The 42,259-nt window shown below is 66.7% G+C and carries 40 protein-coding genes and 2 pseudogenes; 20 read left to right on the plus strand and 22 right to left on the minus strand.

Features of this window, described 5'->3' with window-relative positions:
• Nucleotides 1-154: 154 nt before the first annotated feature.
• The 5 genes and pseudogenes from ABD022_RS07135 to ABD022_RS07155 form a co-directional block, all read right to left on the minus strand.
• A pseudogene (locus ABD022_RS07135) lies at nt 155-391 on the minus strand (transposase); the annotation flags it as partial.
• 153 nt (nt 392-544) lie between these two features.
• Entirely contained in the window at nt 545-1,435 is an 891-nt protein-coding gene (locus ABD022_RS07140; protein WP_343820664.1) for a flagellin N-terminal helical domain-containing protein, read from the minus strand.
• A 262-nt stretch (nt 1,436-1,697) separates the two neighbouring features.
• Nucleotides 1,698-1,888: pseudogene (locus ABD022_RS07145) on the minus strand (IS3 family transposase); the annotation flags it as partial.
• 16 nt (nt 1,889-1,904) lie between these two features.
• Nucleotides 1,905-2,273, minus strand: coding sequence for a hypothetical protein (locus tag ABD022_RS07150; protein WP_343820666.1), 369 nt, complete (start codon nt 2,271-2,273; stop codon nt 1,905-1,907).
• Nucleotides 2,270-2,584 carry a DUF1153 domain-containing protein gene (locus ABD022_RS07155; RefSeq protein ID WP_343820667.1) on the minus strand — a complete coding sequence of 105 codons (315 nt, stop codon included), beginning with the start codon at nt 2,582-2,584 and terminating at the stop codon, nt 2,270-2,272. The genes ABD022_RS07150 and ABD022_RS07155 overlap by 4 nt, the downstream gene beginning before the upstream one ends.
• A 171-nt stretch (nt 2,585-2,755) precedes the next feature.
• Here ABD022_RS07155 and ABD022_RS07160 point away from each other — a divergent pair, with 171 nt between their 5' ends.
• Complete coding sequence (locus tag ABD022_RS07160) at nt 2,756-3,856, plus strand: NAD(P)-dependent alcohol dehydrogenase (RefSeq protein WP_343820668.1); 1,101 nt, start codon at nt 2,756-2,758, stop codon at nt 3,854-3,856.
• Here the strand turns inward: ABD022_RS07160 and ABD022_RS07165 are convergent.
• The 6 genes from ABD022_RS07165 to ABD022_RS07190 all read right to left on the minus strand — a co-directional run bounded on the left by ABD022_RS07165 (nt 3,843) and on the right by ABD022_RS07190 (nt 8,757).
• Nucleotides 3,843-4,256, minus strand: coding sequence for a YchJ family protein (locus ABD022_RS07165; protein ID WP_343820670.1), 414 nt, complete (start codon nt 4,254-4,256; stop codon nt 3,843-3,845). The two genes, ABD022_RS07160 and ABD022_RS07165, sit on opposite strands and share 14 nt — an antisense overlap.
• A gap of 26 nt (nt 4,257-4,282) precedes the next feature.
• Nucleotides 4,283-4,966 carry an ABC transporter permease gene (locus ABD022_RS07170; RefSeq protein ID WP_343820672.1) on the minus strand — a complete coding sequence of 228 codons (684 nt, stop codon included), beginning with the start codon at nt 4,964-4,966 and terminating at the stop codon, nt 4,283-4,285.
• Complete coding sequence (locus ABD022_RS07175) at nt 4,963-5,679, minus strand: ABC transporter permease (RefSeq protein ID WP_325124605.1); 717 nt, start codon at nt 5,677-5,679, stop codon at nt 4,963-4,965. Before ABD022_RS07175 ends, ABD022_RS07170 begins: the two co-directional genes overlap by 4 nt.
• Nucleotides 5,680-5,779: 100 nt before the next feature.
• Nucleotides 5,780-6,598: a transporter substrate-binding domain-containing protein gene (locus tag ABD022_RS07180; RefSeq protein ID WP_325124606.1), complete on the minus strand. Its 819-nt coding sequence runs from the start codon at nt 6,596-6,598 to the stop codon at nt 5,780-5,782.
• A 119-nt stretch (nt 6,599-6,717) separates the two neighbouring features.
• Complete coding sequence (locus ABD022_RS07185) at nt 6,718-8,082, minus strand: TrkH family potassium uptake protein (RefSeq protein ID WP_343820674.1); 1,365 nt, start codon at nt 8,080-8,082, stop codon at nt 6,718-6,720.
• 18 nt (nt 8,083-8,100) lie between these two features.
• Entirely contained in the window at nt 8,101-8,757 is a 657-nt protein-coding gene (locus ABD022_RS07190; RefSeq protein WP_325124608.1) for a potassium channel family protein, read from the minus strand.
• 166 nt (nt 8,758-8,923) lie between these two features.
• On the opposite strand from ABD022_RS07190, the gene ABD022_RS07195 reads away from it, so the two are divergent.
• Nucleotides 8,924-9,922: an alkene reductase gene (locus tag ABD022_RS07195; protein ID WP_325124609.1), complete on the plus strand. Its 999-nt coding sequence runs from the start codon at nt 8,924-8,926 to the stop codon at nt 9,920-9,922.
• A gap of 6 nt (nt 9,923-9,928) precedes the next feature.
• On the opposite strand, the gene ABD022_RS07200 is transcribed toward ABD022_RS07195, so the two are convergent.
• Both ABD022_RS07200 and ABD022_RS07205 read right to left on the minus strand, forming a co-directional pair.
• The gene (locus ABD022_RS07200; protein WP_325124610.1) at nt 9,929-10,384 is read right to left on the minus strand and encodes a GatB/YqeY domain-containing protein; all 456 of its coding nucleotides are present in this window, start codon (nt 10,382-10,384) and stop codon (nt 9,929-9,931) included.
• Nucleotides 10,385-10,450: 66 nt separating this feature from the next.
• Nucleotides 10,451-11,230, minus strand: a complete 780-nt coding sequence (locus tag ABD022_RS07205; RefSeq protein ID WP_343820676.1) for an NRDE family protein — start codon at nt 11,228-11,230, stop codon at nt 10,451-10,453.
• A gap of 182 nt (nt 11,231-11,412) precedes the next feature.
• On the opposite strand from ABD022_RS07205, the gene ABD022_RS07210 reads away from it, so the two are divergent.
• The 4 genes from ABD022_RS07210 (at nt 11,413) to fabB (ending at nt 15,280) form a co-directional block, all read left to right on the plus strand.
• Nucleotides 11,413-13,017, plus strand: coding sequence for a methyl-accepting chemotaxis protein (locus ABD022_RS07210; protein WP_343820678.1), 1,605 nt, complete (start codon nt 11,413-11,415; stop codon nt 13,015-13,017).
• Nucleotides 13,014-13,466 carry a flagellar protein FlhE gene (locus ABD022_RS07215; RefSeq protein WP_343820679.1) on the plus strand — a complete coding sequence of 151 codons (453 nt, stop codon included), beginning with the start codon at nt 13,014-13,016 and terminating at the stop codon, nt 13,464-13,466. The genes ABD022_RS07210 and ABD022_RS07215 overlap by 4 nt, the downstream gene beginning before the upstream one ends.
• A gap of 72 nt (nt 13,467-13,538) precedes the next feature.
• Nucleotides 13,539-14,051 carry a 3-hydroxyacyl-[acyl-carrier-protein] dehydratase FabA gene (gene fabA, locus ABD022_RS07220; RefSeq protein ID WP_325124614.1) on the plus strand — a complete coding sequence of 171 codons (513 nt, stop codon included), beginning with the start codon at nt 13,539-13,541 and terminating at the stop codon, nt 14,049-14,051.
• Nucleotides 14,052-14,062: 11 nt separating this feature from the next.
• Nucleotides 14,063-15,280 carry a beta-ketoacyl-ACP synthase I gene (gene fabB / locus ABD022_RS07225; protein WP_325124615.1) on the plus strand — a complete coding sequence of 406 codons (1,218 nt, stop codon included), beginning with the start codon at nt 14,063-14,065 and terminating at the stop codon, nt 15,278-15,280.
• Between the two features lie 107 nt (nt 15,281-15,387).
• Here the strand turns inward: fabB and ABD022_RS07230 are convergent, their stop codons facing one another.
• Together ABD022_RS07230 and ABD022_RS07235 are read right to left on the minus strand one after the other, a co-directional pair.
• Nucleotides 15,388-16,671, minus strand: coding sequence for a CynX/NimT family MFS transporter (locus tag ABD022_RS07230; RefSeq protein ID WP_325124616.1), 1,284 nt, complete (start codon nt 16,669-16,671; stop codon nt 15,388-15,390).
• Complete coding sequence (locus ABD022_RS07235) at nt 16,668-17,885, minus strand: MFS transporter (RefSeq protein ID WP_325124617.1); 1,218 nt, start codon at nt 17,883-17,885, stop codon at nt 16,668-16,670. The genes ABD022_RS07230 and ABD022_RS07235 overlap by 4 nt, the downstream gene beginning before the upstream one ends.
• 184 nt (nt 17,886-18,069) lie before the next feature.
• On the opposite strand from ABD022_RS07235, the gene ABD022_RS07240 reads away from it, so the two are divergent.
• Nucleotides 18,070-18,957: an urea transporter gene (locus tag ABD022_RS07240; RefSeq protein ID WP_343820681.1), complete on the plus strand. Its 888-nt coding sequence runs from the start codon at nt 18,070-18,072 to the stop codon at nt 18,955-18,957.
• On the opposite strand, the gene ABD022_RS07245 is transcribed toward ABD022_RS07240, so the two are convergent.
• From ABD022_RS07245 to ABD022_RS07255, 3 genes are read right to left on the minus strand one after another with little or no spacing between them, the layout of a single operon-like run.
• The gene (locus ABD022_RS07245; RefSeq protein WP_343820683.1) at nt 18,939-20,636 is read right to left on the minus strand and encodes a cbb3-type cytochrome c oxidase subunit I; all 1,698 of its coding nucleotides are present in this window, start codon (nt 20,634-20,636) and stop codon (nt 18,939-18,941) included. The genes ABD022_RS07240 and ABD022_RS07245 overlap by 19 nt on opposite strands.
• 13 nt (nt 20,637-20,649) lie before the next feature.
• Entirely contained in the window at nt 20,650-21,630 is a 981-nt protein-coding gene (locus tag ABD022_RS07250) for a c-type cytochrome (protein ID WP_325124620.1), read from the minus strand.
• Nucleotides 21,627-21,887 carry a hypothetical protein gene (locus ABD022_RS07255; protein ID WP_325124621.1) on the minus strand — a complete coding sequence of 87 codons (261 nt, stop codon included), beginning with the start codon at nt 21,885-21,887 and terminating at the stop codon, nt 21,627-21,629. Before ABD022_RS07255 ends, ABD022_RS07250 begins: the two co-directional genes overlap by 4 nt.
• A 542-nt stretch (nt 21,888-22,429) precedes the next feature.
• Between ABD022_RS07255 and ABD022_RS07260 the strand changes: the two genes are divergently transcribed.
• A complete protein-coding gene (locus ABD022_RS07260; protein WP_343820685.1) occupies nt 22,430-24,307 on the plus strand; it encodes a chloride channel protein in 1,878 nt (625 codons plus the stop codon).
• A 64-nt stretch (nt 24,308-24,371) separates the two neighbouring features.
• On the opposite strand, the gene ABD022_RS07265 is transcribed toward ABD022_RS07260, so the two are convergent.
• The gene (locus ABD022_RS07265; RefSeq protein WP_325125761.1) at nt 24,372-25,283 is read right to left on the minus strand and encodes a YicC/YloC family endoribonuclease; all 912 of its coding nucleotides are present in this window, start codon (nt 25,281-25,283) and stop codon (nt 24,372-24,374) included.
• A gap of 85 nt (nt 25,284-25,368) precedes the next feature.
• On the opposite strand from ABD022_RS07265, the gene rph reads away from it, so the two are divergent.
• From rph to ntrC, 6 genes are all read left to right on the plus strand, one after another.
• The gene (rph, locus tag ABD022_RS07270; RefSeq protein WP_325125853.1) at nt 25,369-26,118 is read left to right on the plus strand and encodes a ribonuclease PH; all 750 of its coding nucleotides are present in this window, start codon (nt 25,369-25,371) and stop codon (nt 26,116-26,118) included.
• Nucleotides 26,118-26,750, plus strand: a complete 633-nt coding sequence (gene rdgB, locus ABD022_RS07275; RefSeq protein WP_325125856.1) for an RdgB/HAM1 family non-canonical purine NTP pyrophosphatase — start codon at nt 26,118-26,120, stop codon at nt 26,748-26,750. The genes rph and rdgB overlap by 1 nt, the downstream gene beginning before the upstream one ends.
• Nucleotides 26,747-27,967 (plus strand): radical SAM family heme chaperone HemW, encoded by a 1,221-nt coding sequence (hemW, locus tag ABD022_RS07280; protein ID WP_343820687.1) that lies wholly within the window; start codon nt 26,747-26,749, stop codon nt 27,965-27,967. The genes rdgB and hemW overlap by 4 nt, the downstream gene beginning before the upstream one ends.
• 272 nt (nt 27,968-28,239) lie before the next feature.
• A complete protein-coding gene (gene glnA / locus ABD022_RS07285) occupies nt 28,240-29,652 on the plus strand; it encodes a type I glutamate--ammonia ligase (protein ID WP_325125765.1) in 1,413 nt (470 codons plus the stop codon).
• 8 nt (nt 29,653-29,660) lie between these two features.
• Nucleotides 29,661-30,614: a two-component system sensor histidine kinase NtrB gene (locus tag ABD022_RS07290; protein ID WP_325125767.1), complete on the plus strand. Its 954-nt coding sequence runs from the start codon at nt 29,661-29,663 to the stop codon at nt 30,612-30,614.
• 13 nt (nt 30,615-30,627) lie between these two features.
• Nucleotides 30,628-32,166 (plus strand): nitrogen regulation protein NR(I), encoded by a 1,539-nt coding sequence (gene ntrC / locus ABD022_RS07295; protein ID WP_343820689.1) that lies wholly within the window; start codon nt 30,628-30,630, stop codon nt 32,164-32,166.
• Between the two features lie 25 nt (nt 32,167-32,191).
• Here the strand turns inward: ntrC and ABD022_RS07300 are convergent, their stop codons facing one another.
• The 3 genes from ABD022_RS07300 to ABD022_RS07310 form a co-directional block, all read right to left on the minus strand.
• Complete coding sequence (locus tag ABD022_RS07300; protein WP_325125771.1) at nt 32,192-32,974, minus strand: ABC transporter ATP-binding protein; 783 nt, start codon at nt 32,972-32,974, stop codon at nt 32,192-32,194.
• Nucleotides 32,975-32,983: 9 nt separating this feature from the next.
• Nucleotides 32,984-34,636, minus strand: coding sequence for an ABC transporter permease (locus ABD022_RS07305; RefSeq protein ID WP_343820691.1), 1,653 nt, complete (start codon nt 34,634-34,636; stop codon nt 32,984-32,986).
• A 77-nt stretch (nt 34,637-34,713) separates the two neighbouring features.
• Complete coding sequence (locus tag ABD022_RS07310; RefSeq protein ID WP_414647450.1) at nt 34,714-35,754, minus strand: extracellular solute-binding protein; 1,041 nt, start codon at nt 35,752-35,754, stop codon at nt 34,714-34,716.
• 275 nt (nt 35,755-36,029) lie between these two features.
• Between ABD022_RS07310 and ABD022_RS07315 the strand changes: the two genes are divergently transcribed.
• The 6 genes from ABD022_RS07315 to ABD022_RS07340 all read left to right on the plus strand — a co-directional run bounded on the left by ABD022_RS07315 (nt 36,030) and on the right by ABD022_RS07340 (nt 42,215).
• Complete coding sequence (locus tag ABD022_RS07315; protein WP_325125775.1) at nt 36,030-36,806, plus strand: ferredoxin--NADP reductase; 777 nt, start codon at nt 36,030-36,032, stop codon at nt 36,804-36,806.
• 85 nt (nt 36,807-36,891) lie between these two features.
• Complete coding sequence (locus ABD022_RS07320; protein WP_325125779.1) at nt 36,892-37,278, plus strand: Rid family detoxifying hydrolase; 387 nt, start codon at nt 36,892-36,894, stop codon at nt 37,276-37,278.
• Between the two features lie 26 nt (nt 37,279-37,304).
• A complete protein-coding gene (gene recG / locus ABD022_RS07325) occupies nt 37,305-39,371 on the plus strand; it encodes an ATP-dependent DNA helicase RecG (RefSeq protein WP_325125781.1) in 2,067 nt (688 codons plus the stop codon).
• Between the two features lie 21 nt (nt 39,372-39,392).
• Nucleotides 39,393-40,349, plus strand: a complete 957-nt coding sequence (locus tag ABD022_RS07330; protein ID WP_343820694.1) for a LysR substrate-binding domain-containing protein — start codon at nt 39,393-39,395, stop codon at nt 40,347-40,349.
• A 92-nt stretch (nt 40,350-40,441) separates the two neighbouring features.
• Nucleotides 40,442-40,969 (plus strand): Dps family protein, encoded by a 528-nt coding sequence (locus ABD022_RS07335; RefSeq protein ID WP_325125786.1) that lies wholly within the window; start codon nt 40,442-40,444, stop codon nt 40,967-40,969.
• A 124-nt stretch (nt 40,970-41,093) separates the two neighbouring features.
• A complete protein-coding gene (locus tag ABD022_RS07340) occupies nt 41,094-42,215 on the plus strand; it encodes a branched-chain amino acid ABC transporter substrate-binding protein (protein ID WP_325125788.1) in 1,122 nt (373 codons plus the stop codon).
• The last annotated feature ends 44 nt before the right edge of the window (nt 42,216-42,259 follow it).

The raw sequence follows: 42,259 nt of genomic DNA on the forward strand, positions 1-42,259 counted from the left end.
CTTGCAGCGCCGACTGTGGAACCTGTTTTACTTTAACCAAACAGCCTCCGCGATCCCCGGTGTGATTCAGTCCATCGTTTGATCTCGTCTTCCATCTTCGTACTCATGGTGATTTCCTAAATTATCACCTGAGCAGGTTTTTACTGGGTCATTACAGTTCGGCCTTGAGCTTCTCCTCGACGTACATCTTGCGCAGTCGGGCATTCTCCGCCTCCAGCTCCTTCATCCGCGACATCACCGGCACATCCATGCGGCCGTATTTGGCGCGCCACTTGTAGAACGTCGCGGAGCTGATGCCCAGCTCACGGCACATCTCTGGCACCGTGATGCCGACCTCCACCCGTTTGATCGCGTCCAGGATTTGACTGTCTGTGAATCGTGACTTCTTCAAGCTGTAGAACTCCTCAATGAGGAATCTGACCGCACCGCTTTAATGAGGGGATTACCAACAAGCCATCGTATCAAACAAAAAAGCCACTGGCTTGCGCCAGTGGCTTTTCGTATGCCCGAGACAGTCGAGGCAGCCTCGAACCCACTGTGCGAATTAACGCAGCAGGGACAGCATGGTCTGCGGAACCTGGTTGGCTTGCGCTAGCACGGCGGTACCGGCCTGCTGCAGAATCTGTGCCCGTGTCATGTTAGACACTTCCACCGCGTAGTCGGCGTCTTCAATACGCGAGCGCGAAGCCGACAGATTGGTTATGGTGTTGTTCAGATTGGCGACCGTAGATTCCAAGCGATTCTGGATCACACCCAATTCGCTACGGGCCTTATCGACATTTTCCAACATTTTGTCGACGGTGTTGATGGTCTTCTGAGCATTCTCCACTGCACCAGATCCGGTGCCAGTGACAGTGATAGCAGAAGAAGCATTAAAGCCGGCACCGCTAGCAGCAGAGCCAGTAGTAGTGACACCGTCCAGAAGACCGCCCGAAGTTACGGTAGCATTAAAGGTCTTAATATTGATGACGTCATTGGCAGTCGTATTGGCCCCGACCTGGATCGACAGAGTCCCAGATGCGCTCAGCAACTTGGTTTCATTGAACTTCGCCCCATTGGCAACACGATCAATTTCCGACAGGCGCGCAGCGATTTCATCCTGAATCGATTGGCGGTCGGACGTACCATTCACATCGTTGGCAGCCTGAACAGCCAGTTCGCGAATACGCTGCAAATTATTGTTGATTTCGTTCAGGTTGCCTTCAGCGGTCTGAGCCAGAGAGATACCGTCGTTGGCATTGCGAGCAGCCTGGGTCATGCCTCGCACTTGGGCGGTCATACGGTTGGCAATGGCCTGTCCAGCCGCATCGTCCTTGGCGCTGTTAATGCGCAGGCCCGAGGACAGACGTTGGATCGCAGAACCCAGGGCGGACTGAGACTTGTTCAGATTATTCTGAGAGACCAGAGAGAGGTAGTTAGTATTGATAACAGCCATGAGAGACTCCTAAGTTGTTCGGCGGAGATCCGCCCGTGTTGCCCAGGATGACAAACTGAGTGACCTCCTGTTCTGCCCCGTTAACGGAAGGGGACAAAGGAACTTTAGGGCTGTAATCAAGTTTTTTATGTCGACTCGTCCTGGGTTTCGTAGCGTCTTTGCAGTTGAAGCAGTAGCGAGCGTAAGTCGCAAGGTGAGCTTGGCCTGTCGGTCGAACTGCAAATGATGGGCTTGCCCCGTCCCGCCGGACAGGTTGGTTAACCTAAGAAATCGCCGCCTCGAACTGCATGGGGCTGACGTACCCAGCGTTGAGTGCTGGCGTCGTGAGTTGTAGAACCGCTCGATGTAGTCGAACACATCGGCGCGACATTCATCTCTGGATCTGTGGATGCGTCGGCTCAGCCGTTCGGTTTTCAGCGTGGAGAAGAAGCTCTCCATGGGTGTAATGACCCAGCGGAACCTGCGCAGGTCAGGCGGCTAATGCGAAGGCCTCGGCCGGAGTTTTCATGTTCAGTGCCGTGGCCACCGAAGGGAGCGCCTGAATCCGTGGCCTGAAGCCCACGGCGCGCTTTTTGACCTGCCAGCCCTTGAGCTGGAAGATGCGCTGCACTGTGTTCTTGTTGAACCCCAACAGGTGAGCCACCGTCCGGTAGCCAAAGGAGGGCGATTCTTCAATCATAGCCTTGATGGGTTCGGCAAACTGCGGGTCAACCTTGGGCGCGGATTTGGTCGGCTTGTAGTACACCGTGCGCCGGGGGATACCGAACCACTGGCACAGCTTGGAGATCGAGACGGTAAAGCCTTCTTCCTTCAGTCCCTGGCGGATCGTCTCGATCATTTCTCGTCCTCGCTCAACAGGGACTGCAATTTTTTTCTTGCGCGTAGCTCCAGCATCGCCTCGCCGTAGGCCTCTTGCAAGTCCTTGATCTGGCGTTCGTATTGTTCTTTGACGTCCAGCGGATTGGCTCTCAGCGCGTTTTCCATGCCCCGCTTGGCGTCATCGACCCATTTCTCCACTTCGGAGGGTGATAGGTCGTAGGTGCGGCTGGCCTCGGACACCGTGGTTTTGCCCTGAATGATGTCCAGCACCAGCGCGCTTTTGCGCTTGGCCGTCCATCGTTTGATCTCGTCTTCCATCTTCGTACTCATGGTGATTTCCTGAATTATCACCTGAGCAGGTTTTTACTGGGTCATTACATCCACGCAAAAAGGATTCCCATGACCTGGCGCAAACACCAGCCCTTGGCCAACCGATACGATGAAACCATCGCCTGCGGGCCGGCAAGCCATTGACCCGCATCTCATCCAAGGAGAACGCCGATGGTTGCCACCATGAAAGCCGCCGTATTCGTCGAACCCGGCCGTATCGAACTGACCGACAAGCCCATTCCCGATGTCGGTCCCAACGATGCGTTGGTCCGCATCACCACGACCACGATCTGCGGCACCGACATCCACATCCTCAAGGGCGAATATCCGGTCGCCCCAGGCCTCACGGTCGGCCACGAGCCCGTGGGCGTCATCGAAAAGCTCGGCAGCGCAGTCACCGGCTACCAGGAAGGGCAGCGTGTGATCGCCGGGGCAATCTGTCCGAACTTCGGCTCCTACGCCGCCCAGGATGGCGTGCCATCGCAGGACGGCAGCTACCTGATCCCTTCGGGACGCTGCGGCTGCCATGGCTACAAGGCCACCGCCGGATGGCGTTTCGGCAATTTGATCGACGGCACCCAGGCGGAATACGTGCTGGTGCCGGACGCGCAGGCCAATCTCGCGCCGATTCCGGACGGCCTGACCGATGAGCAGGTGCTGATGTGCCCGGACATCATGTCCACAGGCTTCAAGGGGGCGGAAAACGCCCACATCCGCCTGGGTGACACGGTGGTCGTCTTTGCACAAGGCCCCATCGGCCTGTGCGCAACCGCCGGGGCTCGCTTGCTGGGAGCGACCACCATCATCGCGGTGGACGGCAATGCGCACCGCCTGGGTATTTCGCGCAGGCTGGGGGCCGATATCTCCCTGGATTTCAATACCTGCGACGTGGTCGACGAAGTGATGCGGCTCACGGGCGGGCGCGGCGCCGATTCGGCCATCGAGGCGCTCGGCACGCAGACCACGTTCGAGCAGGCTCTGCGCTGCCTCAAACCGGGCGGGACCTTGTCCAGCCTGGGGGTGTATTCCCAGGACCTGAGGATTCCGCTCGATGCCTTCGCCGCCGGCCTGGGCGACCATCGCATCAATACGGCCTTGTGCCCCGGCGGCAAGGAACGCATGCGCCGCCTGATGAATGTGATTGCAGCCGAGCGCCTGGACCTGGGCGTGCTGGTCACCCACCACTACAAGCTGGACGACATCGTTGCGGCCTACGATCTGTTTGCCCACCAGCGCGACGGCGTGCTGAAGATCGCCATCAAGCCGGTCTGACTGGCTCCTGCCCATCCACGTACACCCAGATCCCGTCCAGCCGCGTGAAGCGGCTGGTCTCGTGGATCCGGGTGGCGCGCCCGTGGACGCGCACCCGCGCGATGAATTCCACGATTTCGGTGTCGGCGTCCAGGCGGACATGGCGGCGCACTTCCAGTCCCAGCCAGCGCGTGCCCGGTTCGTTGGGGTCCAGGGTGGCGGGACGTGTGTCGGGGTGCCAGGTCTGCAGCAGGTAGTCCAGTTCATCCAGCACGTAGGCGCTGTAGCGTGAGCGCATCAGGGCTTGGGCGTCGGGCGCCCGCAGGCGCAGGGGGCCGTGATGCCAGCGGCCGCAGCAGTCGGCGTAGGCGGCCGGAAGGCCGCAGGGGCAGGCGGCGGGGAGGGTGGGGGCGCGTTTCATCGTGGCGGGATGGCGGGTCGCGGCTTCTATTCCCCCGACCGGATCCCCAGCCCGCGCTCCACCAGCCAGGCGCAGCCCAGCAAGGTCACGTTGATGGCCAGGTACAGGATGCCGGCGATGATGAAGGTCTCGACGATCAGGTAGCTCTGGCTCATCAGGCGCCGGGCGAAGCCGGTCAGTTCCATGACGGCGATGGTGGAGGCCAGGCTGGTGCCCTTGATGGCCAGCACCAGTTCGTTGCTGTAGGCCGGGAAGGCCTGGCGGATGGCCAGGGGAAAGCGGATGCGGCGGAAGATCTGCAGGCGGCTCATGCCGCAGGACGCGGCGGCGTCCAGCTGGCCGGCCGGCACGGATTGCAGTCCGCCGCGGATCGCTTCGCTCATGTAGGCGCCGCTGTTCAGGGCGATGGCCAGGATGGCGCAGCGCGCGCCGTCGGAAAACAGCCACCACAGGGCGGGCTGGTCGCGCACGGATTCCAGGGTGCCGATGCCGTAGTACAGCAGGAACAGCTGGATCAGCAGCGGCGTGCCGCGAAAAACGGTGCTGTAGGCAAAGGCGGTGCCCGACACCAGCGGGTGGCGCGTAGTGCGCATCAGCGCTGCGCCCAGGCCCAGCAGTGAGGCGAACAGGATGGAGAACAGGCCGATGCGCAGGGTGATCCAGAAGCCCTCGATCAGGACGGGTACGGCGTGCTCGAACAGCTCGATCATCGTCCGGCCCCCCGCATGCCACGCCCGAAATGGCGCTCGGCCCAGACGAACAGCCCCTGGCTGCAGGCCCCGATCAGGAAATACAGGATGCCGGCCATCAGGTACAGGATCAGGGGTGCGCGCGTGGCGGCCGAGCCCAGCACCGCGGCGCGCATCAGTTCGACCAGCCCCACCAGGGACACCAGTGCGGTGTCTTTCAGGGCGGCCTGCCAGACGTTGTTGGCACCGGGCAGCGCATACCAGAACAGTTGCGGCAGGGTGATGCGCCGCAGGCACTGGCGGCGGTCCATGCCGATGGCGCGGGCGGCTTCGAGCTGGCCGGGGTCGATGGCCTTGAAGGCGCCGCGAAAGACTTCCACGCTGTAGGACCCTGAAATCAGGGCGATGGCCAGGATGCCGACCAGCATGGGAAAGACAGTGCTCATCAGATCGTCCCATTCCAGCCAGTCGGCCAGGTCGGCGGCGGGCTGCACCGTACCGAAGAACAGCAGGTAGATGATGAGCAGTTCCGGCACGCTGCGCACGATCAGGGTGTACAGGGCGACGAGCGCGCGCGCCGGCCGGCTGGCGCCGGTCTTGGCGGCAGCGCCGGCGATGCCGATCGCCATGCCCAGGCTGATGCCGCACACGCTGATGAAGACGGTCATGGCCGCGCCGCGCAGCAGCATGGCGCCCCAGCCGGCGCTCAGGATGTCGTGCAGGGTCTGGATCATGAAATCAATGGAAAACCCCGAGGCGGCACCGGCGTGCGGTGGCCGGCTGCCCCGGGGAAATGGCGCCGGCGCCCGGAGGCACCGGCGGTGTCGTCAGGCATTACTTCTGGCAGGCGGCGTAGTTGGACAGGTCGACGCCGAACCACTTGACGCTGGAGGACTTGATGGTGCCGTCGGCGATCAGTTCGCACAGCGCCTTGTCGACCTTGGCCTTCAGCTCGGTGTTCTTCTGGTTGATGCCGGCCCCGATGCCCAGGCCCAGGATTTCCGGGTCGGCGCTGCTCTTGACCACGGCGTCGGCCAGGGCGAACTTACCCTTGCCGGTGGTGTCCAGGAACTGGCTTTGCGGGGTAACTTCGGAGAAGGTCGCGTCCAGGCGGCCGGCCGACAGGTCCATTTGCATCTGGTCCTGGGTCTCGTAGGTCTTGAGCTTCAGGTCGGGGGCGTATTTCTGCAGGAAGGCGCCCTGGGTGGTGCCGCTTTGCACGCCCACGGTCTTGCCGGCCAGCCCGGCCATCAGGGCCTTGGAATCGGCGGCCTTCAGCAGGGCGTCGCCCTTGGGCAGCACGAAGGCGGAATCCTCGGTGGCGTAGGGGATGCTGAAGGAGATGACCTTGGCGCGTTCGGCGGTGACGGACATGCCCGAGATCACCAGGTCGAAGCGCTCGGCCTGCAGGGCGGGGATCAGGCTGTCGAAGGCCTGGACCACGAAGCGGCATTTCATGTCGAGCTTCTTGCACAGGGCGTGGCCGACGTCGGCGTCGAAACCGGTGACTTTGCCGCTGGCATCGACCATGCTCCAGGGCGGATAGCCGCCTTCGGTGCCGATTTTCAGGGTGGCGGCCGAGGCCGTGGAGGCCAGGCCTGCGAGGCCGAGGACAGCGCACAGCGCCGCCTGTCGTGCGATGGAAATCACCATGGGCGGGATCCTAATGAAAGGTTGAGACTGAGAAAAAAGTAATAGTAGTACATCGGGCGCCGCGCCGGGGAAGACATGGCCCCGCCCGGGGCCTGCGGGCCGCCTGGATCCGCAGGGTTTCAACCGATCTGAAGCATGGTTTCGGGATATCTCACCCGGCTGCGCCGCTGTGTGCCCAGGCTGTAGACCAGGGTCAGGGGACCCAGGCGCCCGACGAACATCAGCAGCATCAGCACGATCTGGCTGGGCAGGCTCAGGGTGCCGGTCAGGTCGGGGCTGATGCCGGTGGTGCTGAAGGCCGACATGACCTCCATGACCACGGCGATGAAGGGCAGGTTTTCGAACAGGCTGACCAGGAAGATGCCCAGGCACACCAGCAGGCCCGACACCATCATCAGGGCCAGGGCCTTGTGGATGGTTTCGGGAGCGATGGTGCGGTGCATCAACACGACTTCCCTGCGCTGCAGGATGTAGGCCCGGACCACCGCCAGCAGGACGATGAAGGTGGCGAGCTTGATGCCGCTGGCCGTGGACAGCGAGCCGCCGCCGATGAACATCAGCCCTGTGAGCAGGAATCGCGAGCTGTCGTACAGTTGGTCGACGTCCACGCTGGCGAAGCCGGCCGTGCGTGCCGCGACGACCTGGGTCCAGGCGGCCAGGCCCTGGCCGGCGGCCGGCAATGCGCCCAGGGTATGGGGGTTGCGCGCCTCGATCAGCCAGAACAGCGCGAAGCCGGCCAGGTTCAGGACCAGGGTGCCGATCAGCATCAGCCGCGTGTAGTAGGCCAGCGTGGCCCAGCTGCGCTTCTGCTGGATGTCGGCCAGCACGCTGAAGCCCAGCCCCCCCAGGATCACGCAACCGGTGATCACGAAGGTGGTGACCGGGTCTTCGGTGAATTTGACCATGCTGCCCGCAAAGAGCGACAGGCCGGCGTTGTTGAAGGCCGATACGGCGTGGAATCCGGCCAGCAAGAAGGCGTGGCCCAGGCTGTCGTGGCGCCACCACCATAGGGTCAGGATCAGGATGGCGGCGCCTTCGATCGCCAGGGAAAACTTCAGCACCGTCAGCGCCGTCTGCCGGATGCGGGTGACGCTGGTCTGGTTGAAGGCCTCCAGCGCCAGGGCCTGGTATTTCAGGCTGACGCGCTTGCCCAGCGTCAGGGTGGCAATGATGGCAAAGGTCACGAAGCCGATGCCGCCCACCTGCACCAGGGCCAGCAGCACGGCCTGGCCGAAGAAACTCAGGTCGTGGGCGGGGTCGATCAGCATCAGGCCGGTCACGGTGACGGCGGATGTGGCGGTGAACAGCGCCTCGAAGACGCCAAAAGGGTGGCGCTGCGCGATCGGCAGGGACAGCAGCGCGGTCCCGATCAGGATCAGCACGAGAAAGCTGCCGGCCAGGACCGCTGGCGGGCTGGCCTGCAGCTGGCCGGTGCGGCGCACCTGGCGGTAGGCTTGCAGCGGATGGATGTTGAAACGAGCCATGCGTGCGGGGGTGGAGGGTCAGCTCAGTTTCGGAGCGGCGTTCTTCAGTTCGTGCAGCGGGCCGAACAGGATCAGCGTGTCCTTGGTGCGCACCACGAACTGGTCGGTGGGATGCACGGTGGTTTCTCCCTTGCGCTTGACGGCCAGGGCATGGATGGCTCCCGGGGGATCGGTTGTCAGGGCGTCGCCCAGGGTGCGGCCGTCGAGCTGGGCGCTGGCCTCGATCTCGACTACAAAATCGCCGTTGCCCAGCGAGATGTAGTCATTGACCATGGGGTAGCTGAGCACCTGGGCGATGCGGATCCCCATTTCTTCCTCGGGATGGATGATGCGGCTGGCGCCCAGTTTGGCCAGGATCAGGTGGTGCGCGCGTGAGGAGGCCTTGACCCAGAGTTCCTTCACGCCCAGCGATTTCAGGTGCACGGTGCAGACCAGGCTGGCCTGCAGGTCTTCGCCGATCGCGACCAGGACCACGTCGTATTCGCCCAGGCCCAGCTCAGCCAGGGTGTCGCGGTCGGTCACGTCTGCGATGGCCGCGCGAGTCAGGCGATCGGCCATCTGGTCGACCACCCGGCCGTCGGCGTCCACGCCCAGGACCGAATGGCCCAGCCGCATCAGTTCCAGCGAGGTGGCGCTGCCGAAGCGTCCCAGGCCGATGACGGCGAATTGTCCCATGGTGCTCCTTCGTGCAGTTCCGGTTGGCGTCTCGGCCATGGTCAGGAACTGGAAAATCTGGTAAAAACCCTGATGGATTTTTGTGCGAATTTAATATCTGGATGGTGCGTTGCAGCAAATTACGACAGGGAATGCGCTGAACCAGCCCCGCTTTTTCCCGCATGATATGACAAGTTTGTTCGATCCGGTCAGGCTGGGGGAAATCGAGCTGCCCAATCGCATCATCATGGCGCCTGCGTCGGGTGCGTGGCCCGCGCAGCGCCGCGTGCCCGACGACGGCATGCGCGCCTACTATGCGCGGCGGGCAGATGCGGGCCTGATCCTGGCAGGTCCCGCCTCGGTGTCGCCGCTGGGGATCGGTCACCCGGATACGCCGGGTATCTGGAATTCGGCGCAGGCCCAGGGCTGGCGTGCGGTCACGGATGCCGTGCATCGGCGCGGCGGGCGCATCGCCCTGCAGCTGTGGCATGCCGGCCGGGTGTCGGATCCCGAATACTTGTCGGGAGAAATGCCCGTGGCGCCCAGCGCCATTGCTTGCGGCCGGGGGCCGTGCCCGCAGGCCGGGGGGTTCGTCGTGCCGCGCTGCCTCAGGCTCGACGAGATCCGGCGCGTGATTGCGGATTTCGAGCAGGCGGCCCGCCAAGCCTGGCTGGCCGAGTTCGACGGGGTGGAGGTGCATGCCGGAGACGGCTACCTGATCGACCAGTTCCTGCACGATGGTTCCAACGGACGCCAGGACGATTACGGCGGCTCGGTGTGCAAGCGCAGCCGCTTCCTGCTGGAAATCGTCGACGCCTGCATCGGCATCTGGGGAGCAGGGCGCGTCGGGGTGCACCTGTCGCCGCGCGGTGACCGCTACGACATGCGGGATTCGGATCCGGCGTCCCTGTACCTGCATGTGGCGCGCGAACTGGGCCGGCGGCGCATCGCCTTTATCTGTGTGCGCGAACACGAAGGTGCGGATGCGCTGACCCCGCTGATCCGCGATGCCTTCAGCGGCGCGGTGGTGCTGAGCGAGGGTTACGATCCCGATTCCGCGCTGCGCGCCATCCAGGCGGAACGCGGCGAGGCCGTCGCATTCGGCCGGGCATTCGTGCGCACACCCGACCTGGTCCGGCAGATCCGGGACGGCCTGCCCCTGGCGCCGGAGGCGGCCGCCGGCTGAGGCCGGCTATAGCCGGGCGCGGACCTGGGCCGATACCGCGGACATATCGGCGCGGCCGGCCAGAGCCTTTTTCAGCTGCCCCATGACGGCGCCCATGGCGGCGCCGCCCTGCAGGCCTTGCGCGGCGGCCTGGGCAAGGGCCGCATCGATGGCGGCGGCGATTTCCTCGGGCGAGGCCCCCTGGGGCAGGAATTCCTTCAGGATGTCCAGTTCGGCGCGCTCCTGGGCGGCGCTTTCGGCACGGCCGGCGGATTCGAATGCCGCGATGGACTCGCGGCGCTGCTTGACCTGCTTTTCGATGATGGCCAGGATCGCCGCATCGTCGGGTTCGACACGCTCGTCCACTGCTTTCTGCTTGATGGCGGCCTGCAAGAGCCGCAGCGTGCCCAGGCGGGTGCTGTCGTGCGCACGCATGGCGGCTTTGACGGCGTCGGTGATCTGGCTGGCGAGCCCGGTGCTCATGGCGATTTCCTGTAAGGCGTGAAAAGCGGCATTTTAGCGCGCGGCCATGCCGTCGCTGCCCGTTTCCTATGCTTGCGGATCCCGCAGGCGCCAGTCGTGGCGCTCGTCCGGGCGTCCGCCCGCGTCGTAGCCCAGCTCGCTGAAGAATGTCAGGCCATCGGTGCTTCTCGCCAGCACTGTCGAGCAGCGGGTGCCGTAGTCCGGGCTGATGATGAAGGGGCTGCTCAGCAGGCGCTCGCGTTCCGGCGCCAGGCCGGTGTCGGGCAGCAGCGCATCGTCGGCCGGGGTTGTGTCGCGCAACCGTTCGAACACTTGTTCGGGTTCCCGCGACCAGGCGGCCGGCGGCAGGGTGTCCAGCGCGGCGCGCAGCCGCGCGGCCTTGGGCCAGGGCGTATCGAGCAGGTGGTTCGACAGCACGTAGCGTCCGGGCTCCAGGCGGCGAGGCGTGCGCGCGGCATCCCGGTTGCCCAGGTACCAGGCCTGGCGCGCATCGCCGACGATCAGGTTGAAGCCCGCCCAGTCGTCCGCCCGGGCTGCGATGGCTGCGATCCAGGCTTCCGGGGCGCTTGCGCCAAGCAGGAAATCGCTGACCAGCAGGCCGCGCGAAGGCGCGCCGGGCCGCACGGGCCGCCCCGGCTCCCGGTAGTTGGTCAGCAGGGCGTAGCGGCCATCCGCGGTTGCGCCCATCCAGGTGCCGCCGCCTTGCAGGTCGCGTCCGGCAATCAGGTGCGGGGCTTCTGGCCAGGGTCCGGCCGCCCGGGCCGGACGGTCGTGGAATTCGTCCCGGTTGGCGGCGATCAGCAGGGGCCAGCCGGGGGCCCCGAGGGAAAGGTAGGCGATGCACATGGGCGTGGGTCAGACGGACAGGAATCCCTGGATATGGCCTTTTTTCCGCAGCTTGGGCGAAATCCTTCAATCGTATACTGTTTTTGCGACCGCGACGGGATCCGCTGGCGGCCGCCCCCGGGAAGATTCGCGGGCGCAGCTGTGTTGTGGGTCACGATGATAGGTATGGGGGAAAATACATCATGTCACGGTCACTGCAGGCCTGGACGCGTTCGACTGCGTTCAAATTTGCCTTGTTCACTCTGGCGGCGATCGTCGGCATCGTCGTGCTGACGATGTCTCTGCTGTGGATGGAGCGCGGCGCCCTGTTGCAGGAGCGCCAGATCGGCGCGCGCCAGACCGTCGAAACGGCCTACGGGGTGATCGCCTATTACCACCATCAGGCGGAAACCGGTGTCCTGCCCGAAGCCCAGGCGAAACAGCAGGCCATGGATGCCATTCGCGGCATGCGCTATAGCGGCCAGGAATATTTCTGGATCAACGACATGACGCCGCGGATGGTGATGCATCCGATCAAGCCCGAACTCGAAGGCAAGGAACTGGGGGGCATGAAGGATCCCGACGGCCTGCGGCTGTTCGTGGCCTTCGTGGATACGGTCAAGGCCAGCCCGACGCATGACGGCTATGTGTTCTACCTGTGGCCCAAGCCGGGCGTGGAACGGCCCGTGCAAAAGGTCTCCTACGTGAAGGAATTTACGCCCTGGGGCTGGATCCTGGGCTCGGGCGTGTACCTTGACACCGTCGATGCGGTCGTCTGGGGTCAGGCCGGCGGATTTGCCCTGGCGGCGGCCATCCTGGCGCTCATCCTCCTGGTCGTGGGCACGGCCCTGTCGCGCCGGCTGGTGCGGCAGCTGGGAGGCGAGCCCGATGCCGTCATCCGGATTGCCGACCGCATGTCGCAGGGCGACTTGCGCGTGGACATCCCAGTGCGCCCGGGGGACAGGGCCAGCCTGATGCACGCGATGCGGCTCATGCGCGACGGCATTGCCCAGGCGGTGGCCCAGGTTCACCAGGGCACCGAGTGGATCGGCCGGTCCGTGGAGAAGATCGTGCACGGCAACCTGGACCTGTCTTCGCGCACCGAAGAGCAGGCCGCCTCGCTGCAGGAAACTGCCGCCAGCATGGAACAGCTCACCAGCACGGTAAGCCACAATGCCGCCAATGCCCAGCAGGCCAACACGCTTGCGGCGACCGCTTCCGAGGTCGCTTCGCAGGGTGGGCGGACCGTGTCGCAGGTGGTCGAGACCATGAGCGAGGTCAATGCGTCCACGCGCCAGATGTCCGACATCGTCGGCGTCATCGACAGCATTGCCTTCCAGACGAACATCCTGGCCTTGAATGCGGCGGTGGAAGCCGCCCGCGCCGGCGAGCAGGGCAAGGGCTTCGCCGTGGTGGCTTCCGAGGTCCGGGCGCTGGCACAGCGGTCTTCCAACGCCGCCCGGGAAATCCGCGACCTGATCGACGATACCGTGCGCAAGATCCAGTCCGGGGCCGAGCTGGCCGATGGCGCCGGCCAGACCATGACCGAGGTGGTCGTCAGCGTGAAGCGGGTGGCCGACATCATGTCGGAAATCACGCTGGCCAGCCGGGAACAGGCGTCCGGCATCGAGCAGATCAACCAGGCCATCAGCCAGATGGACCAGGTGACCCAGCAGAACGCGGCACTGGTGGTCGAGGCGGGCGCAGCCGCCCAGTCCCTGAACGACCAGATGAATGGCCTGAACCGCGCCGTTGGCGTCTTTCAGCTGAGCGGGCCGGGTGCGGCGCCCGCCTTGCCGCAGGCATGACACATGCAGGCCAGGGATCGCGCGGTGTAGCGGCGGCGATGGCCGCCGCGCTGGCCCTGGCCGCCGGTGCGGTTCAGGCCGGCAACGGCCGGGCCTGGACCCTGGACCGGGTCAGCCAGGGGCTGCAGGCGCAGGGCAGGGCGGTGACGGTGGTTTACGAGCCCGGCCCGCGGGATGCCGCAGTGCCTGCGTCCGCCCGCATCATCCAGGTCTATGCCTCGCGTGACTACGACAGCACGGCCCATGTTTCCACCCGGCTGTGCTGGGGATCCGAGCAGGGCCCGTGCGTGCCGCTGGAAGGCCGCAGCGTCGAGACACATGCCTTCGACGGCCGCGCGGCGCGCGGGCCGCTGCTGCTGGTGCATCGGGTCGAAGGCTGGGGCAGCGACCATCCTCCGGTGTTCGTCCGGGGCACCGTGACGGTGTGGTTCAGCCTCGGGTTATACTAGTCAGCTTACCTGATTTACAGGGTGCCTTGCGCCCGAAATGGCCGCCGAGCCGGGAATCTCTGACGGAAAAACATGCAAAAGAACAGCTATAGCTACGAAGAACTGCTGGCGTGCGGGCGCGGGGAACTTTTTGGTCCCGGCAATGCCCAGCTGCCCCTGCCCCCCATGCTGATGCTCGACCGGATCACGCACATCGACGACAAGGGCGGCGCGCACGACAAGGGCCAGATCGTGGCCGAGCTCGACATCCGTCCCGACCTGTGGTTCTTCGGCTGCCATTTCCAGGGCGATCCGGTCATGCCCGGCTGCCTGGGGCTGGATGCCATGTGGCAGCTGGTCGGTTTCTTCCTGGGCTGCTGCGGCGGCCAGGGACGGGGCCGCGCGCTGGGCGTGGGCGAAGTCAAATTCACCGGCCAGGTCCTGCCCACCGGCAAGCTGGTCCGCTATACCATCGACATGAAGCGCGTCATGATGCGCAAGCTGGTGATGGGGATCGCCGATGCGCGCATGGAAGTCGACGGCCACGAAATCTACGTGGCCCACGACCTGCGCGTGGGTCTGTTCACCCGCACGGACAATTTCTAGGAGGTTCGATCATGCGTCGTGTCGTCGTCACCGGCATGGGTATCGTGTCCAGCCTGGGCAACAACCAGACCGAGGTTCTCGACAGCCTGCGCCATGGGCGCTCCGGCATCACGTTCCAGCCGGAATACGCGGAACAGGGCCTGCGCTCGCATGTGGCGGGTTCGGTGCGCCTGGACGCGCTCGACCGGATCGACCGCAAGCTCGGCCGCTTCATGGCCAACGGCCATGCCTATGCCTGGCTGGCCATGCAGGAAGCCATCGAGGACGCCGGCCTGACGCCGGATCTGGTCTCCAACCCGCGCACCGGTCTGATCGTCGGTGCGGGGGGCGCTTCGCATTCCTCCATCAACGACGGCATCCAGACCCTGCATGAAAAAGGCGTGCGCCGCGTCGGCCCCTACATGGTCACCAAGGCCATGGCCAGCGGCGTGTCGGCGTGCCTGGCCACCGGTGCCCAGATCAAGGGCGTGAACTATTCCATCAGCTCGGCCTGCTCCACCAGCGCGCATTGCATCGGCAATGCGGTCGAGCAGATCCAGCTGGGCAAGCAGGACATCGTCTTCGCCGGCGGCGCCGAAGAAGAGCACTGGTCCCTGTCCTTCATGTTCGATGCCATGGGAGCGCTGTCCACGCGCTACAACGATGCACCCGAACGCGCCTCGCGCACCTATGACGCCGATCGCGACGGTTTCGTCATCTCGGGCGGCGGCGGCATCCTGGTGGTCGAGGAATACGAGCACGCCAAGGCGCGCGGCGCGCGGATCCTGGCCGAGATCGTCGGCTACGGCGCCACGTCCGACGGCTACGACATGGTGGCACCGTCCGGCGAAGGCGCGGCCCGCTGCATGCGCCAGGCGCTGCAGGGTGTGAACACCCGCGTGGACTACATCAACACGCACGGCACCAGCACGCCGGTGGGCGACGTCAAGGAACTCGAGGCCATCCGCGAGGTCTTCGGCGACGACCAGCCCTGGATCGCCTCGACCAAGTCCCTGTCGGGCCACGCGCTGGGCGCGGCGGGCGTGAACGAGGCCGTCTACACCCTGCTGATGATGAAGCACGGCTTCGTTGCGGCATCGGCCAATATCGACACCCTGGATCCGGCGGCCGAAGGCATGAACGTGCTGCGCGAAACCTTGCCGCAGGCCCGCATCGAAACCGCGCTGTCGAACAGTTTCGGCTTTGGCGGCACCAACGCGACCTTGGTGTTCTCGCGCGCGGGGCTCTGATTCCGCCTGCCCTGGGCAGGCTCCTGCACCGCTCTCCGAATGGCCCGCCACGCATTTGCGCGGCGGGCCATTTCCATTTCAGCGATCTGTCGTTTCGGCGTGCCGGCTCAGTCCGCCTGCTTGCCGGGCGCGGCCGGGCCTGTGGCATGGCAGGGGCTGGCGGCGGGATTTCGAGACACCGGGGCCGCGTCCTCCGCCCGGATGGCCGAGGCGCGCACCAGCGCATTGCGGCCCGCGAGCCAGCCGGCCAGGGCTGTGCTCAGGCCGAGCCCGGCCAGCAGTGTGGTCGAGGACCGGAAATTGCCGGCCCAGTCGTGCAGAATCCCGATCAGCAGGGGTGCGCAGGCAGCCAGGATGTAGCCGGTGGTCTGCGACATGCTGGAAAGATGGGCGGCCACGTGCGCATCCCCGGAACGCAGCACGATCAGCATCACGGCCAGGGCGAATAGTCCTCCCTGACCGATGCCCTGTGCCACGGCCAGCGGCCAGATGGCCCAGCGCGGTCCCACGATCATGCCGATGAGGGCGAGGGCGGCCATTGCCGACAGCAGGACGGCGAGACCGCGCTGGTCCCGGCATCGTGCCGCCGCCATGGGCACCAGCAGGCAGGCGGCGACCTGCACCAGGATCGACAGCGAGGTCACCAGGCCGGCTTCGGTGCCGTCCAGGCCGCGGTCGCGCAGCATCGGCGCCATCCAGCCCAGCACGCAATAGGCCAGCGCCGACTGCAGTCCCATGAACAGGGTGACGGCCCAGGCCAGGCCGTCGCGGCGCAGGCCCCGGACCGGCAGGATGTGGCGCCCCGCTGTAGTCCGGCCGGATGTGCGCAGGGCGATCGGGGCCCAGGCCGCCATCGCGGCCACGCCCGGAATGGCCCAGAGCGCCAGGCCGAGATCCCAGCGGCCGCCCAGGGCCTGGGTGACCGGCAGCGTGACGGCGGCCGCCAGGGCCGCACCCCCGACGAGGCTCATGGTGTACAGGCCGGTCATCAGGGCCGCGCGATCGGGAAAATCCCGTTTCACCAGGCTGGGTAGAAGCACATTGCCCAGCGCGATGCCGGCGCCGGCCAGGCCGGTGCCCAGGAACAGGCCCGCGGTGCCCAGGATGCCGCGCAGGGCCGTGCCGGCAGCGATCAGCGCCAGCACCAGCAGCAGGGTGCGCTCGATGCCGGTGCGCTGGGCCAGGCGGGGCGCAAAGGGGGCGAACAGCCCCATGCACAGCACGGGCAGGGTGGTCAGGTAGCCGGCCTGGGCGCCGCTCAGTCCCAACGCCTGGGTCAGTTCGGGCAGCAGGATGGCCGTACTGGGAAAGAGCGGGCGCAGGTTCGCCGCCAGCAGCAACAGGCTGGCCGCCGTCAGCCAGGCGGCTGTGCGGGAAGCGGGGGCCTTCATGCGGAACGGCGCCGCGTATCCGGCAGGAAGAAGGCCGCCAGGCCCAGCAGGGGCAGGAAGGCGCACAGGTGGTAGACGAAGGCGATGCTGGTGGCGTCGGCCAGCCGGCCGAGCGCGGCGGCGCCGATTCCGCCCATGCCGAAGGCCAGGCCGAAGAACAGGCCCGAGACCGTACCGGTCTTGCCGGGCATGAGTTCCTGTGCATAGACGACGATCGCCGGGAAGGCCGAGGCGATCATGAACCCGGCGCAGAACACAAGGATCAGGGTCCAGTGCAGGTTTGCATAGGGCAGGGCCAGCGAGAACGGCGCCGTGCCCAGGATCGAAGCCCAGATGACGCGCTTGCGGCCGATGCGGTCGCCGATGGGGCCGCCCGCCAGCGTTCCGGCAGCCGCGCCTGCCAGGAACACGAACAGGGCATACTGCGCCTGCTGGATGTCCAGGCCGAAGCGGTCGATCAGGAAAAAGGTGAAGTAGCTGTTCAACCCCGCCAGGTAGAAGTATTTGCTGAAGATGAGCAGCAGCAGGATGAACACGGCGCCGCGCACCTGCCGGGCCGAGAGGCCGTTGTCCGTCTTGCGCAGGGACGAGCGACCGCGCACGCCGGTCAGGTTGGCGGCGTACCAGCGGCTGACGCCCAGCAGGATGCAGATGCCGGCCAGCGCGGCCAGCGATACCCAGGCGACGCTGCCCTGGCCGTGCGGCACGATCAGCAGGGCGGCCAGCAGGGGGCCGATCGAGGAACCGATATTGCCGCCCACCTGGAAGATCGACTGGGCCAGGCCGTGCCGGCCGGCCGAGGCCATGCGCGCCACCCGCGAGGATTCCGGATGGAAGACCGAGGATCCCGCACCCACCAGCGTGGCGGCCAGCACCACCAGGGGAAAGCTCCAGGCCTGCGACAGCAGCAGAAGACCGCAGAATGTGAAGCCCATGCCGATCGGCAGGGAATAGGGCATCGGCCGGCGATCCGTGAGGCGGCCCACCACTGGCTGCAGCAGCGAGGACGAGAACTGGAAGGCCAGCGTGATGATGCCGACCTGGGCGAAACTGAGGTCGAAGCGGCCCTGCAGCACCGGGTAGATCGCCAGCAGCACCGACTGCATCATGTCGTTGAGCAGGTGGGTGATGCTGATGGCGCCCAGGACGGGGAAGGCGACGCCGGGGTCGGACTGGGAGGCGGTAGTCGGCGCCGTGGCAAGCGTGTTTTTCATCGTGGGGGTGTTCCGGGATGCAAGTGTCCCGTCGAGGACGGGCAAGGACACCCAAGGCATTGTACGCCGGTCCCGGCCATGCGCCTGCCGCATGATCCCTATTACGCGCGCGACGTCCGCCCGCCGTACGTCCGCAGTACGATCGCGGCTCGGGTTCTTCGATTCATGTGCCAGGCATTCCACCATGTTCTTGCAGATTCTTGATTCGTCCGGCGTCGCGTTCGGCCGCATGCTGCTGCGCGGAATCGGCCAGGTCTATCTTCTGCCCAGCGCCTGGGCCGGGTTGCTCCTGCTGGGTGCCGCCGCCTGGCAATCCTGGACGCTGGCGGGGGCCTGCCTGCTGGGCGCATCGGCCGGAACCGCATGGGGGTTGTCCGCGGGCGATGTCCCCGGCAGCCGGGCGGGACTGCACGGCTACAACGGCGCACTGACCGGGCTGGGCGTCATGGCCGTGCTGCCGCCAGGACTGCTTGCCTGGTCGCTGGTGGTGCCGCTGGCCTGCCTGTCCGCGTGGATGGCCCATGCGTGGCGGCGCCGATGCGGCCTGCCGCCTTATACGGCGCCGTTCGTCCTGGTGACCTGGCTGCTGATGGCGGTTGCTATCAGCCTGGGCCTGGCCCGGGAAGCGGCAGTTGCGGCTGATGTCGCCGGTGCCGGCTGGATCGGCGCGGTGCAGGGCCTGCTGCGCGGGATCGGTCAGGTGATGTTCCTGGATGATCTCGGGGCGGGCGCGTTGTGCTGGCTGGGACTGGCGTTGGGGTCACCCCGGGCGGCGCTGTCCGCCGGCCTGGCGTCCGCCCTGTGCCTGCTGGTGGCCGGGCTGGCCGGCTTTCCGGCCGATGCGGCTGCGCTGGGTCTGTACGGCTTCAATGCCGTGCTGGCGGCCGAGGCGCTGCGGGCAGTGCGCCCGGGCCGCTGGCTTTGGCCCTGCGCCGCTGTGTTGCTCAGTCTGGGTCTGATGCGCGGCTTCCAGCTGCTCGGGCTGCCGTCCCTGACGGCGCCCTTCCTGTTGGCGACCTGGGTGGTGCGCCAGGCCGCCTTGCACCGGCCGCATCAGGCCCGCGCAGCCTGATCGATGGCCTGATCCATGCCCGGGGCGGCTGTTTCGGGGGCCGGCCGGGCTTCCAGCGAGGCGAGGAAGCGCCAGACGAACAGCAGCGTGATCAGCAGCAGGCCCGGATAGCCCAGCCCGGCCAGGATGTAGGGAATGGTCGGGTCACCCAGGGCAACGGCGTCCAGGTTGAAGCTGAGCAGGCCCAGGGTGATGAATGCGCCGAAGATCCACATGCCCGCCAGCCACAGCCCGGCTTCGGTGCCGTGCAGCGTGCGGTGCCAGCGGCCCGGGTCGGCCGGCCGGAAGGTTTTCCTGGGCTGCGGTGCCCCGCGGGCGCGCAGTCCGAGCGTCAGCAGGTCATAGACCAGCAGGCCCGCGCCTGCGAGGAACACCAGGCCGAAGACCGGCACCAGGACTTTGTAGAACTGCATGGCCGGAAAGACCTGGCCGCCGAACCAGCTCAGCCCCATGGAGCGGTACAGGAACACCTGGATCGTGCCGCCGATCGCGAAGGCAAAGGCGATGCCCAGCATGCCCGCGAAAACCAGCCAGAACGCGATCCGCCCGAGCCGCTGATCGAAATCCTTCACGCCGCGCAGCAGGGGAATCGCATAGTACGCCGACGCGATGCCCAGCATGCCGAAGGTGCCGAACAGCGCCAGGTGGGCATGGCTGGGCGTGACCCAGGTGCCGTGCGACCAGACGTTGGTGAGCGCGAATGTCATGGTGAAGCCCAGGATGCCCGCCCCGACCTGCTCCAGGACCACCGAGCCCAGGATGAAATAGAAGGCCGGCGCGTTTTCCAGCGGGCGGCGGTCCTGGTGCGCGTCCAGGTAGATGTGCCAGAAGCAGAACACCAGGGGCAGCGGTTCCAGGGCGCTGAACAGCGATCCCCAGAATTGCCAGAATTCCGGCGTGCCGATCCAGAAATAGTGGTGGGCGTTGCCGATCAGGCCCGACAGCCACACCATCGCGACCCCCCAGAACACGGCATAGCCCACCGCCTTGACGTCGGCCTTGAACATCAGCACCAGCAGGAAACCGACCAGGCTGATGTGGATGACTTCCCATACGCCTTCCACCCAGTAGTGCACCACGTACCAGCGGAAGTATTCCTGCAGGTCCAGGCGTTCGACGAAGAATACGCCGAACAGCCAGACGAAGGTCAGGGCGCTCACGCCGATCGCCAGCCCCCAGTGGATCTCGTTCCACTCGCGGCGTGCCGGGAATGTGCGCAGCACCACCCAGGCCAGGATGGCAAAGCCGACGAAGATGACGATGTCGGCGGCGCGCCCGGCCTCCAGGTATTCCAGTCCTTCCTGGAGCCAGGGCTGCCCCAGCCACCAGCCGGCCACGCCGCGCGCCGCCAGCGATTGGGTGGCGATGTTCCATAGCGTGACGGCCAGCAGGGCCCAGAACAGGAAGCGGATCAGCCCCGGTGCGGCCAGTTCGCGGCGCGACAGCAGCGGCCCGACGAACAGGATGGTGCCGATGAAGCCCGACAGGATCCAGAGAATGCCGAGGTTGGTGTGCTCGGCGCGCAGGACGTTGAAGTTGAGGATGCCCGAAAGCAGGCGCGGGTCCACGTGCTGCACGGCGATCAGCAGGCCGAACAGGACCTGGAAGCCGAACAGCACCAGCATCAGCAGGAAGAAGCGCAGGCTCAGGCGCTGCGTCTGGTAGTCGATCTTGATCATGTTGGCTTCCTTTTCACAGGCTGTTCAGGTAGGCCACGATGGCCTTCATGTCGGCCTCGTCGATCAGCGCGTCGTAGGATGGCATGACATGCGGCGGGTAGCCCGCGACGATCTGCGCATCGGGCTGGCGGATCGAGCGGGCCAGGTAGGCTTCGTCCGCCGTGACCGTGGTGCCGTCGGCCAGCTGGACCTCGTGACCGGCAAGTTGGCCCCAGCCCGGGCCCACCGTGCGTTTCTGGTCGGTGGCGTGGCAGGCCACGCAGCCCAGGTCGGACACCAGTTGCCGGCCTCGCGCCACGAGATCCTGGGGCTGCGCCCCGGCTGAAGACGGGGCAGGCGAAGAGGCCGCGGCGGCGGTCTGGCCGGCTGCCGCGCCGTTGCCGGCCATGGGCGCCTTCGGGGCCCATGAGGCGGGAACCCGACGGTTCGCGTGCGGTTTCGGCGGCCAGCCTTCGGTGTGCATGGAAGAGGTGTATTTGAGGAAAGCGATCAGCGCCGCGACCTCGTGGGCGTTCAATGGCAGGTTGGGCATCAGGGAATGCTGGCCTGCGCGCTGTTCCAGGCGCTCGGCCGCGCCGGGGTAGCGCTGCAGGTAGGCCTGCAGGTCGTCGGTGCCGGCGTCTTCGCGGATCGCCGGATTCTGCAGCTGGACGCGCACGGCCGCGGATGTGGGCCAGCCGCCCGCCGAGGGCAGGAAGGCGGCCAGCCAGGCGGGGCCGGCCTCGGCGTGGATGCGGGTCAGGTCGGGGCCGAAATAGGCGCCGTTGCCGACGATGGTATGGCAGCCCATGCAGTTGTAGGCCTGGAAGACGCGTTTGCCTTCCACCGCGCTGGCACCGCCGTACTGGATGTCATCGGGCACGACCTGATTGCGGGAAGGCAGGAAGGACCAGGCGGACAGCAGCAGGAAGATCGCCAGCATCAGTGCCAGCACGGCCAGGGCCGAGCGGCGTTTTGCCGTTTCGCGGCAATCGGTTCCGTTCAGGCAGCTCATGACCTGTCCTCCTGTGCCAGGGCGTCCCGGCCAGTTGCCGGGCGAGCCTGTTCGTCGTGCAGGAACAGGGTGCGCAGGCTGCCCAGGAACGTGTAGAACACGTAGACCGCCAGGACATAGCCCACGGCGATGTACAGCCACCACATGGCATGGGATTCGGGCCAGTATTCGAAATCTCGCCAATAGGGCCAGGACAGCAGTACGCTGACCAGGCCGGCCAGGGCCGACAGCACCCCGTCGATGATGCGTTGCGTCATGTCCGTCTTCCCTCCGGGTTGTGGATGACGAGAACAGTCTAGGAGTGGGGGTGGGCCGGCCACTCGAAGCCATCAACCGGGATGAGGGATATGGTTGGTGCGCAATCGATCCGGAAAACATCAAACGATGGTTTTGATTGCTGCGGTGCGGGATGACATGTGATCTTGTCGTGATTCGGCAATCAACCGGATGGTTCGGTATTATTCCTATTAATCAGTATATTATTTGATTATTTTAATAATTTACTTTAGATAAATTCGCTAAGAAATAGTGATCAGGGGAAAAGGGGTTTTCGAGCTCTGAATTCCGTTTTCTGGCTGAATGCCTTAACTTGCATCAAGTTGGCGCCGAAATAGGGATTTCCCCAAAACATGCAGGAACCGAGCCATCGGTGCGCGGCATGCATGCGCAGGCGGGGCTATCAGCTTCCTTAAAGCTTGAAGCTTCATAATGGAATGTTGTCCTTGGTTTTCAAAAGGCTGGAAGTTTCTTGCCCATATCGGAACAACACTCCCCGAATCCGGCCCCGCCGGATCATCCCTTGCCGCCGCTGGCGCAGACACAGACCGGCGGCCTGCCCGTGGCACCCGACCTGGGGCTCAGCCTGGCCCAGGTACGCATGCCGCGCAGCCTGACCCGATTCGACGCCCGCCTGATCCGGTTGATCGGCGTGTCGGTGCTGCTGGGGCTGGCTGCGGCCTGCGTGGCCTGGCTGCTGATGAAGCTGATCGGGCTGATCACGAACCTCAGTTTCTACGGCACCTGGTCGACTGCGTTCAGCTCCCCGGCCGGCGCAGTCCCGCACCTGGGTGCCTGGGTGATCGGCGTGCCGGTCATCGGCGGCCTGATCGCGGGCGGCATGGCGCGCTGGGGGTCGAAGGCAATCCGGGGCCACGGCATTCCCGAGGCCATGGAACAGGTCCTGCTCAACGAGTCGCGCATTCCCACCCGCATCACGCTGCTCAAGCCGCTGTCCTCTGCGGTCGTGATCGGCACGGGGGGGCCTTTCGGCGCCGAAGGGCCGATCATCGCCACGGGCGGTGCGCTGGGCTCCCTGATCGGCCAGCTGATGAAGGTGACGGCCAGCGAGCGCAAGGTGCTGCTGGCTGCCGGGGCAGCGGCGGGCATGGCGGCCGTGTTCGCCGCACCGGTGTCGGCCGTGGCGCTCGCGGTGGAGTTGCTGCTGTTCGAGCTGCGCGGCCGGTCCCTGATCCCGGTGGCGCTGGCCTGCGTCACCGCGACCGGCGCGCGCGACCTGCTGATGGGCACGACGCCGGTTTTCCTCATGGATCCGGTGTCCACGCCGGGCGGCGCCGCGCTGGCGTCCTATGTGCTGATCGGGGCGGCCATCGGCGTGCTCGGCGTCTGGGTGACGCGGGTCGTCTATGCCATCGAGGACGGCTTCGAGCGCCTGCCGATCCACTGGATGTGGTGGCCCGCACTGGGGGCCGTGGTGGTGGGGCTGGTGGGCTGGCTGGCGCCGCCGACGCTGGGCGTGGGCTATGTGAACATCGAGGACATCCTCAACGGGCGTCTGGCCATGGGTGCGCTGGCCTGGCTGTGCCTGATGAAGTTCATCTCGTGGTCGATCTGCCTGGGCAGCGGGACGTCCGGCGGCACGCTGGCGCCCATGTTCACCATCGGCGGGGCGCTGGGCGCCATGACCGGCCTGTTGCTGGGCCAGGCACTGCCGTGGCTGGGCATCGATCCGCGCATTGCCGCCCTGGTCGGCATGGCGGCGCTGTTCGCCAGCGCCTCGCGGGCCCTGTTCACGACCGTCGTCTTCGCCTTCGAGACGACCGGCCAGCCGGCGGGGCTGCTGCCGCTGCTGGGCGCCTGCACGGCGGCCTACCTGGTGTCGGCGATGATGATGCGCAACACCATCATGACGGAAAAGATCGCCCGCCGGGGCGTGCGCGTGCCTTCGGAATACAAGGCCGATTACCTGGAGCGCATCCTGGTCGGCGATGCCTGCCAGCACGAAGTGACAACCCTGGGCGCCGACCGGACCATCGGCGAAGTGCGCGCCTGGATCGCGAGCGCCGCGCCCGAATCCCAGCACCAGGGTTATCCCATCCTGGATTCGGCGGGCCGGGTGCTCGGGGTGCTGACGCGCAGGACGTTCTTCGACGCGCACTGGCCCGAGCAGGCCCGGCTGGGCGACCTGATCCAGCGGCCTGCCGTGGTGGTGACGCCGGCTCATACCTTGCGCCAGGCGGCCGACCATATGGCGATGGAAAACGTCGGCCGGCTGCTGGTGGTCGATCCCGCCGATCCGACCCGCATGCTGGGCATGCTGACCCGGGGCGACGTGATCTCGGCGCATAGCCGCCGGCTGCGTGAAGGCGCCCGCATGCGCCGCCAGATCGACCTGCGCGCATGGCGCAGGGCCAGGGCGTGGCGCCGCCGCCGCGGCTAGGCTGGCGCGCACCACCTTCGCGTCGATGAAACGCGGGCGTTACGCCACGAGGCCTTCAGGGAGCCTATTCGATATTCTGCGCCTGTTCGCGCATCTGCTCGATCAGGAGCTTCAGGTCGATGGCGGCCTGGGTGACGGACAGGGCGGCGGCCTTGGAGCCCAGGGTGTTGGCCTCGCGGTTCATTTCCTGGAACAGGAAGTCCAGGCGCTTGCCGCTGCCGCCGCGCGCCGAGGATGCATGCGTGCCGGACAGGATTTCGCGCAGTTCCTGCAGATGCGAGCGCAGCCGGGTGAGTTCCTCGGCCACGTCCACGCGCAGTCCGAACAGGCTGGCTTCCTGGGCGATGCGGGCGCTCAGTTCGGCCCCGCTGATGGCTGCGAAGCCTTCGGGGCTGGCGGCCTCCAGGGCCTCGCGCAGGCGTTGGGCGATGCGGTCCTGGTGCTGCTGCACCAGGGCCGGCAGCTCGGCGTCCACACGCACGACGATGGCGTCGATCTCGTCGGCCATGGCCAGCATGGCCTGTGCCAGCCTTGAGCCTTCGCGCAGGCGTGCGGCACCGAATTCTTCCAGCGCGCGAGCGCAGGCCTGTTCGCACAGGGGCAGCCAGGTTTCGGCATCCAGACCGCCTCGCAGCACGCCTTCGCGCGGCAGTTCGGCCAGGGCGGGCGCGGGCAGATCGGGAATGAAGTTGCGGGCCCATTGCAGTTGCTCGGCCAGTGCGCGCACGGCCTCGGCGTCCAGGGGGCGCAGGGTGTCGCGCTCGATGGCGGCATAGGACAGCTTGATCTCGACCTTGCCCCGCAGGATGTCGCGTCCCACCAGTTCGCGCAGGCGCGATTCAGCGAAACGCAGGTCTTCCGGAATCCGCAGGCTCAGATCCAGGTAGCGGTTGTTGACGCTGCGGATTTCCGCGCTGATCGATCCGGCGTCGGAGTCCAGGCGGGCGGAGCCAAAGGCGGTCATGCTGCGGATCATGGGGCGGTCTCGTCGGCGTTTATCTACAATGGGGCCTTATTGTAGTCCGGCCTCACCGGCCTTCCCGGCAGGAATTTTCCCCATGATGACCCCTTTCTCCCACGACTCCACTCCCGTGCGGCCGTCCGGCCGCAGGCCGGACGAACTGCGCCGCATCGAACTGCTGACCGGTTATACGCGTCACGCCGAAGGCTCGGTACTGGCCTGCATGGGCGACACCCGCGTGCTGTGCAACGCCAGCGTGCTGGACAAGGTGCCGCCCTTCCTGAAAGGGCAGGGCCAGGGGTGGGTCACGGCCGAATACGGCATGCTGCCGCGCGCCACGCATACACGGGGCGACCGCGAGGCGGCTCGCGGCAAGCAGAGCGGCCGGACCCAGGAAATCCAGCGCCTGATCGGCCGCAGCCTGCGTGCGGTGTTCGATCTGAAGGCATTGGGCGAACGCACGCTGCACCTGGATTGCGACGTGCTGCAGGCGGACGGTGGCACCCGCTGCGCCAGCATCACCGGCGCCTGGCTGGCGGCGGCACTGGCCGTGCGCGGCCTGATGGCCGGGGGCCGGCTGGCGGCCGATCCGCTACGCGGCCAGGTGGCTGCCGTGTCGGTGGGTATCGTGGACGGCCGGCCGATCCTGGATCTGGACTATCCCGAGGACTCCGCCTGCGATACCGACATGAACGTGGTCATGACCGGCGCGGGGGATTTCGTCGAGGTGCAGGGCACGGGCGAGGGCGGCAGCTTCCGCCGCGACGAACTGAACCGCCTGCTCGACCTGGCGGCCGCCGGCATCCAGGAATTGGTCCGCGCCCAGGCGCGCGCGCTGGAGTCGGCATGATGCGCCGCGTCGTGCTGGCTTCGGGCAATCCGGGCAAATTAAAGGAATTTTCCGCCAGCCTGTCGGCGGCCGGCATCGAGATGGTGCCGCAAAGCGCGCTGGGGGTGCCCGAGGCCGACGAGCCTTTCCATACGTTCGTGGAAAACGCCCTGGCCAAGGCGCGCCATGCCAGCCGCGCCACGGGCCTGCCTGCGCTGGCCGATGATTCGGGTCTGTGCGTCCATGCCCTGGGTGGCGCGCCGGGGGTGTATTCGGCGCGCTACGCTCAGGCGCCGGACGGCACACGCTCGGATGCGGCCAACAATGCCAGGCTGGTGGCCGAGATGGCCGGCCGGGCCGACCGGCGCGGCAGCTACGTCGCCGTCCTGGTCTATGTCCGCAGCGCCGACGATCCGCGTCCGATCGTGGTCGAGGGTTCCTGGGACGGCGAAGTCCTGGATGCGCCACGGGGCAGCAACGGCTTTGGCTACGACCCCTATTTCTATCTGCCCGAACTGGGCATGACAGCCGCCGAGCTGCCCCTGGAGCAGAAAAACATTCTCAGCCACAGGGCGCGCGCGCTGCGCGGGCTGCTGCAGGCCCTGCGCAGCGAATTCGGCCAGGATGCGGGCCTGACTCAGGAGAATCGATGAAGCGTCTGGTTCCTGTGCCAACGCCCGGGCGCGAGGACGACGGGCGGCCCGGCGTGCGCGGCAAGCCCGGCCTGGTGGCGCTGCCGCCGCTGTCGCTGTACGTGCACGTGCCCTGGTGCGTGCACAAGTGTCCCTATTGCGACTTCAATTCGCATGAGCGCTCCGGCGAGCTGCCGGAAGAGGCCTACCTGCAGGCCCTGCAGGCCGACCTGGAGCAGGCCGTACCCGACGTCTGGGGCCGTCAGGTTTCGACGGTGTTCTTCGGCGGCGGCACGCCCAGCCTGCTGTCGGCCGAGGCGATCGACCGGATCATCGGCCTGTTCCGCGCCTACCTGAACCTGCCTCCCGACGTGGAGATCACCCTGGAGGCCAATCCGGGCACGGCCGAGGCGGCCCGCTTCCAGGGCTATGCCCAGGCCGGCGTGAACCGGATCTCGCTGGGCATCCAGAGCTTCGACGATGACAAGCTGCGCCGCCTGGGACGCATCCACGACGCGGCCCAGGCGCGTGCGGCCATCGAAATGGCCCAGCGCGCCGTGGACCGGGTCAACCTGGACCTGATGTTCGCGCTGCCCGAACAGACCCTGGGAGAGTGCGAGCGTGACGTGCGCGAGGCGCTGGCTTTCGGCACGGGCCATCTGTCGCTGTACCACCTGACCCTGGAACCCAATACGGTCTTCGCCAAGTATCCGCCCAGGGTGCCGGACGATGAACTGAGCGCGGCCATGCAGGATCGCGTGGCGGAACTGGCCCAGGCGGCGGGTTTCGATCGCTACGAGGTCTCGGCCTATGCCCGGCCCAACCAGGCCTGCCAGCACAACCTGAACTACTGGCGCTTTGGCGACTACCTGGGGATCGGTCCGGGGGCGCATTCCAAGATCTCTTTCCAGGACCGCATCACGCGCCAGGCGCGGGCGCGCATGCCCGATGCCTGGATGCGGCTGGCAACCGAAGGCGCCGGCAAGCACGTGGTCGAGCACCGCGAGCTGAGCCACGACGACCTGAGCTTCGAATTCATGCTCAATGCACTGCGCCTGCGCGAAGGCGTGGAGGGCGGACTGTTCATCGAACGCACCGGCCTGTCGCTCATGGCCATTCTGCCGGCCATCCACCGCGCGGTGGACCGCGGTCTGCTCGAACCCGGCCTGGATCGCATCCGCGCCACGCCCCGGGGCTGGAGCTTCCTGAACGAGCTGCAGATGGAGTTCCTGGCCTGACCGCCTCATGGCGGATCCGAACCGGCATGTTCATGCGCCGATTCGGACACGGTTCGATCTGCATGCACTAAAAAGGTGCGCTCGTTGCACCAATCGCACTAGAATATGCACTTTAATGGTGCGTCCATGCGCCGCCGTGGCGGAAAATGGGCGCCATTCCCCGGTTTTTGCCCCGGGATGGCGGCCTGAAAAGTTGGCACGGACATTGCTATTGAAGCCAACGAAGCCTCGAGCTTTCCCCTTTGACGATATGACTTGGCGCAGGAGCTTTTATGTCCACCCCTGAAAACGTTGTGCAGATGATCGCCGAACGCGAAGTGGCGTTCGTGGATTGCCGCTTTACCGATACCCTGGGTCGGGAGCACCACCTGACCATTCCCGCCAGCCAGATGGACGAGGACCGGATGGAATCGGGCGTTGCCTTCGACGGATCGTCGTTGCCTGGCTGGAAGGGCATCGAGGCGTCCGACATGATCCTGATTCCTGACGCCGGGACCGCCCGCCTGGATCCTTTCCGTGAAGAAACCACGCTGATCCTGACCTGCGACGTGGTCGAGCCGTCGGACCTGAAGGGCTACGACCGCGACCCCCGCTCCCTGGCCCGCCGCGCCGAAGCCTACCTGAAGTCCAGCGGCCTGGGCGATACCGCCTATTTCGGCCCGGAACCCGAATTCTTCGTGTTCGACGGCGTGTGCTGGAACGCGGACATGAGCGGCAGCTTCGTCAAGATCTCGTCCGACGAAGGCGTCTGGTCCAACGCCAATGAGGCCAACGGCAACAACCTGGGCTACCGTCCGGGCATCAAGGGCGGCTACGTGCCCGTGCCGCCGATCGATTCCTTTGCCGACATGCGTTCGGAAATGTGCCTGCTGATGGAACAGATGGGCGTGCCCGTCGAAGTCCATCACCACGAGGTCGCCAATTGCGGCCAGATGGAAATCGGCACCCGCTTTTCCACGCTGCTGCAGCGCGCCGACTGGACCCAGATCATGAAATATGTGATCCGCAACGTGGCCCACGTCTACGGCAAGACCGCGACTTTCATGCCCAAGCCCGTCGTGGGCGACAATGGCTCGGGCATGCACGTGCACCAGTCCATCTGGAAGGACGGCCAGAACCTGTTCGCCGGCAACGGCTATGGCGGCCTGTCCGAATTCGCCCTGTATTACATCGGCGGCATCATCCATCATGCCCGCGCCCTGAACGCCATCACCAATCCGGGCACGAATTCCTACAAGCGCCTGGTGCCGCACTACGAAGCGCCGGTCAAGCTCGCGTATTCCGCGCGCAACCGTTCGGCCTCGATCCGCATTCCCTATGTCAGCAACCCCAAGGCACGCCGCGTCGAGGCGCGCTTCCCGGATCCGCTGGCCAATCCGTACCTGGCTTTCTCCGCCCTGATGATGGCGGGCCTGGATGGCGTCCAGAACAAGATCCACCCGGGCGACCCGGCCGACAAGAACCTGTACGACCTGCCGCCGGAAGAAGATGCCAAGATCCCGACGGTGTGCTCGTCGCTGGATCAGGCCATGGAAGCGCTGGACCGCGACCGCGAGTTCCTGACGCGCGGCGGGGTCTTCAGCAACGATCTGATCGACGCCTACCTGGACCTGAAGGCCAACGAACTCGACCGCCTGCGTGTCACCCCGCACCCGGTCGAATTCGACATGTACTACGCCCAGTAGGACATGCGATGGACACGTCCGGCCTCGACCTGCTGCGTACCGCGGTCCTGCTGCTGGACGAGTCCTTCCGCATCCGCCACGCCAACAGCGCGGCGGAAGAATTGCTGGGCCAGTCCCGCCGGCAGTTGGCGGGACAGCCAGCGCGGCCCTGGCTGGACGGCCGCGACAGCGTCCTGAAGACCGCCCTGCAGGGCCAGCCCTGGTCCTGGCTGATCGAGATCCCCGTTCACCAGGGCGGCCATCTGGACGACCTGCGGCAGGCCCGTGGCCGCCAGGAGGCCCAGCGCGAAACCCTGCGCAACCTGGCCCACGAGGTCCGCAACCCGCTGGCCGGGCTGCGGGCCGCCGCCCAGCTGCTGGACATGGAACTGCCGCGCGACGATCTGCGCGAATACACTCGCGTGATCGTGACCGAGGCCGATCGCCTTGCCGATCTGGTCACCCGCCTGGCATCGCCCAGCCAGCAAGCCGTAGCGCCGAGCGTTTTCAATGTGCATGAGGTATGCGAGCACGTCCTCGCACTGATACGCCTGGAGTTCGGCGAGCGGATTCGCCTGGAGCGCGACTACGATGCTTCGGTGCCGGACATGCGAGCCGACCGCGACCGTCTGCTCCAGGCACTGCTGAACGTGGCGCGCAATGGCGCGCAGGCGCTGGCCGAGTCCCCGTCCCTGGACGATCCCGTGCTGCACCTGAGCACCCGCATCCTGCATCAGCCGGTGCTGGCCAATGGCCAGCACCGCATGGGATTGCGGATCGCGGTTGCCGACAACGGCCCCGGCGTGCCCGAGGCCTTGCGCGACAAGCTGTTCCACCCCCTGGTCACCGGCAGGGCACAGGGTACGGGCCTGGGCCTGAGCCTGGCCCAGGAATGCCTGCAGGGGCAGGGCGGTTTGCTCGAATTCGATTCTGTTCCGGGCCGCACCGAATTCCGCCTGCTGCTGCCGCTGGAAGTCGCATGAGGCAGAGATCAGCATGAATACGATTTGGATCCTCGACGACGAACCGGGCATGCGCTGGGTGCTGGAAAAGGCACTGGACAAGGCCGGCTGGCCGGTCCGCAGCTTTGCCGATGGCATCGCGCTGAAAGAGGCGCTCGATGCACTGGAGGGCACCGCGGATCCGCGCATGCCCGCCGTGCTGGTGTCCGACATCCGCATGCCGGGTCCCGACGGGCTGTCCGTCCTGGCGGCGGTGCGTGCCCGCCTGCCGGACCTGCCCGTCATCATGATGACGGCCTACACCGACCTGGACACGACGGTGGCGGCTTTCGAGCAGGGCGCCTTCGACTATCTGGCCAAGCCGTTCGACATCCAGTCGGCCGTCGAGCTGATCGCCCGCGCCGCCCAGTCGGCGCCATCCCGGGCCGGTGCCGTCCAGGAAAACCAGACCGATGCATGGGCCGTGCTCGGCGAGGCGGAAATGGCGCCTTCGCAGTCGCCCGCCATGCAGGACGTATTCCGGGCCATCGGCCGCCTGTCGCAATCCGGCGCCACCGTGCTCATCACGGGAGAATCCGGAACCGGCAAGGAGCTCGTGGCCCGGGCACTGCATCGCCACAGTCGCCGCGCAGACGGTCCGTTCGTGGCGGTGAATGCGGCTGCGATCCCCCGCGACCTGCTGGAGGCCGAGCTGTTCGGCCATGAACGCGGTGCCTTCACCGGAGCGGTCCAGTCGCGCCGGGGGCGCTTCGAGGAAGCCGACGGCGGCACGCTGTTCCTGGATGAAATCGGCGACATGCCCGCCGAATTGCAGACCCGGCTGCTGCGGGTGCTGGCCGAAGGCGCTTTCTACCGGGTGGGCGGGGCGCGCCCCGTCAGGGCCGATGTGCGCATCGTGGCCGCAACCCACCAGCCGCTCGAAGAGCGGGTGCGCGCAGGCTTGTTCCGCGCCGACCTGTTCCATCGCCTGAACGTCATCCGCCTGCGCCTGCCTCCCTTGCGGGAGCGCCGCGAGGATATCGAGTCGCTGGCGCGGCATTTCCTGGCGCGCAGCGCGGCGGAACTCGGCGTGCCGGTACGCCGGCCCGATGCATCCGCCCTCGAGGCGCTGCGGCGCTTCGACTATCCCGGCAACATCCGCCAGCTGGAGAACATCTGCCAGTGGCTGACAGTGATGGCGCCGAGTGCCGAAGTCGGCCTGGAAGACCTGCCACCCGAGATCCTGGAAACGGGAGCCGCCGTTGTGCCCCTGCAGGCGAAGGCTGGACCCGAGCCGGACGATGCGACGCGGCCCGCACCGGGGACTGAAGCCGCCGCGGCCGCGCCCCGGTCCGACTGGCGCGCAGCACTGGAAGCCGAGGCGCTGGGCCGCCTGGCCCGCCGGGAGACCGGTGTCATGGATGCCCTGCAGCGCGACTTCGAGCGCGCGCTGTTGCGGGCAGGCCTGCGTCAGGCCGGAGGGCGCAGGGGCGAAGCCGCGCTGCGTCTGGGGATCGGGCGCAATACGTTGACCCGCAAGTGCCGGGAGCTGGGGCTCGACGAACCGGATGCGGATCAGGCGTTCGGGGACTGACCGGCGCCGGGTGAATCCGGATCGTTCAGGCGGCGGCCGGAGGCGCGCCGCGCAGATTGGCCTGGGCGCGACGTGCCAGCAGGGCTTCCCGGTGGATGAAGGCCGCGATTTCGGGGGTGGCAGGGTGGTGGTGCATGCCGTAAGGCGTGTCCCACTGGGCCAGGCGGCCTTCCTGCAGGATGCCGATCCGGTCCGCCACGGCAAAGGCCTCGGCCTGGTTGTGGGTGACCACCAGGGCGGTCCGACCGGCCGCCTTCAGAAGATCGCGCAGTTCGAAGGCCAGCCTTTCGCGGGCATCCACGTCCAGGTTGGAAAACGGCTCGTCGAGCAGCAGCAGATCGGGCTCGGGCGCCAGCGCGCGGGCCAGCGCCACGCGTTGTTGCTGTCCGCCGGACAGTTCGTGGGGACGGCGCGTTTCCTGGCCCGACAGGCCGACGAGATCCAGCAGGGCGCGCACGCGCCGGGCGCGTTCCGGTGCGTCCAGCCGGCGCAGGCCGAAACCGACGTTGGCCGCCACGTCCAGGTGCGGGAACAGGGCATAGTCCTGGAACATCATCCCCACGCGGCGATGCTCGGGTTCGACGCGAGTGCCATCACCCGACAGCAGACGCCCATCCAGCCGGATCGAGCCGCCTTCCAGTGGCTCGAAGCCGGCAATGGCGCGCAGCACGGTGGTCTTGCCGCAGCCCGAGGCGCCCAGCAGGCAGGCGATCTGGCCGGCCTCCAGGGTCAGGCTCAGTTCACGCAGCACCGTGCGCCGGCCGTGGTCGGTGGGGTAGCTCAGGGAAATGCGGTCCAGTTCCAGCATGTCGGAATCTCAGGCGGTGGGGCGGTCCATCAGGCGGGCCAGCAGGATCACGGGCAGCAGGCCGGCGACGACGATGCACAGGGCGGCAATGGCGCCTTCCTCGTAGGTGCCGCGCGCGGCTTCGGCGTATAGCCAGGTGGCCAGGGTATCGAAATTCAGGGGGCGCAGCAGCAGGGTGGCCGGCAGTTCCTTCATCGCATCCACGAAGATCAGCAGCGCCGAAGCGGCCAGTGCCGGGCGCAGCAGGGGCAGATGCACGCGGCGCAGCATGCCGTGGACGTTTTCCCCCAGCAGGCGTGCGGCCTGGTCCAGGGATGGCGGGATCCGGTCCAGGCCAGCCTCCAGCGTGCCCACGGGAATGGTCAGGAAGCGGATCACGTAGGCCAGCGCCAGGGCGGTGGGGGTGCCCAGCAGCACCAGCCCGGCCGGATCCATGCCGGTTGCCGCGCGCAGCGCCGAGAGGCCGCGCTCGATCGCCATCAGGGGAAACAGCAGGCCGATCGCCAGGACGGTGCCGGGCACGGCGTAGCCCAGCGTGGCCAGGCGGGGCAGGGCACCCTGCCAGGCATGCACCCGGGGCAGGATGCGCCGGCTCCAGGCGACGACCAGGCCGATGGCCAGGGCGAAGAGGGTGGCGAGTGCGGAGACCGTGAGCGTCTGCCCGACGGCCCTCAGCAAGGCGGGCGAGGGCCCCTGGCCCGTGCCCAGGCGCTCGAGGACCAGCGCCAGCAGATACGCTGCGGGCGCGGCGAAACCGATCAGGACCGGGGCCAGGCCCAGCAGGGTGGCCAGACAGGCCGCCGGGCCATGCAGCACATGCCGCCTGATCGGCGCGGCCCGCCGGTTTCCGGTATAGCGCAGGCGCCGCCGGCCACGGCGTTCGACTGCGATCAGCAGCGTCACCAGCGCCAGGGATACCAGGGCGATCTGGGCGGCGCCCGCCAGGTCGGAGCGGGTCACCCAGGTGGTGTAGATGGCCACGGTCAGGGTCTGGACGCCCAGGAACTCGGACGCGCCGATATCGTTCAGGGTCTCCAGCAGCACCAGGCACAGGCCGACCGCGATGGCCGGCCGTGCCAGCGGCAGCGCCACGCGCAGGAAGGCGCTCCAGGGGCCGTGCCCGAGCAGCCGGGCGGCTTCCATCAGGTGGGCGGCCTGACTGGCGAACATGCTCCGGGTGGTCAGGTAGACGTAGGGATAGAGCACGAAGGCCAGCAGCACGATGGCGCCCGGCAGGCTGCGCAGGTCGGGCAGGCGGAATTCGCGCGGGCTGGAATAGCCCAGCAAGGCGCGAACGGCTTCCTGGACGGGGCCGAGAGGGTGCAGGATGTCCAGATAGGCATAGGCCACGATGTACGTGGGCACGGCCAGCGGCAGCAGCAGCGCCCAGGACAACGCCCTGCGCCCCGGAAAATCGTAGGCCGTGACCAGCCAGGCGGCTCCCACGCCCAGGGCGGCAGCCAGGAGACCGACGCCGATCAGCAGGCCCAGGGTCTGGGCCAGCACGCCGGGCAGCACGAATTGCAGCAGGTGGCCCCAGTGGGCGCCCGAACCCTGGCCCGCCTGGCCCACCAGGGCCAGGATCGGCGCCAGCACGGCAAGCGCCGCCAGGGCCGTTCCGGCGTGCCAGGGCCAGGCCTGGAAGCGGCCGTTCGCTGTCATGGCGTTTCCCGCTTATCGGGCCGCACAGCCCCGTCCGGCCTCGCCGCGGCTGCCGAGGTGCGCGCCCCGATGGATGGTCATTGATTCAGGCCGGTGCGGTCGACCAGTTCGCTCGCCTGCTTGCGATTGCGGGCGATCTCGGTCAGGGGCAGGGGGTCGATCGCCAGCGGCCCGAAGCTCTCCACGGTCGGATCCAGCGCGACGCCCTTCTTCACCGGGTATTCATAGTTGGCCCGGGCGTAGAGGCTCTGCGCCTTGTCGGTGACCAGGTATTCCAGCAGCTGGACGGCTTCGGCGCGGTGCGGCGCATGGCGCGCCACGGCGGCGCCCGAGATATTCACGTGCGTGCCCGGCGCGTTCTTGAACGTGGGCCGGATGACGCGGATGGCATCGCCCCAGCGGCGGGCGTCGGTGCCTTCGGCCGCGTTCTTCATGTGGCCGGCATAGTAGGCGTTGGCGATGCCGACGTCGCAGATCCCGCCCAGGATGTCGCGTGCCACGTCGCGGTCCCCGCCAGTGGCGGGACGGGCCAGGTTGGCCTTCACGCCGCGCAGCCATTGTTCCGCGGCCTCGGCGCCGTCATGGGCGATCAGGGCGGCGATGAGCGCGGTATTGTAGGGATGCTGGCCTGAACGGATGCAGACCTTGCCCTTCCAGCGCGGATCGGCCAGGTCTTCGTAGTGGAAGGTCTGGATGTCCAGGTCCTTGGCGACGTAGGCGACCCGGTCGCGCAGCGACAGGGTGAACCACTGATCATCGTCCCCGCGCAGATTGGCGGGGATGGCGGCCTTCAGGGCGGCGGAGTCGACCGGCTGGGTGACGCCTCCGTCCACCAGGTCCAGCAGATTGCCGATGTCCACCGTCATCAGCAGGTCGGCGGGCGATTGTTCGCCCTCGGCGCGTACCCGCTCGAGCAGGCCGTCCTTGACGAAGACCGTGTTGACCTTGACGCCGGTATCCTGCGTGAAGGCCTCGAGCAGCGGCTCGACGAGCTTGGGCTCGCGGGTGGTGTACAGGTTCACCTCCGCCGCCCATGCGGTGCCGGCCATCAGCGGCAGGGCAGCGGCCAGCATGGACAGGCGTCGGACGAGGGGCAGGGCACGAAGGCGGATCGACATGGCAGTGGTTCGGATAGAGGAATGAAGACGAAAGAATGGAAAATGAGAATAGTTCTCAAAACGGAATGAAATTTAGCACTGCGTTCAGCTTAAATCAAGCTGAACGTATTAAAATGCGCCCCGACCGCAGGCTTTCACCTGGGTTTTGCGCACGTTCTTGCGCCAAATCAAGAAAATTTCCGCGCTGCACAAGGCCTGGTCTTGCGTTTCCCGGCCATCGCCTTACCATCTATTCATACACCTTCATTCCCGCATCCTGGAGTCCGACTTTCGTCATGGCCGCTTTCAATTCCGAGCAAGTCCTCAGCGTCCGCCACTGGAACGACACGCTGTTCTCTTTCAAGACCACCCGCGATCCCGGCCTGCGCTTTCACAACGGCCATTTCGTGATGCTGGGTCTGGAAGTCGAGGGCAAGCCGCTGATGCGCGCCTACAGCATCGCCAGCGCCAACCATGAAGACAACCTGGAGTTCTTCAGCATCAAGGTTCCCAACGGCCCGCTCACTTCGCGCCTGCAGCACCTGAAGCCGGGCGATGCCGTGCTGGTCAGCCGCAAGCCGGTCGGCACGCTGGTGGTCGACGACTTGCGCCCGGGGCGGCATCTGTACCTGTTCGCCACCGGCACGGGGCTGGCGCCGTTCCTCAGCATCATCAAGGACCCCGAAGTCTACGACCGCTTCGAAAAGGTCATCCTGATGCACGGCGTGCGCTTCGTCAGCGAGCTGGCCTACTCGGACTACATCCGCCAAGAGCTGCCCCAGGACGAATACCTGGGCGAGATGGTGCGCGACAAGTTGATCTACTACCCCACGGTCACGCGTGAACCCTACGAGCACCAGGGGCGGCTGACGACTCTGGTGGAAACCGGCCAGCTGTTCCAGGATATCGGCCTGCCGCCGCTGGATCCCGCCGTGGATCGCGCCATGATCTGCGGCAGCCCGGCCATGCTGGCCGACATTCGCGCCATGCTGGACGCGCGCGGCTTCGTGGCTTCGCCTGGGGTGGGCGAACTCGGCGACTACGTCTTCGAGCGCGCCTTCGCCGAAAAATAAGTATTGCCGGCCTGCGCCTGCTTTTATTTTTCGCTATTGGTCGGTACACTCTGATAGTCTTTTAACCTACTACCGAGTCTCCACCATGAGCAAGGCTATCATCCATACCGATGCCGCACCGGCCGCTGTCGGCCCGTATTCGCAGGCGGTCAGCGCACCGGCCGGCAAGCTGGTCTTCCTGTCGGGCCAGATCGGGCTGGAGCCCGGCACGGGCGAGCTGGTGTCGGAAAACTTCGAAGGCCAGGTCCGCCAGTCCTTTGCCAACATGCAGGCCGTCATCGAAGCGGCCGGCGGCACGCTGAACGACATCGTCAAGCTCACCCTGTTCCTGACGGATCTCAGCAAGTTCGCCAGCGCCAACGCGATCATGGCGGAAATCATCCCCCAACCCTATCCGGCACGCTCGACCATCGGGGTCGCCAGCCTGCCCAAGGGCGCTCAGTTCGAGGTCGAGGCCATCCTGGCGCTCTGACTTCCGCTGCCCGCCGACCTCGCGCCGTGAATCCGGCTGGAAAGCCGCGCCGGGCCGCGTCCGGCGTCCGAAAAACGGCGGGCGTCCCGCAGGCCCGCCTGTTCGAGCGGCTGGGCCTGCATACCCCGGCCGATTTCGTCACGCACCTGCCGCTGCGCTACGAAGACGAAACCCGCATCACGCCGATCGGCGATGCCAGGCCCGGGGAACACGCTCTGTTCGAAGGCGAGATCGTGGACAGTGAAATCCGCTTCGGCCCCAGGCGGACGCTGCAGGCCACGCTGGCCGACGATTCCGGCCGCCTGGGCCTGCGCTGGCTGCACGTCTATCCGGGCCAGCAGGCCCGCCTGCATGCCGGACGGCGGGTGCGGGCGCGCGGCGAGGTCCGCGCGGGATTCCACGGCCTGGAAATCGTGCACCCGCTGATTACCGAGCCGGGCACGCCTCTGCCCGATGCCCTGACGCCGGTCTACCCCACCACCCAGGGCCTGCCGCAGGCCGCGCTGCGCAAGGCCATCGCCCGCGCCCTGGACGAGGCCGACCTGCGCGACACCCTGCCGGCCGAAGTGCGCCAGGCCTACGGGCTGGCCGATTTCGAACCGTCCCTGCGGCTGCTGCATCGTCCGGGGCCGGACATTTCTCTCGAACTCCTGGCGGAGCACCGGCATCCCGCGTGGCGGCGCATCAAATTCGACGAACTGCTCGCCCAGCAGCTGGCCCTGGCCGACGCGCGCGCGGCACGGCGGGCCCAGGCAGCCCGCAGCCTTCGGGGAAACGGCAGTCTGACGGGCCGCCTGCTGGCCGCGTTGCCGTTCGAACCCACCGGCGCCCAGCTGCGCGCCGTGGCGCAGATCGGCGAAGACCTGGCGCGCACGCACCCCATGCATCGCCTGTTGCAGGGCGACGTGGGCAGCGGCAAGACCCTGGTGGCCGCCCTGGCGGCGGCCCAGGCAATCGAGGCCGGCGCCCAGGTGGCCGTGATGGCGCCGACGGAAATCCTGGCCGAGCAGCTCTGGCGCAAGCTGTCCGAATGGTTGCAGCCGCTGGGGGTGACGGCCGTCTGGCTGACCGGCGGCCTGCCGGCCGCCGAGCGCCGCCGGGCCCTGCAGGCCATGGCGTCAGGCGAGGCGCGGCTGGCGGTCGGCACCCAGGCCCTGATCCAGGACAAGGTGGAATTCGAGTCGCTGGGCCTGGTGATCAGCGACGAGCAGCATCGTTTCGGCGTGGGACAACGCCTGGCCCTGAACCGCAAGGGCGACCAGGCCAAGTATCGCCCTCATCAGCTCAGCATGAGCGCGACGCCGATCCCGCGCACTCTGGCGATGGCCTTTTTCGCCGACATGGACGTTTCGGTGCTGGACGAACTGCCGCCGGGCCGCGTGCCAGTGCGCACGCGCCTGTTCGACGATCGCCGCCGCGACGAGGTCCTGGCCCGCGTGGGCGAGGTCGTTCGCGCCGGACGCCAGGCCTACTGGGTCTGCCCCCTGGTCGAGGAAAGCGAGGCCCTGCAGCTGCAGACGGCGGTCGATACGCATGAATTGCTGCGCGCGGCCCTGCCCGACCTGCGCGTGGGCCTGATGCACGGTCGCCTGCCGGCACAGGAAAAGGCTGCGGTCATGGACGCCTTTCGCGCTGGAGACATCGACCTGCTGGTCGCCACCACCGTCATCGAGGTCGGCGTGGACGTGCCCAACGCCGGCCTGATGGTGATCGAACATGCCGAGCGCTTCGGCCTGGCGCAGCTGCACCAGCTGCGGGGCCGGGTGGGGCGGGGCGGCGGCGAGGCAACCTGCGTCCTGCTGTACCAGCCGCCGCTGTCGGCCGTTGCGCGGGAACGCCTGCGAGCCATGTACGAAACCACGGATGGTTTCGAGATTGCGCGCCGCGACCTGGCGCAGCGCGGCCCGGGCGAACTCCTGGGCCTGCGGCAGTCGGGCCAGGCCCTGCTGCGCTTCGCCGACCTGGAGTCCGACGAAGACCTGCTGGAGCAGGCCCGCGAGGCCGCCGCCCGGCTGTCCGCCGATTTTCCCGAACACGCCCGAGCCCACCGGCAACGCTGGATGGCGGGCGCCGACCAGTATCTGCGCAGTTGACCCGACCTGGGGACCATCACCATGACTCTGACCGAACTCAAATACATCGTTGCCGTGGCGCGGGAGCGCCATTTCGGCCGGGCCGCGGAAGCCTGTTTCGTGAGCCAGCCCACGTTGTCGGTGGCCATACGCAAGCTCGAGGAAGAGCTGGGCGTGGTGCTGTTCGAGCGCGGCGGCGCCGAGGTCGGCATCACGCCCATCGGGCTGCGTGTGGTGGCGCAGGCGCAAAAAGTCCTGGAAGAGGGCGCCAATCTGCGCGAGATCGCGCGCCAGGGGCATGATCCCCTGGAAGGCCCCCTGCGTGTCGGAGTGATCTATACCGTGGGGCCGTACCTGTTGCCCTACCTGGTGCCCGAACAGATCCGCCGCACGCCTCAGATGCCGTTGCTGCTCCAGGAAAACTACACCGCGCGGCTGCTGGAACTGCTGCGCCAGGGCGAGATCGACTGCGCCATCGTCGCCTTGCCGCTGCCCGACAGCAGCCTGGCGCAGTGCGCCCTGTACGACGAGCCGTTCTATGTCGCCTTGCCTCACGACCACCCCTGGGCGCAAGAAAAGCAGGTCGATTCCGGCCGCCTGAAGGAAGAAACCATGCTGTTGCTGGGCGCCGGCCACTGCTTTCGCGACCAGGTACTCGAAGTCTGTCCGGAACTGTCGCGTTTCTCGGCCTCGAGCGAAGGCATCCAGCGCACTTTCGAAGGTTCTTCGCTGGAGACCATCCGCCATATGGTGGCCGCGGGAATCGGCATCACGGTCTTGCCCGCCAGCGCCCTGGGCATGCAGGGCGCCGAAAGCCGGCTGCTGCGCTTCGTGCCGTTCAAGCCGCCGGTACCAGACCGCCGCGTGGTGCTGGTCTGGCGCAAGAGCTTCCCGCGCCAGGCAGCCATCGAAGCCCTGATCCAGGCCGTGCGCCATTGCGGCATGCCGGGCGCAACCATGCTTCAGGACACTGCGCCGGTGACCGCCGAGGCGGACTGAATCCGGCCCTTCCCACTGCGTAGGGTCAATGTTCATGCGCCATGCGCGTGCTATTCTGGCGCCGTGTGACTGATCTTTTGAAGGAGTGCACCATGGCCAAAGCAGTCAAGAAAGCCGGTTCGAAGAAATCCATTGTCGCGCCGTCCAGCGGCCTGCCGATCGACATCGGCATTTCGGCCAAGGACCGTGCCGCCGTCGTGGCGGAATTGTCCAAGACGCTGGCCGACACGTACACGCTGTACCTGATGACCCACAACTTCCACTGGAACGTGACCGGCCCCATGTTCAGCACCCTGCACCAGTTGTTCATGACCCAGTACACGGAAACCTGGCAGGCGCTGGACGCCATCGCCGAGCGCATCCGCGCCCTGGGGCATTATGCGCCCGGCACCTATGCGGAATACGCGCGCCTCAGCTCCATCGCCGAACCCTCGTCCGTGCCTTCGGCCGAAGAAATGCTGCGCATGCTGGTCGATGCCAACGAGGCGGTCGCCCGCACGGCGCGCAAGGCCTTCCAGTGCGCCGACGCCGTCAACGACCAGCCCACGGCCGACCTGCTCACGCAGCGCCTGGACGTGCACGAAAAGAATGCCTGGATGTTGCGCAGCCTGTTGGCCTGACCTCATATCTGCGCACTGAATCATCGCGGTGCGCAACACGATATCGGGAAAACCCCCGTACGGCGCAATGACCGCTATACGGGGGTTTCGTGTATTCTTTTCAAGGTCTTTCACAGGAGGTCTTATGAACGTACGCTTTACGCCGATGGCAGCCGCACTGGGCCTGGCCGCCGGCATGATGCTTTCTTCCGTGGCGCATGCCGATACCATCCGCATCGCCATCGCGGGGCCCTTCACCGGGGCATTGACGCAGTACGGCGACATGGTCAAGGAAGGCGTGGACACGGCAATCGAAACCATCAATGCTGGTGGTGGCGTGCTGGGCAACAAGCTCGAAGCCGTCGTGATCGATGACGGTTGCGAGCCCAAGCAAGGTCCGGTCGTGGCCAACCGCGTCGTCAATGAAAAGATCCACTACGTCGTGGGCCACGTGTGCTCCGGTGCCACGATCGCCGCAACGCCCGTCTACAACAACGAAGGCGTGGTCATGATCTCCCCGTCCGCCACCTCGCCCCTGGTGACCGACGGCAAGAACTACGACATGATCTTCCGCACCATCGGCCGCGACGACCAGCAAGGTCCCGCCGCCGCGGAATTCATCGCCCAGAAGGTCAAGCCCAAGGCCGTGGCCGTGCTCCACGACAAGCAATCGTACGGCCAGGGCATTGCCACGGCTGTCAAGGCCGATCTCGAAAAGGCCGGCATCAAGGTCGTCCTGTTCGAAGGCATCAACGCCGGCGACAGCGACTATTCCGCCGTGATCACCAAGCTCAAGTCCTCGGGTGCCGACTTCGTCTACTACGGCGGCTATCACCCCGAAATGGGCCTGCTGCTGCGCCAGGGCGCCGAGCAAGGCCTGCAGGCCAAGTTCATGGGCCCCGAAGGCGTGGGCAATCCGGACATCAACGCCATCGCCGGTCCGGCCGTCGAAGGCATGCTGGTCACGCTGCCCGCCGACTTCACGACCGATCCGGCCAACGCGTCCGTGGTCAAGGCCTTCAAGGACAAGAACCGCAATCCGGGCGGCGCCTTCCAGCTGACCGCCTACTCGGCCGTCGAAGCCATCGCCGCCGGCATCAAGGGCGCAGGCAAGGACGACCCGGCCAAGGTCGCTGCGTGGCTGCACAGCAATTCGGTCAAGACCCCGATCGGCGACATCGCGTGGAACAAGCAGGGCGACCTCAAGTCCTTCAAGTTCGACGTCTTCACCTGGCACGCCGACGGCTCCAAGTCCGTCTTCAAGTAAGCCGGTTCTGTCCCGGGGCGCCTCGCGGCGCTTCGGGCGCGGCA

Origin of the sequence: Castellaniella daejeonensis (assembly GCF_039523555.1) — a bacterium.
In the GTDB taxonomy this organism is placed as follows: domain Bacteria; phylum Pseudomonadota; class Gammaproteobacteria; order Burkholderiales; family Burkholderiaceae_B; genus Castellaniella; species Castellaniella daejeonensis.

Bases quoted from the DNA above. Each gene is read 5' to 3' on its own strand.
- ABD022_RS07140 (WP_343820664.1), bottom strand. From the start codon at position 1,435: ATGGCTGTTATCAATACTAACTACCTCTCTCTGGTCTCTCAGAATAAT.
- ABD022_RS07150 (WP_343820666.1), bottom strand. From the start codon at position 2,273: ATGATCGAGACGATCCGCCAGGGACTGAAGGAAGAAGGCTTTACCGTC.
- ABD022_RS07155 (WP_343820667.1), bottom strand. From the start codon at position 2,584: ATGAGTACGAAGATGGAAGACGAGATCAAACGATGGACGGCCAAGCGC.
- ABD022_RS07160 (WP_343820668.1), top strand. From the start codon at position 2,756: ATGGTTGCCACCATGAAAGCCGCCGTATTCGTCGAACCCGGCCGTATC.
- ABD022_RS07165 (WP_343820670.1), bottom strand. From the start codon at position 4,256: ATGAAACGCGCCCCCACCCTCCCCGCCGCCTGCCCCTGCGGCCTTCCG.
- ABD022_RS07170 (WP_343820672.1), bottom strand. From the start codon at position 4,966: ATGATCGAGCTGTTCGAGCACGCCGTACCCGTCCTGATCGAGGGCTTC.
- ABD022_RS07175 (WP_325124605.1), bottom strand. From the start codon at position 5,679: ATGATCCAGACCCTGCACGACATCCTGAGCGCCGGCTGGGGCGCCATG.
- ABD022_RS07180 (WP_325124606.1), bottom strand. From the start codon at position 6,598: ATGGTGATTTCCATCGCACGACAGGCGGCGCTGTGCGCTGTCCTCGGC.
- ABD022_RS07185 (WP_343820674.1), bottom strand. From the start codon at position 8,082: ATGGCTCGTTTCAACATCCATCCGCTGCAAGCCTACCGCCAGGTGCGC.
- ABD022_RS07190 (WP_325124608.1), bottom strand. From the start codon at position 8,757: ATGGGACAATTCGCCGTCATCGGCCTGGGACGCTTCGGCAGCGCCACC.
- ABD022_RS07195 (WP_325124609.1), top strand. From the start codon at position 8,924: ATGACAAGTTTGTTCGATCCGGTCAGGCTGGGGGAAATCGAGCTGCCC.
- ABD022_RS07200 (WP_325124610.1), bottom strand. From the start codon at position 10,384: ATGAGCACCGGGCTCGCCAGCCAGATCACCGACGCCGTCAAAGCCGCC.
- ABD022_RS07205 (WP_343820676.1), bottom strand. From the start codon at position 11,230: ATGTGCATCGCCTACCTTTCCCTCGGGGCCCCCGGCTGGCCCCTGCTG.
- ABD022_RS07210 (WP_343820678.1), top strand. From the start codon at position 11,413: ATGTCACGGTCACTGCAGGCCTGGACGCGTTCGACTGCGTTCAAATTT.
- ABD022_RS07215 (WP_343820679.1), top strand. From the start codon at position 13,014: ATGACACATGCAGGCCAGGGATCGCGCGGTGTAGCGGCGGCGATGGCC.
- fabA (WP_325124614.1), top strand. From the start codon at position 13,539: ATGCAAAAGAACAGCTATAGCTACGAAGAACTGCTGGCGTGCGGGCGC.
- fabB (WP_325124615.1), top strand. From the start codon at position 14,063: ATGCGTCGTGTCGTCGTCACCGGCATGGGTATCGTGTCCAGCCTGGGC.
- ABD022_RS07230 (WP_325124616.1), bottom strand. From the start codon at position 16,671: ATGAAGGCCCCCGCTTCCCGCACAGCCGCCTGGCTGACGGCGGCCAGC.
- ABD022_RS07235 (WP_325124617.1), bottom strand. From the start codon at position 17,885: ATGAAAAACACGCTTGCCACGGCGCCGACTACCGCCTCCCAGTCCGAC.
- ABD022_RS07240 (WP_343820681.1), top strand. From the start codon at position 18,070: ATGTTCTTGCAGATTCTTGATTCGTCCGGCGTCGCGTTCGGCCGCATG.
- ABD022_RS07245 (WP_343820683.1), bottom strand. From the start codon at position 20,636: ATGATCAAGATCGACTACCAGACGCAGCGCCTGAGCCTGCGCTTCTTC.
- ABD022_RS07250 (WP_325124620.1), bottom strand. From the start codon at position 21,630: ATGAGCTGCCTGAACGGAACCGATTGCCGCGAAACGGCAAAACGCCGC.
- ABD022_RS07255 (WP_325124621.1), bottom strand. From the start codon at position 21,887: ATGACGCAACGCATCATCGACGGGGTGCTGTCGGCCCTGGCCGGCCTG.
- ABD022_RS07265 (WP_325125761.1), bottom strand. From the start codon at position 25,283: ATGATCCGCAGCATGACCGCCTTTGGCTCCGCCCGCCTGGACTCCGAC.
- rph (WP_325125853.1), top strand. From the start codon at position 25,369: ATGACCCCTTTCTCCCACGACTCCACTCCCGTGCGGCCGTCCGGCCGC.
- rdgB (WP_325125856.1), top strand. From the start codon at position 26,118: ATGCGCCGCGTCGTGCTGGCTTCGGGCAATCCGGGCAAATTAAAGGAA.
- hemW (WP_343820687.1), top strand. From the start codon at position 26,747: ATGAAGCGTCTGGTTCCTGTGCCAACGCCCGGGCGCGAGGACGACGGG.
- glnA (WP_325125765.1), top strand. From the start codon at position 28,240: ATGTCCACCCCTGAAAACGTTGTGCAGATGATCGCCGAACGCGAAGTG.
- ABD022_RS07290 (WP_325125767.1), top strand. From the start codon at position 29,661: ATGGACACGTCCGGCCTCGACCTGCTGCGTACCGCGGTCCTGCTGCTG.
- ntrC (WP_343820689.1), top strand. From the start codon at position 30,628: ATGAATACGATTTGGATCCTCGACGACGAACCGGGCATGCGCTGGGTG.
- ABD022_RS07300 (WP_325125771.1), bottom strand. From the start codon at position 32,974: ATGCTGGAACTGGACCGCATTTCCCTGAGCTACCCCACCGACCACGGC.
- ABD022_RS07305 (WP_343820691.1), bottom strand. From the start codon at position 34,636: ATGACAGCGAACGGCCGCTTCCAGGCCTGGCCCTGGCACGCCGGAACG.
- ABD022_RS07310 (WP_414647450.1), bottom strand. From the start codon at position 35,754: ATGTCGATCCGCCTTCGTGCCCTGCCCCTCGTCCGACGCCTGTCCATG.
- ABD022_RS07315 (WP_325125775.1), top strand. From the start codon at position 36,030: ATGGCCGCTTTCAATTCCGAGCAAGTCCTCAGCGTCCGCCACTGGAAC.
- ABD022_RS07320 (WP_325125779.1), top strand. From the start codon at position 36,892: ATGAGCAAGGCTATCATCCATACCGATGCCGCACCGGCCGCTGTCGGC.
- ABD022_RS07330 (WP_343820694.1), top strand. From the start codon at position 39,393: ATGACTCTGACCGAACTCAAATACATCGTTGCCGTGGCGCGGGAGCGC.
- ABD022_RS07335 (WP_325125786.1), top strand. From the start codon at position 40,442: ATGGCCAAAGCAGTCAAGAAAGCCGGTTCGAAGAAATCCATTGTCGCG.
- ABD022_RS07340 (WP_325125788.1), top strand. From the start codon at position 41,094: ATGAACGTACGCTTTACGCCGATGGCAGCCGCACTGGGCCTGGCCGCC.